Here is a 54,015-nt window from a genome sequence, read left to right as displayed (position 1 = left end):
ATCAGTGAAATTACTCTATCAACAAATGCTCGCGTTTTTTGGAGTGCTGTTGGTGGCCATGGCCATTATTTCGGTCATGTTCATTCGCTCCACTTCGAATAACGTCTGGCAGAACAGTTTTGATCAGCTGGAACAGTACACCGACGTGCTCACTGATCGCGCGGTGGATCGCAGCACGTACTTAATCGATACCCAATTCATCCAGCATTCAGAAGAAATTCTCAAAAAGCAAAATGTCCACTTCATGATTTACGATGCGGACAACACGGCCCGTTATCCGCAATTCGCCGGCACCCCGCGCGGAGCCGCCATTGCCAGCAAATACTGGAAACAGCTGAAAAAAGGCGAATCGGTGGCGCTGCCAGAGCTGACGACCAATCCGCGCAATGGCAAGCAGCAAAGCATGACCATCTACTACAAGCCAGTCTTTCTGTCTGGTAAGTTGTTGTTCGTGATTGCGGCTTTTGCGCCGGTGGACAACATTCAAACTTCCATCAAGAAAACCGAATACAACTTGTTCATCGCCTTTTTGCTATCGATGCTGGTGGCGATTGTCCTGAGTTACTTGCTGGCGCGCTACCAAGTCGGGCGGATCAACCGTTTGCGGCAAGTCACGCACCAAGTGGCAGAAGGCAACTATGACGTGGATGTTGAGATCAAGTCCCGCAGTCACGATGAAATTGCCGGCTTAGCGGACGATTTCCAGGATATGCTGGGTTCCTTGCGGGATAGTCAAGCGGAAATCCACCGTCAGGAAGAACGGCGGCGGCAGTTCATGGCCGATGCGGCCCACGAAATGCGCACGCCGTTGACCACGATCAACGGTCTTTTGGAAGGGTTGGCTTATGATGCCATTCCAGAAGAAAGCAAGGGCCAGTCGATTGAGCTGATGCGCAATGAAACCAAGCGCCTGATTCGCTTAGTGAACGAAAACCTCGATTACGAGAAGATTCGCACCAACCAAATTCTACTCAAGAAGCAAACTTTTAACGCCACTGAAGCGCTAAATGATATCATGGTGCAGCTCAAGCAAAAGGCTGCCGACGCCGATGATACTCTGGTGCTGGACGCAGCGGCGAACGTGCCGGTTTATGCCGACCGCGACCGCTTCGTGCAGATTCTGTTTAATATCGCCCAAAACGCGATTCAGTTCACCAAAGGCGGCACCATCACCATCTCTGCCAAGCCGGGCTACCATCAAACCGAGCTAGCTGTCACCGACACCGGGATTGGCATGACTGAAGATCAGGTGAAGAATATCTGGGAACGGTACTACAAAGCCGATCCTTCGCGGAAAAACACCAAGTACGGTGAGTCCGGTCTGGGCTTAGCGATTGTCCATCAGCTGGTCACCTTGCATGGTGGCACCATCGACGTACAATCGCAAAAAGATGAAGGGACGACCTTCACCTTGACCTTCCCTGATGAGGAAACCGCGCCGCAGCAAGCACCGATTACGCACACGAAATAACCCCCAGCTGTCAGCAGACAGCGAAAGGAGAACGCCATGAGCTTCTTGCTGGAACTCGTTGGGACGTGGCTACTGACGCCAAGCTTTGAGACCACGAAGCATCCTTGGTTAAGCCTAACGGCGGCGCTGGTGGTTGCCGGTTTCGGTCTGCTGATTGGCGGCTTGCTACTTTGGTTGGGCCTTCAGCCTGGGGCTCACCGCCTGCTTTGGCTTCTGTGGGGCCTGGTGGTGGTTGGCGTTTTTCTTTTCCACATCATCCGGGTGGTAGGCCGGTTTCTTCATCGCCATTCATCAGATGTAGCGTAAGTGTCGGGAAACCGGCACTTTTTTGCGTCATAATTCTCGGCCACTTGTTCACGTATCATGGTACAATGAGGCTATCAATTGACGGGGAACGAGGGGAACGGCGTGGACAAGTATTATATCGTGGACAGTACCATTTTGCCGGATGTGGTGGAAAAGGTAATCAAGGCGCGGACTTTGATTGAAAATGGCCAAGTGCGGCAAGTGTCAGAGGCGGTCAAGGAAGTTGGCATTAGCCGTGGCACCTACTACAAGTATAAGGACTACGTGTTCTTGCCCGATACTGGGTTGACGCAGCGCAAAGCCGTGATTTCTTTAATGCTCCATCATGACCGCGGCATCTTGTCAGAAGTGCTTAACACGTTGTCCGGCGCCAATGCCAGCATCATTACCATCAATCAGAATATCCCGATTCACGATTGGGCGAGTGTCGTCATTTCCTTTGATATCAGTAATCTGACTGGCACGGTGGATAGCCTGCTGACCAGTTTGAAAAAGTCCCGGGGCGTCACCGATGTTTCATTAATTTCTGTTGAGTAAAAATTAAGCTTGCAAGTGATAATGATGAGTACTATTCTAATTTTTAAGCAAAAACCACGTTTGCGCGTGGGTTTTTACGTTCGACAAGCGTTGGGGGGCGTTGCCGATGAGTCGGCTGATCAAAGTACTATTTGGGAGTTTAGTGGCTTTAATGGTGGTGATTCCTGCTTTGCTGTTGGTAGTCGTGATTGTGTGGCTGTCACTGCTATTAGCCGGCGGCGCCGCAGTGGTGAGTCTCAGCCGTGGCTTGGGTCTACTGGCGGCAGTGCTGCTGGTTGGGGCCGGGTTAGCCGCCGCGTTGCTGGCCAGTGGGTGGTTCGTTCATTTGCGGCAGGCGACGTTGCATTATCTGGATCACGGTCAAAAATGTTGCCTCACGGTGGCCATCAATCTTACCGGGCGCCAGCTGTATCGTCAGCTGTTAACGGCGACGAAAATTCGGCATCAGCACGGCGGCAGCTGGATGAATGCTTTCGAGCTGGCGCTGGACGATTTGCTGCACGACGAGGTGCGCGACTATATCCTGCACCAAGTTGGTGAGCAGTATGGCGTGGATGTCGCTGCGGCGATGACGCTGGCCGATGATCAAGCCTTTCATTTTTCGTTATAAGGCTAGGGGGCTGTGACATCATTTATCGTCACGATAGCATCACGACTATTCCAGTACAGTACGAGCCAAAATGCGACGCCCTAGCCGGATAAGTTAAACGGCCTGCAAAACCTAAGTTCGGGTTTTACAGGCCGTTTAGCTTATCCTCTGGGCTAAAACCGCATTTTGTCTCAGCCTCACGCCTTCATTCGGCGCGTTCGCGCTTCGGTTCGATTAGCCGGTCTGAACTCGGCCACCGCAGCCCGGCAAAACCGGTGAATTCCAGGCTGAAGTTAACGCTATGACGCAGCGCTTGAACTAAGGCTTCCAGCTCTGTTAGCGAGCCGGTCACGCTGTGCAAGGGGATGGAGCGCTGGCGATGGGCGGTCGGATATTCGTTAAAGAAGAAATTATACGTGTGATCATAGGGATCGTTAGTCACTAGAATGGCGTAGCGCACCTGACTGCGGCGGTGAAAATGGGGCTGTAGCCGTTCGATGATCAGCTTCAAATCACGATTTTTATTCATAACTATTCCCTCCATTATGCCCACCGACTAAACTAGCACGCTGAATGGCAGTGCCGCCGCGGAGCTTGCTTTTGGCGTAGACGACCGTGGTGAAACCGAATTTATTGCGCAAAGCATCCACCGTGCGCGCCAAGTCGCTTTTGTGGACCTGCTCAGCGATCGGGGTCAGGAGGGTCAGTTGTTCACCAGCATCGGCACTGAGGCGACTGGTGTAAACTGCCACGTTGCGAATGACTTCGCCTTGCCAGTAACGGCGAAACAGCAGGAGCAAGGCGGCAATCAGCTCATCGTTGCGGTTGGTCGCTTCAATTCGCAAGCTGTGGCTAAAGCCGCCGCGACCAGCTTCTTCGCTGGCGGCATAGGAAAAACCAATGCCTAAGCTGATACAACTGGTTTGTTTGTGGTGATGGCGCAGCCGGGCGGCGACTTGTTCACCGATTTCTTTGATCACCAGCTCAATTTCACTTTGAATGGCGTAGTCGCGGGGCAACACTTGGGAGTTGCCGATGCTGGAGCTACGGACCTTGACGCGTTTGGCCAGCTTGGTGCGATCGATGCCCCAGGCCAAGGCGAAGAGCTGCGTGCCGATGATGCCCATTTCCGCTTTGAGCAGGTAAGGATTGGCGTGGGCCAGCTCGTACATGGTATGGATGCCCAAGCGGTTCAAATGGGCCGCGGTGCGATCGGCAATGCTCCAAACCGACGTGAGGTTGGTGATGGTCCAGATTTTATCGGGCACCGTTTGGTAACTGATGGTGCCAATCAGATCCGGGCTTTTCTTGGCATATACATCCAAGGCAATCTTGGCCTGCACCGGATTTTCGCCGATGCCAATGGTGGTATACAGCCCCAATTCTTTGCGCACCGTGCGCTGAATGAGCTTGGCTACGGCTAGCGGCGAGTCACCAAATAAGCGCCAGCTATGGGTCAGATCCAAAATCGACTCATCAATGGAGTAAGGCCAGAGGTCCTCATCAGCGACAAAGCGGCGAAAAATATCATTGATCTGCAAATTCCGTTTGATGTATAAGTTCATGCGCGGCGGCACCACCAGCAGATGCTTTTCATCAGGCAAATCGCGCTGGCGGCTGACATTCGCCTGCAAGCCGTACAGTTTTTTTGCTAATGGGGAAGTGGCCAAAATGAGGCCGCCATTGGTGTTGGCTTGCTCAGACATCACCACCAGAATCGTTTTCAGGGGATTGTAGCCGCGGGCGACGGCTTCGACCGAAGCGTAGAAGGACTTATTATCAATCAAAAAAATCACGCGTTTGGGTTCTGATTCATACATGGGGCTCACCTCGTGGTTCATTATACGAACATACGTTTGCTTTTGGCAAGAGTAAAGTCAAATTACTGGGTGGCAAAGCCGAGACAAAGCCGGACCTCGAACGTGCTATACTACTTGATGATAAATATTTTAATTGAGGTGAGCTTATGTCCGTTTTAACTGATACATACACCCTGCCCAATGGAGTGGCCATTCCCCAAGTCGGCTTTGGCACCTGGCAGATTCCCAATGGCGACACCGCTTATCAGGCTGTGGCTGAGGCCCTGCGCCAAGGTTACCGGCATATCGACACCGCCTGGCAGTATGGCAACGAAGCCAGTGTGGGCCAAGCTATTCGCGACTCCGGCATTCCGCGGGATCATATTTTTGTCACCTCGAAGCTGCCGGCGCATGCCAAAAGCTATGATGACGCGCTGAAGGCCTTCGATGAATCCATGGCCCGCCTCGGCCTGGATTATATCGATCTGTTTTTGATTCATGCGCCGTGGCCGTGGGATCACTTTGGCGAAGACTATCGCGAGCAAAATCGTGAGGTGTGGCGGGCGATGGAATCCTTCTACCAGGCCAAGAAGGTGCGGGCAATTGGGATTTCTAACTTCAACGTCCGCGACCAGGAGGATTTGTATGCGCACTGCACCATCAAGCCGATGGCCCTGCAGCTGCAGTACTACATTGGCTTTACCGAGGATGATAATGTCGCGTGCGCTCAGCAGCATGGCCTGCTGGTAGAAGCCTTTTCGCCGCTCGCTACCGGCTTCTTGCTGAACAACGAAGCCGTGCAAGCCGTGGCTGATCACTACCAGGCCACGGTGGTGCAGGTCGCCATTCGCTATGTGCTGCAAAAAGGGCTACTGCCGTTACCTAAGGCCACCAGCCCGGCGCATATCGCTGAAAACACCCAGCTTGATTTTGAAATCAGCGCCGCTGATATGGCACTGCTGGATCAGTTGAAAGACACCGCTCCTGGAGAAGACGATAATCGCTATTAAACCCGTACTGGATACGCAAACACGCCTGAGCAGCCAACGCTCAGGCGTGTTTTTTTAGTGGTGATGCGTGATTTACTGGTAAGCCAAATCCGCGTTTTTGCGTTCTTTGGCAATGCGTTCTTTGGTGTAGTACTGCGCCTGGGCATTGAACAGGTCCCGGTAGAGGCCGGCTTCGCGCATGAGGCTGGTGTGGGTGCCGTCCTGCACGATTTGACCGTGATCTAAGACGACAATTCGGGCGGCAAAGCGAGTGGAGCTCATGCGGTGACTGATGTAGATCGCCGTCTTGGCGGCGATCAGGTCATCGAGGTGCTGGTAGGTTTCATATTCCGAAATCGGGTCAAGGGCCGCGGTGGGCTCATCCAGGATAATGAAAGGGGCATCTTTGTACCACGCCCGGGCGATAGCGATTTTCTGCGCCTCACCACCAGAGACATCTTCACCATGCGTATCCAGTTCCCGCGTAATCGGCGTGTCGATACCTTGATTCATCCGGTGGACCCGGTCATCCACACCCGCAATCTTAAGGGCCGCTGCCACCCGGCTGCGGTCAGGGTGGGCGCTGGCGGCCACATTGTCGACGACAGGCAAGGCGAAGAGCTTGAAGTCTTGAAAAACGGCGGCAAAAATCTGCTGATATTCTTGTAGATTGTATTTCTGAATATCGATTCCGTTCAGGGTGATGGTGCCGCTGGTGGGCTGATCAAGCCGGGTGAGCAGGCGAATCAGCGTGGTCTTGCCTGAGCCGTTGGGGCCAACGAGGGCCAGCCGTTGACCAATGGCGAGTTTCAGATTCACATGTTGGAGCGCGAAGGCCTTGGCCCCAGGATACTGGAAGCTGACATCGTGAAATTCAAGTTGGTACTGGTTGTCGTGGCGCTTCTCGATGGGTAGGGTCCCATGAGCGCCAGGGTCGGGCATTTCGAGCAGGTCAATCGTCGCCGTTAGCGCCTGATTGAGCGATGGCGCCCAGCCGTTAATACTGAGGAGCTTGGCCACCGCACTGATGAGTTGGGTGAAGAAGCCTGCGTACATGACCACATCACCCACCGCAATGGCGCCGGTCATGCTCTTAATGGCTAGCATCACATAGATGCCGCCGGTCGCTAAGGCAATCGCAGTCCCACCCAGCGCGGTGAAGGCCGTACTTTTCGTATAAGAGCGTTGAACGTTTTCAAAACCACGAGCATTAACGGCTTTAAGGCGGTGTGCCATCAGGTCATCAGTATCGTAGACGCGCAGGGTTTTACTCATTTCAGTACCAGCAAAAACGTGGTTGAAGTAATAGTCATATTCACGGTTGATTTGAATATTGCCGGTAAAGAAGGACTGGAGGATGCGCCCGCCTTTGCGTCCCGACCAGATGGAGACAATCACCGGTAAGCCGATGATGGCAATCAAAACTAAGGGATACGCGGGACTGTCCGCAAACCGGGCCAGTGCGCTTGGCTGCTCACTGGATGTGAACAGCAGGCGGCCAATCACGGTCAGTGAGATCATCAAAGCGAGGGCGAGATTAATCACCGGGGTGAGGTTGCCCTCAAGGAAGCGGTCAAAGCTGCCAAAATAGGTCCGGCCTTGATTATAGGCGGCGTAAGCTTTTCGAAAGGTAGGGGCATTGAACAACTGGAGGCTGACTTTACGCTCCTTGTCAGCAACCATGGCGTCGATGCGGTTGTACAAGTGAATGGTGAACCGATTGTAATGGTCTTTAATGGCGGCGACCCCGACCTGAAGCACGAAAATCAACGCCAGAAAGCCGACCAATGGCAGCGCGATGGCCTTAATTGTCGTGCCAGCTATGACGGTGTTCAACAGCCAGCCCAGCAGGATGAAGGTTAAGTAAGGGACCAGCACTTGACCCACGGCGTTTGCGATGGTTAAAGGGATGGCCTGGGCATCCAGCTGCTGAACAAAGCGGAGATAACGGACATAGGTCTGTTTGAATTTATTGAGCATCGGGAGTCGCTCCTTCCTGATAGTATTGACTTTGAATTTTGAACAGTTGGGCATAGCCGCGGTTCGCCGCGATGAGTTCATCATGTTGGCCCCGTTCGGTGATGTGGCCGTGTTCAAGGAAGAGAATCTCATCCGCGAATTGCGTGGAAGCGAGGCGGTGGCTGATGAACAGGCTGGTTTTACCAGCCGTCATTTGGTTATACGCCTGATAGATTCGGCTTTCGGCAAGGGCATCGAGGGCTGCGGTTGGTTCATCGAGAATCAGCACTGGGGCATCGCGATAAAGCGCCCGGGCGAGCATCAACTTTTGCTGCTGGCCGCCGGATAGCTGCACCCCGTCATCGGCGATGTAGTTCGTTAATGGCGTCTCCACGCCGTGAGCCATGCGAGCAACGTCAGTGCTCAAACCGGCCTGCTTGAGCACGGCTTGAACGCGCGGTAAGTCGACGGTGCTGTGGAAGGCCACGTTCTCGGCCACCGAAGCGGCCAGCACTGTGGCTTCTTGAAAGACCGGGGCGAAGTACTGCCAATAATCCCGCAGGACATAGGTGTTAATGGGCACCCCACCAAGCAAAATTTCGCCTGCAGTTGGCGCCAGTAAGCCGAGCATGAGGTTGGTAATGGTGGTTTTCCCAGCCCCGTTAGCCCCCACTAAGGCGAATTTGGCGCCAGCGGGAATTGTGAGGTTGAGGTCACGAATGGTATCATGATCAGCACCTGGGTACCGAAAGGACACGTGTTTGAAGACAATGGGCTGCGGCGCGGCGGGTAAGTGCGTATTGGTACGGTGGGGGGCAGCGATGGCGGCTTCTTCCGTCGAAAACAGGTTGCGGACTAAGTCGAGGTCATCGCTGTTTTGATTCAGCTCATTCCAGGACTGAAGGAGCGTACTTAACTGACTGGTAGTGGTGGCCACCGCGTTGAAGGCGTAAGTAAAGCCGCTGACGCTGAAGATACCGCGGAGAATGTCGATGATGAGGCTCCCATAAGTGAGAAAGTTGCACAGACCATTCAACGCAGCAATGCTGACATCTTGCAGAAACACACGGAACGAAACACGGAAGTCGTTGGTTTCGTGTTCACGAAACAAGGCATCGGTTTTCGTCCTAAACTGGCCGGCGAAGTGATACAGGCGCATGTCCTTCGCGCCAGTCTCGGCCGTCGAAGCTCGCATGAGGTAATTCGTGCGGTCGATAATGGTGGTGTTGCGATCGCGTTGCTCACGGCGAAAGCGCCGGGTGCGCTTTTGAAGGTCGTCGCTAATCAGTGCAAAGGCCAGTAGTAGTAAGGGCAGCCACCACTTGATCACAGCGAGTGACCCCAGCAGCACAAGTAGCGTTAAGCTACTACTTAGCAAGTCGCGGCCGTTCTTGATGATGGCCTGGGCAGCCTGGTTGTCACCATACAGGCCGTAACTAGCCGCTGCGTAACGATCTTGGTCGTATTCGGGAATCGCCTGCCAAACGTAGGGCACCTTGACGAGATGAATGCCGAACTGAATGAGCTGGGCGATCCGGCCGCGGCTGTATGTGTTTTGAAACGTGATTTCATTGACTGGGCGTCCCCATTGCGCGAGCGCAATGATAGTGCTTATCCCAATCAGAATGAGGGCCACCTTTGATAAATCGGTGTGCTGTGCGAGCACTTGGACCACAACTGCAGGCAAAATGGTGGCGCCGAGCGCAAGCACTGCATAGATGATGATGCCCGTTAGCAGCTGCCGGGTGGCATGATGCGTGGTGCGGCGCACTTGTTGCCATTGCCAGCGGATGTTGCTTAAGACCCCGTGTTTCGTTGTTTGTTTCTCGTACATATGAAGACCTACTTTCACCTTAAAAGCACTGAAGCTTGAATGACTAAAGGATAAACCGTTAATGGCGTGCCGCTGACTTTTGAGCGTGAACGGTCGTCATTTGGCCGTGAATGAGACCTGCGTCGTGCCAGCCTGGCAGGATAATAAATAGGGCCGCCGGTCAGCAGCCCTGGTTCATGATTGCTTCGTAATTTGCTTTAGTGGCAATAGCACTTCGGTGACAAACACGCCTTCTTCGTACTGGCGGTTAATGATGCCATGGTACTTGGCCACCAGGGCATTAATGCGGCGAATACCCAGCCCGCGTTTATCGTTTTTCGTGGAGGCGTAATTAATGTCAATCACCTGGTCAGCGCGGCGACTGTTGGTGACCGAGATGTACAACTGTTGCTTTTCAATGGCGATGTACACGCGAATGAAGCGGGCGCTGACATCAGGTTGCTCACTGGCGGCTTCAATCGCATTGTCCAGCACATTGCCCAAAATGACGACCAAGTCGATATCTGAAATCAGCGGCTGCTGGCCAACGAATACGGAAACATCTGTGGCGATTTGGGCTTGCTCGGCCAAGGCGAGTTTCGAATTCACCACCGCATCCATCACGGTGTTCCCAGAGTGGACGATGTCATCGATCTCGTCGAGCTTATCCTCCAGTTGGTTGAGATAATCGCGGGCCTGATCAAGCTGCTCGTCGTGTAGGTAGTACTTAAGGGCTTGCAAGTGGTCATGGTAATCGTGGCGCCAGCCCCGAATGTTCGCGTAGAGGCCGTTAATTTCAGTCGTGTAGTGCGCCATGATTTTGTCCAGCGACCGGGCATAGACCATATCGGTTTCGTGGAAGAGATAATCGAGTAAGAGTTTCGTCAGCGCTAACGTGAGCGCCCAGATGATGAGAGTGAGCACCTGCACCCAGCCAGTCGTCAGCAGGGCTAGCGTGATGAAGAGCAGGTGCAAAGCAAAGAGTAGTAGATGGAGGGGACGGTAATTCTGGCGCAGCCTGATCGCGGTGATGTGCAGGCCAGCGCCGAGCACCAGCAGCAGCGGCAGCGTCCTAGTTTCGTCAAGGAAGCAGGTAGCGATGCCAACGATCAGAAGCAGCACACCAGGGATGAAACCACCACGCGTCCGGGTTTCTGCCCTGAGCCAGCGGACAATGCTGATCACAGCCAAAAGGATCAAACTGATTGCGTCGCCAGCAAACCAAGGCAGCGTCAGTAGTGGCAGACAGGCCACCAGGACCAGCAGCCACCGGTAGGGTAATTTCGCCCCGTCAGGCGGATTCGTGACCAGCAGCACCAGCACGAAAACTGCGATGGCAGTCGCCAGCCAAGTCGGCAGTAAATTCATCATGAATGTGGTCGCTCCTCTTGGTTAAGGGTCCGGTAATGCTGTAGCAGCTGATCCCTCAGGGCACTGCGCTTACTTCGCGCGACAGGGATGTCTGTGCCATCATTCAGCGTGAGGTCCGTCGCCTCCAGTGAGCTAACGAAATTCAGATTGACGACGAAGGCCCGGTGGACGCGCACGAAGTTAGTCCCAATCAATTGGGTTTGCAGATGGTCAAGCGTGTCCTTGAGGGTCAAGTCAGCAGTTTGCGTGTGGATGGTCAGATAATGACCGCTCGCTTCCACGTAGCGAATATCGTAGAGGTAAATCCGCTCAAGAGTGCCATGCAGGTTGAGCATCAGCGCTTCTGGTTGCACGCGCGCCATGGCTTTGGTCAAGAGGCCAGTAAGTTTATCAAGCGTCAGTGGCTTCATGATGTAGGCCAGGGCATCCACGTCGTAGCCATCGAACACGTATTGCTCATAATTACTGAGGAAGGCGATGGCGATGTTGGCATCGCGCTGCCGAATCGTTTTGGCCAGGGTCACGCCATCTTGACCAGCGAGCCGAATGTCGAGCAGTAGCAAATCGAAGGCTTGGTCAGGCAGGGCAAATAGAAACGCCTCGGCTGAAGGGTAGGTCAGCCAACTGATGGTTTGTTCATGGGTTTGGACGTACTGTTTGAGTAGGGCGACCGCTTGCGCACTAGCAGCGGCGTCGTCTTCAACAATAGCGATATGCATGGCGACCACCTCCTTAGGTTTTGATCATTATAGAATAAGGATGCGCTTAGAGGTGGGTGACCGTCAATGGCAGGTGGCAAAAAATGGCGGCGTCAAAAAAGTCCCAGGAATTCAAAGGTTCGAATTCCTGGGACTTTGCCTTTCAGCGGTGAATGCTGTCTTGGCCACGTTTGGCAATGGTTGGGGTGAGACTCGGGGCCTCAGACCAGCTGGTGTCCGGATGCGCGGTGATCAGATTTTCGTCTGCCGTTAAAATCACCAGCCGCGATGAGCTTTGATGGAGCGCCGCTGTGGCAGTATTAAGAAACAATCGAATTTCTTGAATGTCCATGCTGGCGGGGAAATCATTCATCAAAATGACTTGCCGGTCGCCGAGCAGCCCCCGAAAGAACTGCACATAGAGACTTTGTGCTGGGTTGAGTTGCGTGGCCGATTGCGCCAGAAACGCGGCATCGTTGCGTAACGCCGGGGCGAGGCGATTAAGCGAAGCGGCTTTGCCATTAATCAGCAGATTGGCTTCCACGCTGAGGTAAGGCACAATGCCAGTTTCTTCCTGGTCAATTAAGGCGAACGCTTTGGCACAGCCGGCGGCCAAGAAGGCTTGGGTGTAGCTTAAAGAAAGGGTTTTGAGCTGTTCGGTTGGCGTGTAGATGAAGCTGATGACGCCGGGGTGAAACAGTTGTTCAACTTGGGTGCGAAAAGCCGCTGCTTGCGGATGAAAAAGCGTCATAGACAGGCCTCCGATACGATTATTGATGGTGCACCAACTGGCGTTTCTGATACCAAAGCTGACCCCACAGCGCCAGGGCCTGACCGCCTACCAGCGTTAAGCCACCAGCCAGCAAGGTCGTAAAGCCGCCGGCCAACTGGGTGCCTTGGTTGAGGCCACCAGGCGGCGGACCAGGGACAAAGAGCCCTTCACCGCTGAAGCCAGTCAGTTGGTGTTGAAAGAGATGGGTCACCGCCTGTTTCAAATTACCGGCGGTGACTTTACTACTGATGGCGCGGCCTAATGCCGTGCGGATGGGATCAAGTAGGTGGGCGCCAACCAGACTGCCAACCAAAAGGCCCAAAACGCTGGTGGCCATAAACGCGAGCACGAAGATGAGTAGGCTTTCCAGCAGGTACTGCCCGCCAATCGCCCAAGTGCTTTTACCGAGTAATAAGTAAGCTTCAGTTTCTTGGGCCCGGCGGCGGCTGAACCATAAGGCAAAGCCAAAGCTCAGCAGCAGAGTCGCGCCAATCAGGCCCCACCAAGCCAACTGATACTGCTGGTTGAGGGTCAGATAACCATTTTTGACCGCCGTCAACACCGTAGTTGAGGCACTGTTGGTCTGGCCTGCGAGCTGGTTGAGCCGATTCAGAAATTCCTGCCGCAACATATGGCTGATGGACTGACTCGTGAGCAGGATGATGCTGAGGATGCAAAAAAGCATGGCCCCAATGAATTCCCCCACGTAAGCGCGCCGATGATACCCGATCGCGCTGAGCGTTCGTTCCAAGAACCGCATGTTGTTCACCTACCTTATGCCAGTAGTATAGTGGCGAGGTTTGAACAAAGTGTGAATACGGCGAGAAAAACCACTGCATTAAAAGAGGCTGCGGTCATGGTCCGCAGCCTCGGTTCACTTACTTCTTTTTCGTATCGGTTTGCACTTCGCCGTTGACTTGAGCGGCGACTTTTTTGGGATAGTCGCTGAGCACATTGGGATTGGCGGTGACCTCTTCCGCATCAGTGGAGAAGTCACTCACGGTGGAAACATCGTGGTGCTCGGAAAATAGTGACGTGGATTTGGCGCCAGCCTGCTTCTCGACTGCCATCATTTGCGCGAGGCTTTGCGAGAAATTGGCTTGATCGGGATCGACCGGCGTGTAGCCCTTTGGCACATAAAACCGGAGCAGGTTCTTGTTGGCCAGTTCATCGGACAGGTCCAGCGCTTGATCGACGCCTTTTTGCAGGGTGGTGAGCTTGGTTTGCAGCTTCGCATCGGGTTGCACAACCTCACCGGTGGTATTGTCATAGACTTTGCCGTTGAGCAGGCTGTATTTCGGCGTCACGAAGTCGTGATTACGGAAGGCCACGGTGGTGTCGTGACCGGAGGAAAGCAAATCCGTGCCGAACTGCACGAAGCTTTGCGTATCGACCCCCACGAGATGGAGCAGGGTGGGCAGCACATCGATTTCACCGCCGTAAGTGTGATTGACACCGCCTTTAAGGCCTGGCATGTGGAAAATCAACGGCACGCGCTGCAGCTGAGCGTCATCAAAGCTATCCCAGTCCGAAGCGGTCGCATTGTTCGTGAGTTTGGCCACGGTGGGATTGTCCGTGGCGGTGAGCATTGAAGCCAGCGTCCGATTACGATCATCGGACATGCCGTAATGATCGCCGTAAAGCATCACCAGGGAGTTTTGCTCCAGGCCAGAAGACTTCAAGTAGGCGAAGAACTCCGCTAGCGCCGAATCAAGATAATGGGCCGTTTGGAAATACCCGTTAACGTAAGTGTCATCAGTGCCCGCATCAGGAAAGTCCGTGTCTTGATCGGTGATAAAGAACGGGAAGTGATTGGAGGTGGTGATGATTTTACTGTAAAACGGCTGCTGGAGATGTTCCATGTACTTGATGGTTTCGCCGAACATCAATTTATCCTTGATGCCATAAGCCGTTGCCGCACCATCTTCGTGGTTGTAAAAATTCCCATCAAAGAAATAGTTATAGCCGAGGCTCTTATAGACATTATTGCGATTCCAGAAGTTGCCGGAACCACCGTGGAACACCGCACTCGTGTAGCCGGCGTACTGCTGAAGCAGCGAAGGCGCACCTTGGAAGGTGTTATCGGTACCCAGCGAGGAGAAGAGGGAGCCTGAAGACAACCCAAAGGTGCTCGTTTCCAGCATATTCTCAGCATCCGAGGTTTTACCAATCCCGACCTGGTGGAAGAAATTGTCGAAGGACAAGGTATCCTTTTCCTTGATTAGGCTGTTCAAAAACGGGGTCACTTCTTGGCCGTTCACTTTTTGGCCAATCAAGAATTGCTGGAAACTTTCCAGATGGATAATGATGATGTTTTTGCCTTTGGCCGTACCAAAATAGGCTTGGTTGGGCGCGGCGTAGTGACTCTTGGTGTAGTTAAGCACCGTGTCCATATCGGCACTGTCGGCGTTGGCCCGGACTTGATTATTGCGCGCAGTCTGCAAGCCGTCATACACCGTGAACGGGGCGAGGCCGAGGTATTTGACCACGTAATTATGGTCGAAGGTCAAAGAAAGCAGCTTCGGCCGGTTGAGCTCGCTGGTCGCCATGGTGACGCCGAAAAAGGCCACGGCCACGAGGCTGACGGCTTGCGGCAGGTGGTAGGCGGGCTGCTCGTGATCGAGTTTCATCCCAAAATGCGGCCAACGTAGCGCTTGATGGTTAATAAACGCCCAGAGATTGCGAATGCCGTAGCCCAAATAAGCCAAAACGGCCAAAATCAGATCTAGGCCGTAAAGGACATCCCGGCCAATCATCATATTCAGCGAACTGGCTCCGAGGCCTTGTGAGACCTTGGATACCGACAGCATGGTGTTGATGGTCAAAAAGTCGCTGAACTCGCGGTAGTATAAAACATTAGCAAACAGTAGCAGATTTAATAGTAAGTAAATGATCACCCCGACCGCATAAGCTCGCCGTGGTTTGCGTACATATAGCGCGATTGAAAGCGCCGCTGCGCCAACCCCAAGCGGATTGATGATCAGCAGCAATTGTTGAAGAAAGCCGGTTGCACCGAGGGAAAAATCCACATAATAAGCAAATAAGGTCTTCACCCACAGCAGGCCGAGTAGGATGGCCAAAAAGCCCAGCCGCGTGGTCCGGCAACGTTCGATGAAATGTTTCACGGCGATCCTCCTCGTAATGATAGTCGCAATCATTGTACCTGTCTGAGCAGCGGCGGGCAAACCAAAACCCGGCATCTGTCGGTTTCGTAAGAATGATTTAAACCATAATCGGCCGCTGAAAGCGCCGCCTAGCAATTGATACAATCAACGTGAATGACTTTGCAAAGGAGGGGTGGGGATGTTATTTCTGGGTCCGGTGTATCGCTATGTGCAAGCGCAACTGGAAGGGCGCATCAATCATTGGCCGCTGGTGCGCTTGATTATGTATAGCCTGGATAAAACCCTCCTTTACTTAGCCTTATTTTTGCTCCTGCGTTTAGGCCTCAAGCTATTGTTTCATCGGCGGTTTGACGCTTGGCATGAAGTGAAAGTCATCTTATTCAGTGCTTATGTGATTTTACTGTTGATGCTGACGGTGTTCCGCCAGTGGTACTATCCCTGGCAACTTCACTTTTACTGGGAGAGGCCGCTCAGCGCCATCAATTGGACGCCGCTGGTGAACACCTTCAAGTTGCGGCTAGGGAGCCAGATCGATCTGTGGTATCAATCTTTTGGCAATGTGCTGTGGTTCATTCCCTTTGGCTTCGGTCTCCCTTCGCTGCGGCGGACCAAGATTGCCGCTTGGCGGGTGGTCGGCTGGGGCTTGTTGTTATCCCTGGCCATTGAATCGCTCCAGTTCGTTCTCGCTTCTGGGGTGGCAGACATCGATGATGTCATCTTTAATACGATTGGTACCATCCTCGGCTTTGGCTTGTGGCGCTTGCTGTCACCGCGGAGCCGCAAGCGTTGACCTGATTTAGCGTGGCTAAATCAGGTTTTTTGATGGGACCACGCAGCACCAGCTTTCTGAAAGTGGCAACCAATCGGCTCAATATTTGAAAGCACCAATGCAAATTGTCTACACTAATGTAAAATATTTGAAAAATAAACTATTTTTTCATCGCTGGTGGTATGGGTAAAATAACGCGGCTGTGGTTGGCTTTTTCGCTGAATTGGTCCGGTCCAATATTGTGATGGGTAAACGGTTCCATAGGCTCGAGCCGTGAGCGGCAGGCTTGTTTTGAAAACGAAATCACGCTAGAATATATTGTTAACATTTTGCCTTGTGCAAAATTCAATGGAATGAAAAGAGGAAAATACACATGGCAATTATCATTGCGTTGATTCCCGCGCTTGCGTGGGGGTCAATCGGGCTGATCAGCGGTAAATTAGGCGGTAACGCCTATCAGCAAACCTTAGGCATGACCTTTGGCGCCTTGATTTTCGGCATCGGTACCTATCTGTTTACGCAGCCCGTGCTGGATACGAAGGTTTGGGTGCTGGGTATTTTGTCTGGCCTGTTTTGGAGTGTCGGCCAGTCGCAGCAGTTCCAAGCGATGAAATACATCGGCGTTTCCTTGACCGTCCCGATGTCCACTGGGATGCAGTTGGTGGCGAATACCTTGGCTGGCGCGTTGCTGTTTGCCGAATGGAAAACGGGCAAAATGGTCATTTTGGGCCTTTTGGCGTTAGTCTTCTTGATTGCTGGGGCAATTTTGACCTCGCGCAAGGAGAAAACTGGCGAACCAGGCATCGTTAATTTTAGTGGTGGCCTGCGCGCTTTGATCATTTCCACCGTGGGTTATGCCGGCTATACCATTATCGTTAAAGCCGGGGCGCTTGGGGCCTCTGCCGTGGTGCTACCGCAAGCAATCGGCATGGTGATTGGCGCACTGCTGTTTTCCATCGGTCATCAAGCCTTCGCTAAGGCCACCGGCAAGAATGTCATTACCGGTTTGGTCTGGGGGCTAGGGAATGTCTTTATGCTGGTGTCGATGGCGCAGGTCGGGCTGGCGATTTCTTACTCGCTGTCCCAAATGGGCATTGTGATTTCCACCTTTGGCTCCATCTTCCTGTTGGGCGAACGCAAGACCCAAAAGGAAATGGTTTGGATCACCTGCGGCTCGGTTTTGATCATCGCAGGCGGCGTTGTGCTGGGCCTGATGAAGTAGCGCCGTTACTTGCTTAAGACTTGTTTTTTTCAAACGGCCTACCTTGCATTTTGCAACCTAGACCATTAAAGTTGAGTTTGTTGAAATGCAATCAATAGGAGGAAAGAATTCACATGGCTCATATTTCATTTGATTCATCTAAGCTCACCAAGTTCGTTCATGACAACGAACTCGGCGAGATGCAAGCAATGGTCACCGCCGCCGACAAGGAATTGCGCGAAGGTACCGGTGCTGGCAACGACTTCCGCGGCTTCCTTGACCTGCCCGTTGACTACGATAAGGACGAATTCGCCCGCATCAAAGCAGCAGCTAAGAAGATCCAAGACGACTCCGAGGTCTTTGTGGCCATTGGGATTGGTGGCTCTTACTTAGGGGCGCGGATGGCTGTTGATTTCTTATCCCACACCTTCCGTAACTACGAACCAGGTCGTAAGCTGCCAGAAGTATACTTCGCCGGCAACTCCATCTCTGGTTCCTACCTGGCCGACCTGGTTGACATGATTGGCGATCGGAGCTTCTCCTTGAACGTCATTTCCAAGTCTGGTACGACCACCGAACCTTCCATCGCTTTCCGCGTGCTGAAGGCCAAGTTGATTGAAAAGTATGGTAAAGATGGCGCCAAGTCCCGTATCTATGCCACAACCGATCGCGCTAAGGGCGCTTTGAAGAGCGAATCCGATGCTGAAGGCTACGAAGAATTCGTTGTGCCTGATGACTTGGGTGGCCGTTACTCGGTTCTTTCTGCTGTTGGTCTGCTGCCAATCGCTGTTGCTGGTGGCGACATCGATCAGTTGATGAAAGGTGCCGCTGATGCCCGCACGGAATACAGCGATGCTGATTTGACCAAGAACGAAGCCTACCAGTACGCTGCTTTGCGCAACATCCTGTACCGGAAGGGTTACACCACTGAGCTGCTGGAAAACTACGAACCAACGCTGCAATACTTCAGCGAATGGTGGAAGCAGCTCATGGGTGAATCCGAAGGCAAGGACCAAAAGGGGATTTACCCATCAAGTGCTAACTTCACCACTGACTTGCACTCCTTGGGCCAATACATCCAAGAAGGTCGCCGCAATCTGATGGAAACCGTCGTTTGGGTTGAAAAGCCAAACCACGACGTTGAAATTCCAGCAGAACCAGGCTCTTTGGATGGCTTGACTTACCTTGAAGGCCGTAAGATGTCCGAAGTTAACCGCAAAGCTTACGAAGGCGTTGTGCTTGCTCATACCGATGGCGGCGTGCCAGTGATGACCGTCAACATCCCACAGCAAGATGCCTACACCTTGGGCTACACGATCTACTTCTTCGAAGCTGCCGTTGCCATTTCTGGCTACCTGAACGGGATCAACCCATTCAACCAGCCAGGGGTAGAAGCATACAAAAACAATATGTTTGCCCTGCTTGGCCGTCCCGGTTTTGAAGATATGACCAAGGAATTGAACGCACGCCTGTAATGACGCGGGTTACAGCAATTTTTAAACCGATGTGAATGCAAAAAAATGACGCCCATAAATGAGCGTCAACGGCCAACAGTTGGCAAAATCGTTGATACGAGCGTCAATGTTAGTTGATTTTTGGAACCCGTTTCGGGTTCTTTTTTTTGCCATCGGCCAAAAAATCATTCAGCTTGACGGCGGCCCGCTGTTTGATGGTCGGGGTTACCTCCGCATATATGAGCGTGGTGCTGACGTCCTTGTGTCCGAGAACATCTCTGATGTCCTCAAGCGGTACCCCGGACTCGCGTAGGAAGACGCCGAGGGTGTGGCGGAGGTCGTGGATGACGATGCGCGGCAGGGAAACACGCTTGCGAATGCGCTCAAATGCGCCGTTGGTTGACCGGTCGCGAAGCACCTTGCCCCGGAAGCGGCCGTTGACGAAACGAAATATGAAGTCATGACTAGGCTGCACCCTTGCCTCATTATCAAGCGACACGATGGTCGGTTGCGGGTACCACTCATGGTTGAGGTCGATGAGGGCGGCGCGTAGTCGGTCGGTCATGTATATGGTGCGGTTTGATGTCGGAAACTTGGGGTCATCTAGTATGATCTCGCCGGTATGCTCGCCAGTCTCCGCTCTGTACAAGCGGGTTTTGTTGATCTCAACCGTGTTGGCGGTGAAGTCGACATCGTCCCAGCGGAGCGCCATTGCTTCACCCTTGCGGAGTCCGAGGTCGAGAATGGTCAGGAAGAAGTAGTACCAGACCGGTTCTTTTTCGTCCTTGGCGGCGTCCAAAAAGGTACTGGCCTGCTCGCGAGTCCAGTAGTGCAGCTTACGTTTGGCGGTACCGGCGGAACGCGGAAACTCGACCCCGGCGGCATTGTTCTTCGAGATATAGCCGAGCTTCACAGCCTTCTGGAGCGCGTTACTCAGTGTGCCGTTGATGATGTTCACCGTGTTTCGGGAAAGGGGAGCGCCCTTTTCGCCGCCGTGGTCGAGCATCTCAATGATGAACCGCTGGTGAACGGCAGGGGTGTATTCGCCAAAAGTGTAATGCCCAATTTTTGGGACGAGGTAGTGCTCGACATTGTAGCGGTAGACAATCATGCTGCCTTCTTTGACGTTCACCTTGAAGTTTGTGACCCAATCGCGGAGCCAGTCTCCAATGCGCATGTTGAGCCTATATCCGGAGTGAGCCGGGTTGTTGATGGCCGCGCCTGCCTGAACCTTCGCCCAAGCGTTGGCTTCATCGTATGAGCGAAAGCCATCGCGCTTCATGTTTTTTGCCTTGCCCGTGGCCGGGTTCGTTCCGGCGTATAACTGGACGCGGTAACGTTGCTGTCCATTTTTTAGCTTGTAGCCGCTGATTGATGCCATTTGTTCACCTTATTTCTGGAATTGTAGGAATATCGTTACAAACTGGTGTTCGGTCGATGCTTGAAATAAAAGCCCCGCTACGGGGCTGATTTTCCGTTACTTCATGCTTGACTGAGTTTTACCGGACAAAGCATCGTTCGTGAATGTGACGTTGAAATTTGCACCAAAGTCGCCTTTAACGCCTGATGTATACCCCGCTGTAACCGTCTTGCTACCACCGATTAAGGATTCATCATAGTAATCAGGTTGACCGTATTTGGCTGTGAAATCTGCATATTTCATGCCGTTCTGCCAGCTATTAAAAGTGGCCAAGTCGATTTTCTGCTTGCGCGAAAGCTTGAAACCAGTCAAGTTCTTCCCGAAAGCTTTTCCGTTTGTAAATGAAACAATTATGTTGGCACCGAAACCGCCCTGAACGTTGTCCCAAGTTAGAAGATCGGTTTTGACACCGTTTGTCGTGTCGGAAGATGATGAGCTTGGCTCGCCGAATTCTTGCTTGAGTTGATCTAGTGTTGCGCCTCCTTCGGCACCTTGCATTAAATCTCCAAGCTTGATTGCATCAAACTGAGATCGGGTGATTTTTCCATCGTCTTTCTTTGAAGAGGATGAGCTCTTGGAGGCTTGAGATGACTTAGCGGTGGAGTCGTCGTTTTTCTTGTCGTCCTTACCACCACCCATTGCGCCGCCAATTGCAGCGACAATAATAATTGCTAGAACCCAAAACCAGATGCGCTTATAGAATGGCTTTTTGACCTTATACTGCTTCCCATCGGCGCCAGTAACTTTCTTTGCCATTTTTATTCCCCCTAAGGTGTCAGCTTTTACCGTCATCAGTATTTGGACGTAAGTTATTGTGTTTCATTCATTCTAATTTTAAGTGAAGAATGGTATTCTATGACTGAAACCAGAAAGGGGCATAGCCATGGAAAACTCATTCATCATCCAAAACGGCCATGTAATTCTGAACGGTGTTGAGGTTACCCATATCAAGAATTTAGATGTACATGTGCACGGCAATGAAAAGCCAGAGATTACGCTAAGTTTCCGTGCAGCTACTTTGGATACATCGTTTTCTCAATCAAGTCCGAGATGACATTGGAAGCAACCGATATAAGAGTTTGGAGAGAAGTGGAGCCAATTTTGGCAGCCACTTTTTTTGTTTTATTCCAGTTTGTGTCCGATCGAATGTCGGCGAGAAATTGGTGACCGGCTGGTGTTAAATCTTGAATACTGAAACCGGCCATATAAAATTTCACACGGCTTAGTAGCCCGGATTCGCCTGCTTGGCGAATGTGGTAGAGCAGCTTTTGCTTACCGTATTTTTGAACAAGGCCGTCAGTTGAAAAGTCTTTTGGCTCCACGTCGTTATCAAACGTCGTGTGGCGTTCGACGGTCAGCAAGATGTCACGTATACAATCAGGATCTAGTTTCATATTGCCTCCGCATGGTTTTGTTAGCGGTAGTAGTTTTTGATTTCATCTTCTGCCATACCGACAAGTGGTTCAGGTACGTGGAAGGCGTCCATGAAGTTTTGGCTGTTGGCGTCCTCCGGATCGGTGTCAGCGAAGTACATCGGCACCAGTATGTGGAAGGCCGTGCGGTTAGCTTCGGCTTCCTGTCCCTGCTTGAGCAGGGTGAACATATACATGAAGCCGCTGTGCTGGTTAAGTATGTGACCAACCTCGTGCGCCGCTTGGAGCGGGAGCTGGGCTTGGTCGTGGAAGTTCATATTGATGACGATGCGGCGCGCGTCAGGGTTCGATGCGCACGGGGTGTCTGAACAGAAATCGTTTGAGCATTCTACCCCTATGCCATGCTCAAAGGCGTAGTTCAGAACCTGCGTCAGGTAATCATTCATCGTCTTTTTTGGAACCCCGCAACAGCCGCCTCATCAGTTCGATGTCTTCGGGCGGGATAGGGCGACCCTCAAAGGACATGATGACGTTCTTGTCGGCGAGATCAACGGCTGATTTATTGCCAGCCGGTATACGTGTGTCTGTGAGGCCGAGAATATAGTCGGTTGTGACGTGGAAGAAATCCGCAAGCTGTTTCAAATCATCATTACTTATTGTACGGCGGTCATTTTCCCAGCTCGTGATGGTGCTCTGGCTTACATTTAGTTGGTTTGCGAGCATAGGTTGAGTTAATGACCTCTCTTTGCGGAGCTTGGAGATTCGTTCGCCGGTGGTCATACAATCACCTCCTACAAATCAGTATATTATTACTTAAAGTAATCACAATATTTTTTTGAGTAAATGTACAAAAAGAGCTTGCAAAGTACGCAGAGTAGTAATACTATGGGTACATAGCAAAGGCAAGAAGGGAGGAAAAGAAATGGGATTAAAAGAATTTCGCGAAAGCAAGGGCATTACTCAAGAAGACCTTGCAGTGCGTGCAAACATTTCGCAAAGCATGGTTCAGGCGATTGAGAGCGGACGGCGCAAAGGTTCCTTCAGCACGCTGAAGGAAATTGCCAATTCTCTTGGGATTAGCATGGATGAGCTTTTTCGTGCCATTGATACTACTCAGGGTACAAAGGAGGCAGCACGATGAACCAGAACGCGAAGTTATCACCAATCATGTACGACTTGGGAAACGGTATTCACACCCGCGACCGTCAAGAGTATCTGCGGCACATGCGCCAGAGCGATGAGTACCGCGAAATGATGATTGCTCTTGGCCGTGAAGATGAGCTAAAGGAGGTGAGCATCTATGAACCGTAAGGAGAAAATCACTGTAATCTACGAGTACTTCCAGCGCGCCGGTCGTGACTATACCATCAAGCAACTGGAGCGGAAATCAGATCACTTCATCGACAGTGCACTTATGTTGATCGAGAGCGATGAAGAGAAAGAGATGGACGAACAGGTCGCCAGCATCTAGTCAAGGCATACATGTTTTGACAACTGTAAGTGTAAGCGAGTGGCTATTGGAAGCAGCGGGGGACTTTTCCAAAGCAAGGAGAAATCGCAATGAAACTCAAAATCGGAAGTAACTTAACGGCGGCGCTTAGCCGCACCGATGGCACACAGCGTTGGCTGGCGGCCATGATGGGGAAGGGCAAGAGTAGCGTGAACAACTACGTCAACAACTCGCCAGTGAGTGCAGACGATGCGGTGAGCATGGCACATGTACTCGATGATGACCAATTCTCGCAAGAGCTTGGAAGCCTCATGCTTGGCCTCATCAAGTCGTTCACCGGCTCCAAGATACCAACCAACATGTCATCACTACTGGATTATGACGACTTCGAGGAAGACGAGGAAAAGCAGTATCTGAAAGCGAGACACATTCGCATGGTTATAAGCAATCCAGAGACACTAGACGACCAAGAACGCGAAGTCCTAAAGACCTACCTGTTCGAGAAACTGGACAGCACCATGATGGACTTGACGGTGCTCACGGCAGGAGCTGACCGGTTAGGTACTACACTGGCGGCGCTACTACACGAGCGCATGCCAACCTATGTCAAGATGCACTACATCAGAAGGGAGGACATTACATGGTCACAGAAAAGGTGACAGACCTGCGGAAACTCAAGCAGATGCCGGAACCGACCATCGTACAGCGGCAACAGGCCGTAGCACGCAAAAGGCCAACGCATCGAAAGGTAACTATGCTGATGCGAGCTAAAGAGCTTGCAGAGTTCGCTCATGTGTCAGCATCAACGGTCACGCGTTGGAAGCAAGGCTGGACTGGTGAACCACTCAAGTTTGAGGGGCCGGGAGAAGCCCAGACGGTTGATCTTGACTACTTCATTCAGTGGCGAGAACGCAATTCCGGCAGAAAGATGATTAACCCAAAACGGAGGCAGGAAGCATGAAACACCCATGGATAATCATTACAAACGCATTTGAAGACTTCATGGCTAAGCACCCAGCGGCCGCAGACTTCTTCAACTGGTATGAGCAAGACATCGACCCAAGCGACCCAGCCAGCTACCCCGAAGAAACGGCGAACTTCTGGCAGGACACAAAAAAAGCCCCAGCGGAGGCAACCGCAGAGGCGAAAGAAACTAAACAAAACATTATTTACCTCAGTTTAACACGACAGCAACCAAAGCGAAAGGTGGTGCGCTGATATGGACGATGAACTGAACGCAGACCTCGAAGACTATTACGAGGACGAGATGCAGGACAAACTCACAGCACTGCTAGAAGCAACGGAGGAAAAGGCATGACAAACGAATTAACCGCACCACAAGACCTAAAGTATCAGGTCGATTACAAGCCAAGCACGATCACCATTAACAACTACGACGACTTGAAAGCGCAGGTTGCCGCGTACGCATCAAAGTACAGTAACTTGGTTGTGACGGACGGAACGCTAAAAGACGCTCAAGACTCACTGGCAAAGCTACGCAAGTTCAAAGCTGCCATCGACAGCCAGCGCAAGGAAGTCAAAAAGCAATATAACCAACCGCTTCACGATTTTGAAAATCAGGTCAAGGTGCTCACCGGAGAAATTGACGCTACCATCGTACCAATCGACAGTGCCGTCAAGACGCTTCAAAAAGCGGCAGAAGATGAACGACACGACAAGCTGCTGGCTTACATCGGAGAGCTTGCGCCATCCTACAAGATTGACGTTACGGACGTTGAGTTAGAGGACGGATGGGACAAAGTCAATATGTGGACGCCAACAGGCAAGCCAACGATTGGTCTCACCCGTGCGATCGGGGCCAAGCTGAAAAGCATGGTCGACCAACGCGAACGAATTGCATCGGATAAGGCGGCCACTAAGGCATACGCAGATGCCAACAACCTAGATGCCTATTCTTGGCTGCAAGAAATCGAAGCCGGTGCCACCTTTGCTGAACTCCGAGTTCGTATGGACGCGGCGCTGATGCAGCGTAAGAAGGATGAAGAACGCGCACAGCGCGCCAAAGAGGCCGCAGACGCGATTGCCAAGGCCAAGCAGGAACAGGTAGGCAATACCACGATTGACCGTGAGACGGGCGAAATTGTGCCACATCCGGAGCAAACAAGCCTAATTGATGAAGAACCACAGCAACAAGCGCCGGTCTACACCCGTGCATTCCGCGTCACAACAACCGAGGAAAAGATGTGGGCACTGGCCGACTTCATGAAGGCCAACAAAATCAGCTACGAATCAATCAAGGAGGCATAACCATGAAACGCTCTGAAAAGACTATTGAACTCATCAAAGACATGCGCAAGTTTCGTACTCAAGTTAAGCAACCAGACAAGAACGCCACGAACCCATTTACCAAGTCGAAGTATTCTGACCTTTCAGCCGTCATCAAGTCCGTTGACGCTGGCATTCAAAACACCGGCCTCTCATGGACGCAGGACGTTTCAAACGATCAGGGCGGCGTCACAGTGCAGACCATCATCTTTCATGACAGTGGCGAATACATCGAGTTCTCACCACTGACTATGCCAGCAGGAAAGGGCACCGCGCAGGAGCTTGGGAGCGCTGAAACCTACGCACGGCGCTACACCCTCCAGACAGCCTTCGGGCTTGTCGGTGATGCTGACGATGATGGAAATGCCGCATCAAATCGCCAAGCCCAGCCTAAGCAAGAACAGCCACGGCGCGCACCAGCACGGCGTTATGAACAGCAGATCGTCCCGGCAAAGCCTACACAGCCTGCCGAACCTGTTGCTACTGCCGAGCAAAAGCAACGTTTGCTCGAGTCGCTCAAGGAGTTTGCCAAGGTGCGCGGCCTTGATGGCAATGATGTATTCACCACCGTAGTGGGCGAATCGAAGCTTGGACCGGTCAAGTGGGGACAGATGACAGAGGCACAATATCAAGCCGTATCTGACGCCTTCCACCATATGTCAGCAGTTGCCCCGGATCCACAACCGGAGCCAGTTGCTGACGAACCAGTAGCCGAACCAGAGCTTCCATTCTAGGAGGCACAGCAATGACAAACGATAAAACAGGGTAGGGGGTGATCTGTTGGACTACTTCAAGCAAAGACGAGCTTACCGCAAATTGCTCACAGAAGAATTGAGCCTCTCATTAGGCCAGAACGTTTTGTATCGCGAACTATTGGACTACGCGAATGACGAAGGCAAGATAGACGAACAATTCAAGTTGCGCAATTCGGTATTGGCAAGTCGCACGTCACTAACGGAACAAGGCTTGAGCCAAGCACGTAACCGCCTAGTGCAGGAACACTTGATTGAATACACCCCAGGCAAAAAAGATAAAACAGCCCCAGCTTACAAACTAGTAAAACTCTACAAAGAGTTTACCAAGCCGTTGGGCAACAGCTTACCAGCTAGTTACAAACCTGTTGACCAGGTTGTTGGGTCATCTGTTGGTCAGGTCGTTGAACATAGTACTTTACTATTACCTGACAAAGACAAGACAAAAGATAAAAACCATAGTCCGGCTAGCGCCGAACCGCATGTCGACTTCGACAAGCTATTTGAATATCTCAACGAAAAGAGCGGCAAACACTTCAAGAATACGGCTACCAACCGGAAGCTAGTTCATGAGCGGCTACGGGAAGGCTTCACGCCAAAGGATATTCAAACTGCCATCGACAACGTGACTGCGGGGTGGCTTGGCACTGACATGGAGCAGTACATCAGGCCGAGCACCATTTTCCGCGCATCGAAGTTTGAGGGCTACGTGAACAGCGTGCCGCGTGTGGCTAAACCACAGCAAAGCGGCGGCAAGCCCCAGCGGCAGGAAGCCACTCCAGACTGGATGAAGCCCGGCTACAAAGCGCCAAAGCAAGAGGCCACAGATGACCAAAAGAAAGAGCTGGCTGAAAACTTGGCTGCGCTGGAGGAACTGCGAAAGCAAAAGGAGAAAGCTGAATGAATAACCTAGTCATCATGCACGACCGGCAGGCGGTCACCACTAGCCTGCAAGTAGCCGAAACGTTCGGCAAAAATCACAACCATGTGATGCGAGACATTAAGAACCTAATCGAACAATCTGGCAGTCCAATTTTGGCCCGCCAAATGTTCGCCGAAAGTGCCTACGCAAATCGTGGCAAGCAATACCCGATGTACTACATGAACCGCGACGGCTTCACGCTACTGGCTATGGGTTTTACGGGCAAGCAGGCCATGGGATTTAAGCTCCAGTACATCGAGGCCTTCAACTCAATGGAAAGGCAGGTTCGCTCGGGCGTCCCGCAGACGCTTCCAGAGGCATTGCGCCTTGCGGCAGACCAAGCAGAACAGATTGAGAAACAGCAGGAGCTAATCGCTATTCAAGCACCAAAGGCCATCTTTGCCGATGCGGTGGCAGTCAGTCACACCACCATCTTGATTGGTGAGCTGGCAAAGTTGCTTCGCTAAAACGGCGTTGACATTGGCCAGAACCGTTTATTCCAAACACTTCGTGAGCAGGGCTATCTCATCAACCGCAAGGGGACTGATTGGAACCAGCCAACCCAACGGAGCGCAGACATGCAACTGTTCAAAGTCAAAGAAACAGCCATCAATCACAGCGATGGCACCGTGTCCATCAGTAAGACCGTGAAGGTTACGGGCAAGGGTCAGCAGTACTTCATCAACAAATTTCTCCGCAATGGGGTGGCTTAGATGATGCAGGCCAAGCCGCACAGTTAGCGGAGCTAGACAAACTAAGACAGGAGCATGACGCATGACATTAAAAACAGCAAGAATTGGCGAAACGGTACTGGTGCACGAGTATACGGCGGGCTTCGATGCACTGCCACCATACGAGAAGAGTTGGAATAACTTCCACGGCGTCTACGTGCGGAACCGTGAGCACGTCATCATCGTTGATGTTCGCAACTCTGACGAATTGACACGGCGGCAGAAGACGGCGTGTGCGGGGCGCATTGCGGTGAACAAGAAGTTCGTTGATGAAAAAGTCTTAAAGAGTGAGCCAGTTCAGGCAGAGCCATTTGTTCGGCGTGATCCGGAGAAGGTAGCAAAGGCCAAGCAGGAGGCGCGCGATGAGAAGTATCGGCGGCTTGGCGACCAGCTTCGAGCGCTGGCAAATCGTGGCTATACGATGGCCCAGGCATCACACGAGCTGGGCATCGGCGCGAGCCTGCTTGCCGCCGCTCGCCGAGGAAGGGACATTGATACACGACCACACTTCCACCTCCAGTGGCTCAAGCCAGACGGCAGCATTGAGTACATCGCCAAAATCGACACGGCGCGAAAGCGGCACATCGTCAAGTACGCCTTCCAGGGCGAAGAGAAAAACGAATGGGGCATCTTTCACTCCGGCAACTGGTTTGAGGCCGAAGACGGAACCATTAAGCCATCAGAGTCCACCGAGGCATCCAACGCATGGCGGCGTTGATCTACATCGCACTGATTATCGAAACGGCCTTGCTGGTCGTAGCTTGGGGGAATAAACGCAAATGAAAATCGAAAAAGTAAAAAACGGACTTGAGTACATCACATTCGTACTGGCAATCGTGATGATTGCGGCTGGCGGCTGGTTCTTCTTCTACGGAAGCCCATTCAAGGCTTTCTTCCTGATGATGTGTTCAAACATCATGCTCACGCTCGTTATCCTGACGAGGCATGAAGCATGACTTGGCGGGGTAATAACAAGTACAACGCGAAGAAGACGGAGACCGCAGACGGCAAGATTGCTGACAGCATGGCTGAGGCGGCGTACTACAACCAACTTCTTCGGCAGGGAGTGCGATTTACCTACCACCAGAGCTTTGAGATTCTACACAGCTTCACGCTCAACCGGAAGCAATACTCGAAGCGGGTGTATACACCGGACTTCTGCATCTACGAAGGCGATAATTTGGCCAAGGTTGTAGACGTGAAGGGCGGCACCGCCACGATGACAGATAGCGCCAGCCTACGCATCGCAATCTTCATGCGGCGCTACGGATTGCCGGTGACGGTGGCCAGGTATGACTATAAGACAGGCCTGTTCAGCGAAGAACAGGCGTAGGAGGACAAATGGACTATACAAAATCAGTTGAGGCATGGGCAGAAGCTCATGGCCTTGACGTATGCGACCCAAAGGCCCAGATGAGCAAGCTCATGGAAGAGGTCGGAGAGTTGGCAAGGGGCATCAACAAAGGCAATCGTGACCAGACAAGCGACAGCTTGGGCGATATTCAAGTTGTGTTGACCGTATTGGCCCTACAAGTGGGTTTGCATCAAGACACGTGTTTCCATCTCGCCTACAACGTTATCAAAGACCGCCAAGGCAAGATGGTGAATGGTGTGTTCGTGAAGGAGGCTGATCTCCATGATTAATAGCATCGCACTAACAGGCCGCCTGACCCGTGACTTGGACTTGCGCTACACGCAAAGCGGCACCGCAGTCGGCACGTTCACGCTGGCAGTTGACCGGCAGTACAAGCGGGACGGTGAGCCAACAGCGGACTTCATCAACTGTGTGATCTGGCGCAAGAGCGCGGAGAACTTCGTCAAATTCACCCGCAAAGGTTCACTGGTGGGCGTAGAAGGACACATCCAAACGCGCAACTACGACAACAACCAAGGCCAGCGCGTCTATGTGACCGAAGTAGTGGTCGATAACTTCGCACTGCTGGAACCGAAAGGCACGCAGGCCACCCCAGAGGCCACAAATCAGCCGCAGACGGCGCCACAACATACTGGCGGGAATAGTTATGTGCCACAGCCTAAACCAGCGCAAACGGCACCGAAGGCGGCAAATGACCCGTTCGCAAGCAATGGCAGGCAGGTAGACATCAGCGATGATGATCTGCCGTTCTGATGGAGGCATGACATGGCAAATGAGCTAACGGAGCAAGAGAAGGCGGCCAACGAATGGTACTTCAAACACTTTGACCCAGACCACTACAAAGAAATCAGGCTACTGAACCGTGGCAAAATCATTAAGCTGTACACCACTTTGAACGCTTGGTACTAGGATGACGAAGATGCAGAGGTTGCTTTCGAAACCGCCACACGGTTTGGCGAGCACGTGACAAGCGTAGCTGTTGACCACAAGAGGTACAAGATGATAGGCGGAAAGGTTCGGCGTATAGCAAATATGGAGGCATCGAAATGAGCTTATATGCAGTGAAGAACGATGAAGGCAAGTGGCTTTGCATCGAGGCCAACGGTAGCCATTATTGGAGCCGCGATGACGGTGACTTCTTCGACCAACATGACGCTGACACGCTTGCCCACGTGTATGGCGGCCAAGTAGTTCCCTTGATCGAGGCCCCGGCGAAGGTCGTGGTGAGCGAAGAGGAAGCGGAAATGCTGAAACGGGCGAAAACAAGCGGATATCCGGTGTCTGCAATCTCTGGGTGGTGTGACGAAGGCGAGGAAGACCATACTGCCGAAGACCGCTTCATGCGCGCCTACGTCAACGGCTGGACGGTTGAGAAACCTAAACGGTACGTGCTGCCAATGCCATACGGAGCTGACGACGATGATCCAGATCAAAGCCATTACGCGGTGGTAAATAGAGAATATCATGCTGGGCCCGCGTGGCATCAGGGACCTTGCGTTTCATTTAAGAAAGCACGGGAGCATTACACCGTCACCCAGGCCGACATCGACGCGGCGCCTGACTGGGTTAAGGCAATCACACCTGTGGAGGTGACTGACGATGAGCAATGAGACGAAGCGGGAAGTGTTCACTAGAGTTAATAAGTTTGCCCGTGAGCTTCGCGTTTATGATTCTGAACTCATGGAATCTAAAAAGGAAATCGATAGAGATTATCAGGAAGATATGTCTGCATATGACGCCGCGTTGCCAGATTATCTGCCGGTGCTTCCGAAAGTCGTAAGTGATGCAGTCAAGTTTTATTGGACAACTTATGGTAGTGAAAAAGGTTTAACGGACTTATTGTTTGATCTAGTTGAACCATGGCGTATCAGCGTGGACAAGGTTGTTTCAGCAATTCATGAAGATCTTAGAAAACATTATCTACTGCATAGTGATGTAATAGCCCGTGCATGGGTACTAGGTGTCTGGCGCGTTGAGGAAACAGGAGAAATCGTGAAACTGGAGGCGGAGGACTGATGGCGTTGAGAATAGCACTAGGCGGTTACGAGCTCTGGATGACGGGCTATCGTCAAATCGCTGTCGGTAAAGCATCAACCAGCAAGAAAGGTAACACTACCTACAGTAATACTCACTATTTCAACGACATGAAGCAGGCACTTAAATATCTTGAAGCCACTCTGGTGCTGGAAGAAGACATCAAAACAGTGGACGAATGGGAAGCCGCACACAGACGCGTCATGGCCGCCGTTGATGAATGGGCAGAACAGGTTGACATGCCAAGCCTGCCCATACTCCATGCTGGAGGTGCGAGATGAGTAGTCCGATGGAGGAAGACCGGTTCTGGTGGCTCGCAATGGCGCTCGGCCTGCTACGCGAGCTAGAAGACCGTGAGGAGCGCGACGGGGGATACATCATACGGGAGGTGCGAGATGAGACAAATTAAGTTTCGAGCGTGGGACGGTGAAAAGATGGTTGAAGTCGCCGAACTTCACCTCAACACCAAAGAGTTACTGGTAGACGATGAAGAGTGGCTGAGCATGCGCCATTCACCACTCATGCAATTTACTGGCCTGCACGACAAGAACGACAAGGAAATCTACGAAGGTGACATTGTCAGGTATCACATGACCAGATCGTTTGGAGAGCACTATGACCCACTCACGCTTGGCTTCATTGGCACGGATTGGGATATTGATGCAGATATCATTGGCAAGGTGTCAATTTGGCCGTCGAATGGCGTGATGATGACAAAGATTGTCACAAACGATCCAGATATGTTCAGCAAACAATATCCAGTCCCAAAACGTTGGCATGTTACACAAGATTGCGAGGTCATCGGCAACATTTTTGAGAATCCGGAGCTGATGGAGGTGCAGGATGAAAAAGCGTGACCGAATTTACAAAAAACGTAATCTACGCGCGCGACAGGAGCTGTTGCGCAGAACCACTAGCGCCATGATTTGCTGGCAGATGCCGCGGCATCGACTCATTAATCGGATGAAGGTCAAACAACGACAATACGAAAGCCTGAAACAACTGTTCAGAGCTATTGAGTATCAGTCGAAAGTGGCTTCGGGAGCTGATGGAGGTGGCCGAGCATGACGACTAAAGCTGACATAGACGCGGCGCAAAAGGCTATCAATGCCGCTAACAATGCAATCGGCAAGCTTGATCTGTGTGGCCTGTATGATTGCGCATGGCAAGCCAACAACAATTATCAACGCATCATTGATTACAACAGGGAACAGTTGGAGGTGGCCGAGCATGAGTAAGGAAACCAAGAAAGACGTGTTTAACGCAGCTGTAGAGAAGGCCGTGGGTATGACGCTGGTGGCCGGATATACATCCTATGGAGAAAAGTACCGTAAGGACATGCAGAAGCGATATGCCGCCGCCACTGACGGTGACCCGGCGTGCCCGTGGTGCCATGAGTTCGGTGACAAGTATGGTGATACAACGTACAGCGATAACCTTGGCCGGAAGGTTCACATCAAGGGCGGCATGATGTTAGCGGGCGGACAATACGAAAGCGCGCAAATGGCAATCGAAGATGGAGGAATCATTGGCATCTTTGCGGAAGGAGATGATGAAGGTTGGGAGCCGATTCACTTCTGCCCGATGTGCGGCCGCAGTCTGGGGGCAAGTCGTGATGCGTAGAATCGGTTGGAACCGCATATTGGCAATGGTAAGCAACGTGATAGCAGTTGCCTTCACGTTCTCAAGCTATCGCGACATGAATGGTGCCACGTTCCTGCTGACGTTTCTCTGCTACACAATCATCTTCTTGCTCTATGAAGTTCTGGACAAGCTGGAGGAACGCCAATGAATGACCGACATCGCCGTGTGCAGAAGCTGAGGAAACAGCAGGCGGCAGCCGAGCGCAGACGCTTGAACCGTGAGCTCCGGGCATATCTGACGGCATTCGGGAAGGTATGCAAAGGCGCAACGGTCGTATTCACACGATTTGCCGATGAGCTCAAGCACGCTATGCAGCCACAAAAATAGTGCAAAAAAATAGCGCACCACCGGCACGCTGATTGGATCTCGACAATTCAATTCTACCACAAAGGGAGTGCAGGGCATGGGGCGTTTGGTCCAATCATATTTCAGGCGGCTTGATCGCGAGGCCACAGCCAAGAATGCGGAGCGGCTGCTGGGCGATTTTAGGCACCGCGAACAGAAGGCAAAGCGGGCGGACGTGCTGGGGCTGGCATCTCCGTCACTAGATGGCATGCCGCGCAATGACACGGTCGAAAACACCGCAGAAGGGCGCATTGTCGAGCACCTAAGCGACAAAGAGTTCACCGAGCGGGTGCGGCGCGCGATTGAGTGCATCGAGAGCGATGAGGCCAAGGTGATCCTGTGCGGGCTGTACATAGGGCGGCCACTAACCGCAGAGGCTCTGATGGAGCGCCTAGCCATGAGCAACACGGCGTACTACCACGCCAAAGAGGAAGCGCTGGTGGCGTTCGCGGAAGTGTGGCCACCAGTACCGAGCGAGCTACTGGTATACAGGACGGTGAGCGACCGTGACTGAAGGCGAGTACCTTACCGTCTACGCTATGCTCTGGCAGCCGGAAGAAGAAAACGTGGACACTTACAACATGGTGAATGTAGTCATAAAGCGGAGCGACTTCAAACGCTGGATCGCTGGCGATAAGGGCGGCGCGGTGCTCACGGTCGATGATGGCAAGTGGCTGGCGGTCAAGCTGGAGAATATCGTCCAGATGAGTGCGGCTGAACCGAAATAACGACACGAGAACGATGCAAGAGCGAAACAACGGCGATGAAGAAGCGACACCACAACGATGAACAACGCGCTATATTGATAACATGCAAGTGGTGGTTCGGTAGCAACCATAAGCAAAAATAAACCAAAGAAGAGAGGTGAAGCTCCTCTCTTGTGCGGCTTAAAAACTTGATGTTGGTCGTGACGCTTGGCGCCTTGTGGGTTCGCTACCTGTGCGACCAGTTTAGAAGACGCCGTGGCGTCTTTTTTTAGTTGGAGGTTTATGCATGGACATTAATGCAATGCTTGGGGTTCGCGAGTCATACCAGGCACCGACAGCGCTCATGAAGGTGCTACTTGATAACGAACAGCGGCCCGCCTTCGTGCAAGATTACCGCGACAGTCTCCCGGACCTTGAGCATGAGCATCTACGTGAGTACTTCATGGATAACCAGTCCGACCGCAAAGGCGACAAACAGGACTACACACCAGACGCGATTGGCGAAATCATCACCGGCATTCTTGGCCAACGTGATCAAGTGCTAGATATTGCTGGCGGTATCGGTGGACTAACTATCCACCAGTGGGGAGCGAACCACAAGGGTACCTACGTTGTGGAGGAAATCAGCAGTGCTTCACTGCCGTTTCTGCTACTGAACATGTTGGCGCGTGAGATTAATGCGACCGTGGTCAACGGTGACAGCCTAGAGCGTACCGCCAAGGCCGTTTATCAGGTAGAAGGTAATTCTCTCCGCATGCTTCCGAAAACGCCTGATACGCTCAAAGAATACGAACTTAGGGGGTGGGTTGATGAGCTATGATGCTGTGATTTCAAACCCACCGTACTCACTCGATTGGAGCATGGACAAGTCGCTTACCATTGATGGCTACCCGCTAGCTCCAAAGTCGAAAGCAGACTGGCAGTTCGTGCTGGAAGGCATCGACCAGCTCAATGACAACGGCACCGCAGTCTACGTGCTACCACATGGAGTTCTGTTCCGTGGAGCATCAGAAGGAAAAATTCGGCAACGAGTTATCGAAGAAGGACACTTGGACGCCGTGATAGGTCTACCAGACAAGCTGTTCGATGTGACTGGCATTCCGGTTTGTCTGCTGGTGCTCAAGAAGCATCGGACGGATACGGACACTCTATTCATTGATGCTAGCAATGAATTTGAGAAGGGGAAGAACAAGAACGTTCTCAAGCCTGAACACGTTAGGCGAGTTGTTGAAGCCTACCATGCACGCAAAGAAATAGACAAGTACGCTCACGTAGCCACACTTGATGAAATGCGGGAGAACGACTTCAACCTCAATATTACGCGCTACGTTGACACGTTCGAGCCTGAACCCGTGCCGTCATTAACGGAAATCATGAATAACATGACTGAGATTGACGCGCAGATTACACACAACGAGCAAGACCTAGCCGACCAGTTTGCCCAGCTAGTGGCTAGCACGCCAGAGGCACAGGCCGAACTCGACAGGTTCGTTCAATTCTTCGGTAAGCGCGCTAAGCAACACAGAGAGGAGCAACTGACGCTATTATGATTGATTTCAACTCATGGGAACGCGTCAGGCTTGGCGATGTTGCAGAGTTTGGGCGTGCCAAGGCGGGACACATCTATCCGCACGGCGCCAGCACATTCCAAATCTCCGCGACCAGAGGGAAAGTCGGGTATCTCGAAAAGCCCGGAACCGTGCCAGCTAAAGACGCAGTGATTATCCCGCAGGCAGGCATCAACCCGCGTTACTTCAACATTGTGATGCAGATGAACGCCGCAGAGTTTATGCGGATATATGCGACGGGCCTCAACGTTCAGGAGCATGAGCTGGCCAACTTCCCCATTGACCTGCATAACGGGGACACGCAGGACGCCATTGTGAAGATGGTGCGGGCGGTTGACGATAAGGCCGATGAAGCACAAGCCGAGCTTCAGGCCATGCAGGGCCTCAAGGCCAAGATGCAAGACTCGCTGTTCGTGGGGTGATCGTATGTCAATGATGATGACAAAGTGCGGCTACATGTCAAAGGTTGAGGCCTCAATCATCGGGAAACTCGCCAAAGAGGAAGCTCAGAAGAAGACTAAGGATGACAAGAAGAAGCGCGGGAGGTGTGGTGATATGTGATGAAACTAAGCAAGCGGCAGAAAGCATTCGCTGATGCCTATCTTACCAACGGAGGCAACGCTACAGAGGCTGCGAGAGCCGCTGGATATTCGCCACACAACATTGGGGCTAACGCAGCGAAAACCCTAAAAAACCCTAAAATTCAAGCTTACATGAAACGGCGCCTGCAACCGATTGAACGCAAGGCTGATCTCGATGTTGATAAGGCAATTATCCACTTGCTTGACATTGGCATGGGCCGTGAGATCACTGCCAGAAGCTCGACATATGACAACATTAAAAAGACGATGCTAGAAGACACGACAATGAAATATTCGCCAGGGCCTAAGCAGCAGGTTGAAGCTCTTGAATTGTATTTGAAGTATAAGGGTATGCTCAGGAACTCAAGCAAGGAACTAGAAGATCAACAGATTGCCAAACTGAAAGCTGATGCAAGAAAGTCGAAGGCCGAGGCCGATATTTCAGAGGCCAGGGCGAGCCAGGTCACCGCCGAGCGCGGGCAAAGCAGAGTCGTATTTATCGACTCAGAAGAGGCCATGCGTCAGTACATGGAGGAACATCCTGATGAGTATGAGCACACAGGTGAATGATCCGTTCAAGCAGATAAACCCGGTGTTCTACCCGTTCTGGTTGGCACCTCAGTCTCACAAGTTGGCCAAGGGCGGCCGTTCGTCCACTAAATCTTCGGTAATAAGCCTCAAGTTGGTTCAGGATAAGATGCGCTACCCTGATGGGAACGTGGTGGCTCTGAGAAAGGTGGCCAACACGCTTCGTAAGTCGGTGTACTCACAAATCAAATGGGCGCTAATTCAGTCTGGCGTGGCCGAGCAGTTTAACTTCACTACCAACCCACTGGAAATCATTCATAAGGAATGGGGTACGGGCTTCTACTTCAGCGGTGCAGACGACCCAGAAAAGCTCAAGTCATTCAAGATACCGGTCGGGTACGTCAAAGACCTATGGTTTGAAGAAATGGATGCCTTCGATGGGCCGGCCGAGATCGACACAATTGAGGACTCCTTCATCCGTGAGGATTTGCCAGAAGGCCTGGAGGTTGGGGTGTATGGTTCCTGGAATCCACCAAAGAATCCTTGGGCTTGGATTAATGAGTATGTTGACTCGCACCGAAGCGATCCCGATTACTACATCCATCACTCGACATACCTGGACGACAAGCGTCACTACAACTCGAAGCAATTGCTGCGGAAGATTCAGCGCTACCATGACAACGATTTGGACTACTACCGCTGGATGTACCTCGGCGAGATTATTGGCCTTGGCACGAACATATACAACATGGCGCTGTTCCACAAGTTGCAGCAGGTGCCTGCTGACGATGAGATTATGGCCCTGGCCTTTTCGATCGATACCGGGCACATGCAGTCAGCCACGGCGCTCACAGTCTATGGGTTCAGCGCCAAGGGTAATGTGTATGTACTCGACACCTATTACTACTCGCCGGCACACCAGGTCAACAAGAAGCCGCCGAGTGAGCTGGTCAAGGACATGCACGCCTTCATCATGACGATGAGCAAGCAATACCCGGCCGCTCAGATAGTCAGCAAGACCATCGACTCGGCGGAAGGTGCTATCCGCAACCAGTATGCATACGAGTACCACGACAACTGGCACCCAGTGGCCAAGCTTAAAGAAGCCGACATGATAGACGTTGTTCAAGACCTGCTCGCACAAGGGCGGGTTTTTGTTTTGGAGACAGAGGGCAACGACATCTTCTTAGAACAACATCAGCAGTACCAATGGGACGAAAAGACCATTCAAAGCGATGACCCCAAAGTCATCAAGGAAAACGACCACACCTGCGACAACTTCAAGTACATGTGCTTGGACAACCGCCGCCGGTTAGGTCTCAAACGCTAGGAGGTGACGCCTGTGAGCTTCATCGACACAATCAAAAACTGGTTCAGGAAAGGAGGCGCAGCCATGGGCCTAGTCGAGAATTTGAGCAAGATAACCGACCACCCGAAAATCAACGGCGATGAACGCGAGTATGATCGCATCGACCGAGACAAGCTGTACTTCAAAGGCATGTTCCCCACTGTCAAATACTCCAACACGTATGGTGACCAAATGGAGCGGCCCTATGTCAGCCTCAACATGATGCAGGTCGTCTGCAGGCGTCTAGCAAGCCTCCTGTACAACGAACAGAGTAAGGTGTCCGTTGATACCCGGGAGCCGTCAGAAGCCGACACGGGCGACGCTACGCCCCATGACGATGAGGCTAATAAGTTCGTGCAGCAGGTGCTCAACGCCAACGACTTCGGCAAGAACTTTGAGCGCTACTTGGAGTCGTGCCTAGCCATGGGTGGCTTGGCAATTCGGCCATATGTTGACACCCAAACGGGTCAAATCAAGCTGGCGTGGATTCAGGCGCCCAACTTCTTCCCGCTGCGGGCCAACACCAACGACATAACCGAGGCTGCTATCGCTACGCCTACCATTCGCACCGAGAGCGGGAAGACAGCGTACTACACGCTGCTTGAGTTTCATGAGTGGTCACCGCTGGGCTACACAGTCACCAATGAGCTGTACCGCAGTGAGATGAAGGACCAAGTGGGCAATCGTGTGCCATTAAGCATGCTGTACCCAGACCTAGCCGACACGGTCAACATGCCAGGCTTCTCGCGTCCGTTGTTCGTATACCTCAAACCTGCTGGCTTCAACAACAAGAGTCTCAACAGCCCGCTTGGCATCGGCATATGTGACAACGCTCTTAGCACGCTCAAGCAGCTCAATGACACCTATGATCAGTTCAACTGGGAAGTCAGAAATGGACAGCGGCGCATCGCTGTGTCGGAAAGCATGACCGATGTGAAGTTCGTCAAGGGTGGCACTGAGAAGGCTAAGCAGGCCTTTGACCCAGACCAGAACGTCTTTGTCACCGTGCCAGGTGATCCAGACAAGATGAGCGTCACAGATCTCACCACGCCTATTCGTGCCAGCGACTATGTGACGAGCATGAACCAGTTCTTGAAGACGCTGGAGATGCAGGTGGGCTTATCTGCTGGCACCTTTAGCTTCGATGGCCAGTCAGTCAAGACGGCGACTGAAGTGGTCAGCGAGAACAGCATGACTTACCAGACGCGCAATAGCCACTTAACGATGGTCGAGCGTGCCATTCAAGAGCTGGTGGTGTCCATTTGTGAGCTTGGCCGTGCGACGGTAATCAATGGCGGTAGCATCTACAACGGTCCAATCCCGACCATTGACCAGGTGGCTGTGGACTTCGACGATGGTATTTTCACCGATAAGGCTGCAACAGCTGATTATTGGATCAAGTTGCAGGCTGCTGGCCTGTGCGCCGACTGGCAGGCCATCATGCACGTCCAAGGCGTTACCGAAGACCAGGCACGTAGCATTGCGGCCGAGATTGCCGGAGATACTGCCGACAACGCCACAGACCCGATAGCAGGACTATTTGGCGGTAATGGGGATGACAACGCTGGAGAAGGCGGTGATGATTAATGCCAAAGGTCACGCAGCACCAGATGGACGTCACCGAGTCATCAATCATCGACGTCTATCAGCATCTGGAGCAACAGCTCTTTGAGGACTTCGTGAACCGACTGCAGCAACATGGCATTGAAGACGTCGACCAGACCAACGTGTTGCAGTGGCAGATGGAGGTCATGAACGACCTGCACCTAGTCAACTCCGACGTAATCAACGAGGCATCAAAAGCGACTGGTATTGCCCGTGCCAAGCTAGTCGAGCTATTCCAGCACCAGGGCTACAAGGTAGTCGACCAAGAGTACAATCGGGCCACCAAAGCCACAGGAAGGCAAGTGAGCTCCATGCAGGTCAACACGACCAAGCAAGTGCTAGATGGCTATCTCAAGCAAACCTTCCAAGCGCTTGAAAACAATGTCAACCAGACACTGCTAAGCACAAATTACGGCACTAACGCGGCCACCAAGACTTATCAGCAGATAGTCAAAGAAACGACCGCTGATGTGCTTGCTGGCCTTAGAACACCTGATCAGGCGCTTAAGGCCACCATCTACCGCTGGCGCGACAAAGGCATCGACCTCGGACTAGTCGACAAAGGCGGCCATAGATGGAGCCTAGAGAGTTATGCCCGACTAGTCGTGGACAATACCAGCCGCCGTGCCTTTCAAGCGGTACGCGACCAGGCAGCCGATGACGTAGGCGTTGATACCTTCGTTATGAGCAGCCACGAGGCCAGCCGTGCTGCCTGCGCGCCCATTCAGGGCAAGCTGGTGACCACCCGGCCAGAGAGCTTCACTGATGCCAACACAGGTGAGCACTTTATCAGTCTGTACGATCACGGCTACGGCACGCCGTCAGGTACATTCGGCATCAACTGCCACCATCTCAAGTGGCTATACGTGCCAGGTGCAAGCTCAAACAACCAGCCGCAGTATGATCCAGCTGAGGCAATCGCCAAGGGGGATATGGTAGCCAAACAACGCGAACTAGAGCGTCGCATTCGAGCATACAAGCAAAAGCAAGCTTTGGCGGAGAAAATGAGCGATACTGATGGCGTGATGCGCAACCAGTTACTAGTTCGTCGCAACCAAGCGGCATTACGCAAGCTGATGAGTGATTTTGACTATCTACATCGCGACTATGCACGAGAAAAAGTATTCACACATTCATACTGAGGAGGCTTATCATGCTACATCACTACATGACCACATACCGAGAAGGCGGTCGTTGGAAGGCAGAAGCCTGGCTGCAGCTGAACATTTTCGGCCGCTGCTATTGCTTTAGCAAGCGCACTAAGGACCTCGGAGAGGCATATCTCACAGAAGCATAGACACACGACCTGAGTAAGTCGCTAAACTGCTCTTTTATTGTGTCCAAATCCATGCGGGAGCAGACCCGCTCAACAACTGCTTAGGAGAAGACATGAACCCAGAAGCATTGAAAGCATTAGGACTGAACGATGACCAAGTCAAAGGCGCGATGGTTTTGTATGGTCAAGACTTGAACCCGCTCAAGGAGCAGGTGAACACTTTGACATCTGAACGCGATGCGGCCAAGGAACAGGTGACCACAGTCACAGGCCAGCTTGACCAGTTGCAGAAGGACCACAAGAGCGACAGCGACCTCAAAGCCGAGATTGACAAGCTCAAAGAAGCCAACTCACAGGCCGAGAAGGACGCAGCGGCGCAGTTGTCCCAAGTAAAGCTAGACAGTGCCACCAATCTGGCACTGATCCAGTCTGGGGCACTTAACACCAAAGCGGTCAACGCCCTGATTAACAAAGATGTGCTCAAATTGGACGAAAAGGGTAACCTGACTGGTCTCGACGACCAGCTCAAGGCACTCAAGGAAGCCGATGACAGCAAGTTCCTGTTCAAGGCCGCCGATCAAGAACCAGCAAAGCCAAACAGCCCACAGATTATCCCATCGGGCAACCCTAACGCGGACCCAGCCGGCGGCACGAGCATGGTCGACAAGATTGCTGCTCGCCTATCCGGCAAACAATCATAAAGGAGTGTATCAATTATGCCATTAGTATTAGACAGTAAAGACCTTGCCACCATTGACAAGGAGTTCAAGGCGGACTCTCAAGTGTGGGACGTACTGACGCAGGGCGCCAAGTCCGTGACTGCAGCCGATTTCGTTGGTGCTAATGAAGTGCGCATCAACAAAATGAGCGGCTTCGTGGATGCCACGCAGTACAAGCGCAACGGCGAAAATGCTCGCAACCAGATTAGCATCGAGAAGGAAACGGTTAAGCTGACCCACGAAGACTGGTTCGGCTATGACGTTGACCAGCTTGATGAATCCGAATCTGCTGCGCTCACTATTAACAACATCGTCACTGAACACCGCCGTCTGATCACCGTGCCGCACCGTGATCAAGTCGCAATCCAGGCACTGTACGACAACGCCGGCAACAAGGACGCGACCGTGGTGACCGAAGACAACGTGCTCAAGCTGTATGACGCTGCGGAAGAATACATGACCGACAACGAAGTGCCTGGCGGTTACGTGATGTTCGTCTCCGCGGCATTCTACCGGATGCTCAAGAACGCCACCGGTGTGAACAAGTCCTTCACGACCAACCAGATGCAGATTGCCGGCATCAACCGCAACGTTGCGCAACTCGATGGTGGGGTGCCAATCATCAAGGTAGCAAAAGACCGCATTCAGGGCCTGACTATTGATGACACCATCCAGTTCATCCTGACCCCATTAACCGCCATTGCGCCAATCGTCAAGTTTGGCACGGTGGACACTGTTCCTGCTGCGCAAGATCGTTCCGGCTACCGCGACACCATTAAGGGCCTCGACTACTACGATGCCATCGTCTTTGACAACGCCAAGAAGGCCATCTACGTGAGTGCGGTCCCAAAAGCGTAGCGCCGACTCCGGCCACGGGGCTCAAGATGAGCCAGCAGACGGCCAGCATGAAGGTCGGCGATACTAAGCAGGTAACGGCTGCTGCTGAACCAGCTAACGCAAGTGATGCGGCTGCAATCAACGGCGCTATCACGTATGCTTCCGATAACGAAGCCATCGCGACGGTGGCTGCTGATGGCACCATTACGGCTGTAGCTGCGGGCACGGCGAACATTACCGCTACGAGCGGCAGCTTCACGGCGTCCGTCAAGGTGACCGTGGCTGCTGCTTCCTAGGCGGTGATTAGATGACCAATACACTATACGTTGGAGCGGAAGACTACATTCAGGCGATGCACGTCACGGAGTTACCCGATGACTTTGACGGATTGTCGGCGCTCGCCGGAATGTACTTGGACGAAATCACCAACAACTACTATCAGACACACACCATTGATGATGATCCGTTTGATTTGCGTGTAACGCGGTTCAAGCGAGCTGTCATGCTGCAGATCAAGTACATGGCCGACACTGGTATAAAGTCGAGCACTCAGTACAAGGCGGCTCAGGCTCAAACGGTCAGCCAATCTATTGGTTCTACTACCGTCTCCAAGACGCTTGGTGATGCGGCTGCTAATGTGTCTGGCACGATTGTTTGCGATGATGCGCTACGTTCGCTGTCAGGCACCGGCTTGCTATACAGGGGAGTGATGCACCTATGAGCGTAATCCAAACGGACCGTGCGTGGCTCAATGACACAGTGACGGTCGAGCGGTTCCTCGGTGAAGGCGACTACAACAAGCCGACCTACGACAAGGCAATAACGCTGGCACCTGTGCGCGTTGACCTGACCAAGGACTTCTCTGGCGTGGGCGCAAATCGAACGATCGTGGCGAATGCTACGGTCTTTTTATTTGCTGCATACACTGCCGGATATCCGGACGCCATCGACGACAGTTGGCTGCAAGCACGGCTCACGTTCAATGGTCACCCGTACAAAGTGGTCGACTGGTCGAGTCATAAGGAGCCTGACAGCAGCGCCCCGTTCAGCATCGAATTGAAGGTGATCTGATGGGCTTCTCAGTACAGATCAATGACCGCGGCCTAAAGCGTAAGCTCAGCCGCCAAGGCTTTCAGCGTGGCATGGTCGTGATGGCCAACCAAGCTGCTGCTGACATGAACCAGTTTGTACCGAAGAAGAACAACCACCTCCGCAGTAGCTCGGTCGTGGCTTCTGATGGTTCGCGCATCCATTTCATCGAGCCTTACGCTCACTATCAGTGGGTTGGCGGTGTTGGCTGGCACTACACCACACCAGGCACCGGTCCGAAGTGGGATGAACGGGCTAAGGGCTTGTACATGAGCAAATGGCAGCACGCATTCGTGAAGGGGGCACAGCTCTAATGGATTTCAACGACCGTCTCAAGGAGGCCATCAACAGCCAGAAGATGCCGCTCCCGACAAGTATCGGGTTGCCAGGCACAGCCGAGTCGGCGTCATTCTATGCAATGCCAGGAGGACAGGTAACAAGAGAGTACATGGATGGGGAGAAGGATGTCGCACTCGCCTATGAGTACGTCATTCACTCTCAAGACCAAGAGGCGGCTAATGACCAACTCTGGCAGGTCCAGAACTACCTTGAGACCTTGTCTGACCTAGACAGCCAGGATGGCAGCTACCAATTCGGCGGCATCAGCATCACAAGTAAGCCTGCGTTCTCTCAAGCTGAGGAGCCGGGCTTTTTCTATTGGGTCGTGGACTTTACCGCGAACCTGACAACATTTAAGTGAGGAGGAACATTATGCGTAAAAAGAACGCAAAACGTCTGCACTACATCGCCCCATACACGAGCGATGATGCACAACCAGCTGAGGATGGCTGGCTGCCTTTGGCGCACTTCATCCAGACCATTGAGGATGACACCAAAGAGGACACGGACGATCAGGGCTTCTATGACGGTGACGGTAATACCGAAACCGTGCTGAATGGCCGTTCAGAAGTCTGGAACTTCTCGGGCTTCTACGATCCAGAAGACCCCGCTCAAGAATTGCTGGCCGGGCTTCGTCGCAAGACTAACGACGACGAGCGAAAGATTTGGCACAAGATTGTGGAGACCAATGGTGACACCGTTATTGGTGTTGCGAAGGCCATGGAAATCAAGGCAGGTGGCGGTGACGCTACGGACTACGAAGACTTCGAGGGCCATCTTGACTTCGTTCAAGCTCCGAAAGTGACACCTGCTGTCCCAAAATCGTAGCGGTGTCAGGGGTGGCTTTGGCACCGACCTCGGTAAGCGTTGAAGTCGGTAAGACCGTTCAGCTGACCGCTACAGTTGCACCTGATGATGCGACTGAAACCGGGACGACCTTCGCGTCCAGCGATGATGGTATTGCAAAAGTAGACGATCATGGCCTGGTAACGGGCGTGGCCGCCGGCAGTGCTGACATCACCGTTACCACAAAGGATGGCAGCAAGACTGCAAAGTCCACGGTTGAAGTAACGGCTGCAGCAGAAGGCTAATTGAGCAAATCGTCGCCTAAGAAAGACACAGTACGGGCAACCGGGCGGCGAATCACTAGTAGCTGAATGGCGGAGGGGGTGGCAGTAGCTTGCTCCCTCCGCCTTTTTTAGGAGGAAAAACATGGAAAAACTAGTTCTTGAGTCGTCGGTGATTAAGCTCCCCATTGAGATTGAGCACAAGAATGATGGCAAAACCACGGAGGTCTTGCTCGAAGTCGACTTTTCAGACGAAGCTTTGATTGCCGAAAAGGCCAAGGCTGAACTACGTAAGCAGAAAATCTCCCAGCTCGAAGAGGAGTATGCGGATGTCGCAGGCGATGAGATTACCGACGACAACGTCAAGCGGGCTCTTGAGGCTATGAGTAAGACGTTGCAGGTGGCCTTCGATACCGACTTTGGGGAAGGCACCTATGATCAGCTGGCTAATGCTGGCGGTGGCAACAGCTTCATCAACTTGCTGGTGTTGTATCAGCGTATCGACCAAATCGTGTCCGACAAGCTGGAGAACAAGCTCGCCAACATTCAGCGCAAGTCGGAGAACCGCAAAGCACGCTACCTCAAGAACCGCAAGCGGCGCTAAGGCGGTGATGAGGCATGAATCTATATGATCCATGGCCAAACGAGGTGACTGTCAATCAGCACACTTACCGGCTAGACCTTAGCTTCGACAATGTGCTCTATGCGCTCAAAGCCCGTGGTGATGAAGGCATGACCATGATGGACCGCTGCGAGACTTTCCTGCAGTTGGTCATCAAGCAGGACATTCCGCCGGTGGCCGATTGGGTAGACGTGCACAACGCCATCATCGACCTGATTACCACCGCCAAGCAGAAGCCGACACGGTACGACATCAATGGCGACCCTATTGAGCCGAAGGGTGAAGGCGAACACATCAAGGCCGACTATGACTTTGACTTCGACGCATCTTACATCTATGCGGCATTCCGCCAGACGTATGGCATCGACCTGGTCAAAGAGCAGGGCCGGATGCACTGGCTGAGCTTTGTGGCGCTATTCGATGCGCTGCCGGACGACACGGCGTTCGTGCGGATCAGGCATATCCGGTCAACCAGACTTGGCGACATCAAAGATAAGAAACAGAGAGACGCCGTCAGAAGGCAGCAGCGCGAACTAGCGTTGCCTGATGACGAAAACAAAGAAGAAGGAGGTGACAGCTATGGCAGCTGACGGCACGGTTGTAATTGACATTAAAGCCGATGGCGGCAACGAAGCGGTCGGCACGATGGACAAGCTCAAGAGCGCGATGAAGGGCCTGATTGCGCCTGGCGAAAGCGCAGGGAAGGTCTTCGGCGGGCTCAAAGACAAGCTTTCGCTCGGCGCCGTCATGGGCCTGGCACAGAAAGGCATTGAATCACTAATCGGGGGCCTAGGAAATCTAGGCAGCCAGATTATTGATGCGAGCGATGCCATCGACAAATTCAAATCAACGATGGACTTCGCTGGATTCACGAAGAAGCAGACCTCCGAGGCAACCAAATCAGCCAAGGTATACGCCGACAAGACCGTATACGACCTCAACACGGTGCTCAATACCACCGCCCAGTTGGCGGCCAACGGGGTCAAAAACTACACTGGCTTAACCCAGGCTGCTGGTAACCTGAACGCGGTCGCCGGCGGTAACGCCGACACCTTCAAGTCTGTAGCCATGGTCCTGACGCAAACCGCCGGGGCTGGCAAGCTGACCACCGAAAACTGGAACCAACTCACTGATGCCATTCCCGGCGCTTCTGGCAAGTTGCAGGAGGCCATGAAGAAGAACGGTGCCTACACCGGGAATTTCCGTGACGCGATGGAGAAGGGTCAAATATCTGCGGATGAGTTTAACAAGGCAATCGAGCAGCTCGGCATGACCAAGGCCGCTAAGGATGCCGCTACTAGCACCCAGACCTTTGAAGGTGCTATTGGCAACCTGCAAGCCGCCTTTGTCACTGCTGGCACCGACTTTCTGAACAAGTTCAAGGCGCCCATCACACAAGGCATCACTGACATCGCAAACGCGGTGCCGAAGATTGCCACCGGGCTTTCTGGTGCATTGAGCGGTATCGGAAGTCTCGCCAGCAAGGCCAACCTTGGTCCTAAGATTGTCTCTCAGTTCCAAAACATTCAGTGGGATTCAATTCTGCTGCCATTCCAGTCAACTTGGAAGACCATTCAAGATACGGCATCTCATCTTGATCTAAGCGGCGTCAATACGGCGCTGTCCTCACTTGGCTCGCAATTTTCGTCATATGCTACTAACTGGTCTAAGGTATGGGCGCCAGTCGGTAGTGGTTTGGTAACTGCACTGGGGAATGCCAGCAATGCAATTCAGCCGTTCTTTAACTCGTTTGCTAACCTAGATTTTTCTGCTCTGTTTGCTCCAGTACAAGGAATTGCGACAACTATTAAGACCACTCTATCTGGTCTGGATTTTAGCGGGATTCAGGCTTTAGCTGGTCAAATAATCCCGGCTATAACTGCAGGGTTTCAGTCCTTTATGGCTGTTGCTGGCCCGGCCATTAACAGCGTTGTTACTGCCTTTGGTAATTTGTGGAACGCAGCGCAACCAGTGGTATCTACAATTGCATCCGTTCTTGTTCCGGTATTTCAGGTTCTTGGAGCTTACTTGGGCGGCGTATTCTCGAGCGTGCTGTCTGGTGTGTCAACGGCCTTTAATGTTGTGGCTGCTGTGCTGAGGTTTATTCAACCGCTTCTTGACTTTTTAGCTGCTGGTTTCCGAGCTCTATCGCCTGCAATCACGGTTGTGGCAGGTTGGATTGGGAAGCTCTCCGGCGTCTTCAGCAACTTCGGTGGCACCGCCCAATCACTTAAGGCGGCCATTTCAAACGCATGGAATGGCATCAAATCAGCAATCCAAACCGCTGGTGAGGGTGTTCGTGCAGTCGTGTCCATTGTCTCCAGTGTCTTCAAGTCGCTGGGGTCGGCCGGCTCTGGTCTGAAATCAGCTTTGTCTGCTGCTTGGTCTGGAATTGTTGGCGCGGTACGAACCGCAAAAGCGACTATCTCTGGTGTCATCGGCGCCATTAAGAGTATCTTTACTGGACTTGGTCACATTGACCTAGGCAAGGCCGGCCGGGCTATCATGGATGGCTTCGTTGGCGGTTTGAAAGCCGTCTGGGAAAAAGGCAAGAAGTTCGTTGGCGGCATTGCCGATTGGATTAAGAAGCACAAAGGGCCTATCCAATATGATGCCCGTCTGCTTGTACCAGCTGGGCACGCAATCATGGAAGGCTTGAACAACGGACTGCAGAAGTCCTTCGTGGCAGTCAAGAATACGGTTGGCTCGATGGCGGGCCAGTTGTCGGATGCTGCGATGGTTACTGCCACCGTGGGCCTATCAAGTGCTGTCCAGCCTGAGGTGCTCGCCGGCAGTCGCTATACTGCCATTCCTAGCAGCCAAATCATTAACAATTACAGCACAACAACGAACGTGGGCGAGACGCAGCCTCAAGTCATCGAGGTTCACGTCAGTGCCAACATCGACAAGCGGGAATTGTCTCGCGAGATAGCTGAGCCGGTCAAGATTGAGATTGACCGCATGCAACGTACAAGCAATCGCAGAAAGGGTGTGATATAGGTGGCCTTCCAATGGTGGTTTAATGGTCAGGATATGAGCAAGTACCTCGAGACGAACAGTGTTGAACGCAATATTGGTCAGAACCGTAAGGCAAACCTCAAGAAGCTCGGAGTTTCATCGGGTAAGAGATTCAAATACACCTCTGCGGATGAAGGCAAGGTGACTGTGTCTTTCCTGATTAGGAGAGATATGGTGGCCAAGCGCCGAGAGATTGCGGGGCTGTTGTCCTCGAATGAGCCACAACAGCTGATTTTCGGTGATGAACCTGACAAGTATTATCTAGCAATCGCAGACGACCAAATCAGCCTCTCGGAGAAGTTTCGACATGGTAATGGTGAGGTAACGTTCATCGTCCCCGATGGTGTGGCGCATTCAAACGACATAACGACCGTCACCGGTCAGTCCGGCACCGACATCGCGCTCACCAACGCCGGCACGGCACCGTCTGCGCCTGTGCTGACCGCAACCATGACGGCTGACAACGGGCTGGTGGCGTGGACGAACGACCAAGGCGCCGTGCTCCAATTTGGCGACCCTGGCGAGGTTGACGGCGTGACTACCAAGGCACCAGAACAGGCATTAGTAGAAGGCTTCGACAGCGACCCCGGCGGCACGAACAACGATGCGCCAACCAATTACCCAAACTACGGCAACGTGGAAGGTCAGCCGAACGTCCAATCAGGCACAATGAATTACGGTGCGGGCCTGTATGGCTCTACGGCGATGATGCCGAGCTTTGGAGCCAAATCTGATTATTGGAATGGACCAAGCAAGAAGCTACCAATTCCAAAGAACTCGGATGATGACAACGCAGGAAACATCGTGACTTATACGCGACTCTATTTCGACACCAAAGTGCGTCAGATGGGACGGATGGAGATTGCACTGAACAATGGCGACAAGACAGTCTTCGAGTCGGTTCTGCGCGATAGCGCAGACTCGCAAGACCAGATTGTCTGGGAGTGCTTCTACAACGGGCAGTGGCTGGTCAGCACCACGCTTGACCGCAGGAAGTTCAAGAATGGTCAGATGTATGAGCTGCGGATGTGGCGCTTTGGCTCTAAGATTAACTTCCAGCTTGCTCCAGTCGCGAAAGTGGTAGATAACAAGGCCGAGGTTGCTGCGCCAATCTTGAAGAGCTTTGACTTAGCAAAAGCTGAGCCAATTGACAGCGTTAGCTTCTGGTTCTGCCGATGGCAAGACAATGAGGCTTCCAGCATGAGCGTAACCGACTTCCAGGCGAAGTGGACCGATGTTGACCAATGGAACGACCTTGCCAACCGTTTCTCGGCGGGCGATGAGGTCGTGGCTGATATAGCCACGAAGACCATCTACGTCAATGGTGTGCAGGACAATACTCTGCACGCAATCGGCAACATGTGGGATTCGTTCTGGATCCAGCCTGGCAGAAACACAATCATGCCTGTGGCATCGAGCTGGGCGACCCCGTTCGATGCCACGATCGAGTATAGGGAGGCATGGCTCTGATGGATTTCTATTTCACAGACAGAAAATTCAATACGCTGGGCGTGGCTTCTACGGGGGCTGCGCCTATTCAAATTGACGCCGACACTGACGACCAGATGCGGCCGCAGGCAGTCGGGCGGACCTATGCGGCCACGCTGGTCACTGACCCGAAGGACGCTGGGAAGCTGGCGACTATGGCCGCGCTGGGAAACTTCCTGCTGTACAAGGACCCGCGCGGGCAGTACGTCTTCGCGACAATTATGGAGTGGACGGAGTATGACCCGCAAGCTGGCGAGCTGAGTTTCTCGGCGGAGAATGGTGGGGTTGACCTCATCAACGAAACCGTAGGCGCGTATACGGCCGACAAGGCGTACTCGATTGCGGACTACATCAAGCGGTTCACGGCAGACAGCGGTTTTGAGATTGGCATCAACGAGCTGGCGGGCCAGACCCGGACGCTGAAGTGGGAAGGTAACGAAGACACGGCGCTCAAGCGCATTGAGTCAGTTGCCACCCAGTTTGACAACGCCGAGTTGGACTTCCGGTTTGAGGTCGATGGCATGCAGGTGGTTCACCGGTACATCGACATATACAAGCACATGGGCTTGGACAACGGTCAGCGGCTGGAAGTGAACACACAGCTCAACAAAATCACGACCACTGGCAACATCTACGACCTGTGCACGTCAATCAATGGTACTGGTGCGGCGGCTGAGGGAAGCGATACGCCAATCAGCTTGGTGGGCTACCACTGGACTGACCCGGACGGTCGATATGTGCTGGGCGGTGATGGTGTTCTGCGAGACACTGTGGCGGTGCAGCTCTGGAGCCGCACGCTATCCAATGACAACCCCAACCCGAACGCTCACCACATTCAGAGGGTGAAGTCATACGAGGCGACCACGCAAGCTACGCTCCTGCAGTCTGTGCTGGCCGATTTGAAGCAGTACAACCACGCGGCGATAAACTACACCGTAGACATTTCAGACCTGCCAGACGGCGTTTCTGTGGGCGACACTGTGCACCTGGTGGACGAAGCTCAAGGGCTGAACCTGTCGGCGCGGCTATTGGAGCTGAAAGATAGCTATGCAAACGACACGCACGAAGCCACGCTGGGCGACTACCTGATTGAGGCGAGCCAGATTGACCCGGCCCTGAAGGAGCTGGCCGACCAGATGAAGACGCTGGCGGCATCGCGTCAGTGGTACCCCTGGATGCGCTACGCAGACGATGACGAAGGCTCCGGCATCTCGGCTAATCCTGACGGCAAGAGCTACATGGCGATCGTCTGGAGTGAGAACGCCGTACCCAGTGATGATCCGGCCGACTACGCTGGAAAGTGGCAGAAGGTCAAGGGTGACGATGGTGTCGGCAAACCCGGGCCGAAAGGTGATGACGGGAAAACAAGCTACTTCCATACAGCCTATGCGGACGATGTGAGTGGCAACGGATTGTCGCAGTCACCCGAAGGCAAGGCGTACATCGGCACGTACAGCGACTTCTCCGAGACCGACAGCACCGTGGCATCAGACTATACATGGGCTTTGATTAAGGGAGCAGACGGCGCTAAAGGAGATAAAGGCGATAAGGGCGACACGGGGGAAGCTGGCAGTAAGGACGTGCCGATGACATATGTCCAGACTGCACAGCCAACCGGAACACCGGTCAAAGGCTCAATCTGGTGGGTTGGCGATACGCTCGCAACCGTAACGGCTATGAAGCGCTGGGACGGCACACAGTGGGTGGCCGACAGCATCGCTCAATCGGTGCTGAACATCAAAGAGTTGAATGCAGTAACAATCAACTCTGGTTCGCTAAACTCGCCACTGATCAAGGTGCCATTCGAGCACATGGTGATTGATAGCGAGAATACGCTTGGCTCTGGCACAATGACGCTGGATGGGCCAAAGCTGACGTTGGATGGCACGATTGACGGCGGAACGCAAAAGTTTGAGGTTCAGATGTCTGCTTCTGGTTTTTCAAGCATCATCACTGGAGCAGACGGTGACTTGGCACACCCAAACCAGATGGCAACGTTGATTAAAGGTGAGTTGGATTTACAACTAGCATACGCAGGTAGTGGAGCAAATAAGAGCTATGTCAGTTCCGTGTTTGATGCGGGAGCGGCAGCTCACTACTTCAAGCGAGAAACCGTTCCGGCGACCGCGAACTTCACAAATGCGTTCATCGAATACGCGCGCCGTGGCAATCAAGTTACTGCAACATTCCACTTTGACCTTCTATCAGAAACGGGTTGGGTTGGGCTAGAAATGCCGCCGGCCGGTTATAAGCCCGAAAGTTGGTACGTATCCACTGACCTTATATCAACTTCATATCTGGGCTGGCGTTGTGGCATTTACTTCAACTCACAAGGCTGGCGACTGTTGCCAACGGCAGGTCAAGGCAAGGGCACCTATCAAGGAGCGGTATCATACACGACGCTTGATGACTACCCATACGGAGATGTTAAGTATTGAAAATCAAAATTCAGTTAGACACAAACAACCGTTTAATTGCGTGGGGCAATGCCAACGATAATCGCGAAGTTGGCGAAAAGATAGGCGACCTATTGGTGATTGAACAGCAGGACATGAGTCAATTAGTCGAGAACCACGCGGCGCTGATTGATGGCCAAATCGTGCTCGATGAAGGCTACACCGAACCGGCAGGCCCGGTCGGCATTGTTCAGCCCAGCGCTGAACAGCAGATGATGGCGGCCGTGATGCTGCGGGTTGCAAAACTGGAGGCGAGCTCATGACGGACTACGATATGTGTGCGCAGTTATACGCGTGGGGCATCGACATCAAGCCGTACGTGGCGCTGATGATAACGCCTGACGAGTACAAACAGATTACCGGTCAGGACTACGCCGCTGGGGCAAAAGCCTAGCGGTATTTTTGTGAAAGGAAGTATGAAGATGTGGATTTTAAGAGTTGGTTAGACATTTTTGTAGAGTTGGGCGGTGGGGCTTTGTTTGGTTGGTTTTTAAGCCAGTGGCAGACGCATCGAAAGCACGGAAAGGCGATAGATGCGGGGCTAGTCGGATTGCTTCATCATGAGGTTTACATGCTGTGCAACCACCATATCGAAACTGGTTATATCAGCACGGATGACTTAGACGATTTGAACTACCTTTTCCGCAGCTACAAAGCATTAGGCGGAAATGGAACGGGTGAAGCACTGTACAACAAGGTTTTACAACTTCAAATCAAAAACTGAGAGGAGATGATTCTTTATGAGAAAGCTATATCTTGGCAACGGCGATAAGCAGTTTAAATTTGCCGACACCACAACTGAAATACATTTGAATGCGTTCGATGATGGCAGCGCAGCAACCCTAACAGCAGATGCAAAGGTAAGAATCAAAAATGATTCCGGATATTTGATGGGTATAAGTGCCAGTATCACGAATAATCACGCCGTTATTACTAGCGGACAGTTGGCTCAATTGCCAGTCGGAAGCTATCTGCTTGAGCTGTGGGACACCGTAGACGGCGGCACTGCAATCTATCCTAGTGATGGATTTTTGGCACTTCAAATCAATGAGAACGTCACCGGACTTTCTGGGGGACTCGTCAGCAGCATCACGGTTGATGACTTCATTCAGCAGTTCAGCGACCTTAGTCAGCAACTAAAAAAAGAAGTTGCAGATGCTGTTGCCAATGGTTTGAAAGGTGATAAGGGTGACGATGGTCTATCCGCTTACCAAATCGCGGTAATTAACGGCTATCAAGGCTCACAAACGGAATGGCTTGTCTCTCTTGTTGGAGCTAAAGGTGATAAAGGCGATAAAGGCGATGCAGGGAAAGACTTCAAAATCGTGAAAACGTTCCCGTCCATCGCTGAAATGAATGGTGATGGCTTCTCTGATGGCGATTTCACAATGATTGCTAGTGATGTCAATGATCCAGATGATGGCAAGCTTTACGTTTGGAACGGCACCAGTTTCACTTATATTGCCGACTTAAGCGGTTCACAAGGTATCAAAGGTGACACTGGTAAGACCGGTGAAAAAGGGGACCCAGGAAAACAAGGCGAACAAGGACTATCTGCATATCAAGTTGCCGTCAATGCTGG

At 52.5% G+C, this 54,015-nt stretch carries 73 protein-coding genes and 1 pseudogene (1 of these 74 only partly in view); 60 read left to right on the top strand and 14 right to left on the bottom strand.

All coding sequences use genetic code 11. From position 1 onward, the window contains the following. The 5 genes from JUF11_RS09840 to JUF11_RS09820 form a co-directional block, all read left to right on the top strand. Window positions 1-8, top strand: the end of a protein-coding gene (locus JUF11_RS09840; protein WP_204119454.1) for a response regulator transcription factor. It extends 712 nt beyond the left edge of the window; 8 of the gene's 720 nt are visible here — the last part of the coding sequence; its start codon lies off the left edge, out of view; it ends in the stop codon at window positions 6-8. After that, window positions 5-1,471 carry a sensor histidine kinase gene (locus JUF11_RS09835; protein WP_204119453.1) on the top strand — a complete coding sequence of 489 codons (1,467 nt, stop codon included), beginning with the start codon at window positions 5-7 and terminating at the stop codon, window positions 1,469-1,471. Before JUF11_RS09840 ends, JUF11_RS09835 begins: the two co-directional genes overlap by 4 nt. 36 nt (window positions 1,472-1,507) lie before the next feature. Next, on the top strand, window positions 1,508-1,777 hold the full coding sequence (locus tag JUF11_RS09830; RefSeq protein WP_204119452.1) for a hypothetical protein: 270 nt from the start codon (window positions 1,508-1,510) through the stop codon (window positions 1,775-1,777). A 102-nt stretch (window positions 1,778-1,879) separates the two neighbouring features. Beyond that, window positions 1,880-2,314 (top strand): ACT domain-containing protein, encoded by a 435-nt coding sequence (locus JUF11_RS09825; protein ID WP_204119451.1) that lies wholly within the window; start codon window positions 1,880-1,882, stop codon window positions 2,312-2,314. 106 nt (window positions 2,315-2,420) lie between these two features. Then, window positions 2,421-2,924: a hypothetical protein gene (locus JUF11_RS09820; protein WP_204119450.1), complete on the top strand. Its 504-nt coding sequence runs from the start codon at window positions 2,421-2,423 to the stop codon at window positions 2,922-2,924. 184 nt (window positions 2,925-3,108) lie between these two features. Here JUF11_RS09820 and JUF11_RS09815 read toward each other — a convergent pair whose 3' ends face one another. Both JUF11_RS09815 and JUF11_RS09810 read right to left on the bottom strand, forming a co-directional pair. Then, a complete protein-coding gene (locus JUF11_RS09815; RefSeq protein WP_204119449.1) occupies window positions 3,109-3,432 on the bottom strand; it encodes an acetyl-CoA carboxylase in 324 nt (107 codons plus the stop codon). Then, the gene (locus JUF11_RS09810) at window positions 3,425-4,723 is read right to left on the bottom strand and encodes a Y-family DNA polymerase (RefSeq protein ID WP_236000534.1); all 1,299 of its coding nucleotides are present in this window, start codon (window positions 4,721-4,723) and stop codon (window positions 3,425-3,427) included. Before JUF11_RS09810 ends, JUF11_RS09815 begins: the two co-directional genes overlap by 8 nt. Window positions 4,724-4,869: 146 nt before the next feature. On the opposite strand from JUF11_RS09810, the gene JUF11_RS09805 reads away from it, so the two are divergent. Continuing rightward, window positions 4,870-5,712, top strand: coding sequence for an aldo/keto reductase (locus tag JUF11_RS09805; RefSeq protein WP_204119447.1), 843 nt, complete (start codon window positions 4,870-4,872; stop codon window positions 5,710-5,712). A 72-nt stretch (window positions 5,713-5,784) separates the two neighbouring features. Here the strand turns inward: JUF11_RS09805 and JUF11_RS09800 are convergent, their stop codons facing one another. The 7 genes from JUF11_RS09800 to JUF11_RS09770 form a co-directional block, all read right to left on the bottom strand. Beyond that, entirely contained in the window at window positions 5,785-7,671 is a 1,887-nt protein-coding gene (locus JUF11_RS09800; RefSeq protein ID WP_236000532.1) for an ABC transporter ATP-binding protein, read from the bottom strand. Next, window positions 7,661-9,484 (bottom strand): ABC transporter ATP-binding protein, encoded by a 1,824-nt coding sequence (locus JUF11_RS09795; protein ID WP_204119446.1) that lies wholly within the window; start codon window positions 9,482-9,484, stop codon window positions 7,661-7,663. Before JUF11_RS09795 ends, JUF11_RS09800 begins: the two co-directional genes overlap by 11 nt. 174 nt (window positions 9,485-9,658) lie before the next feature. After that, entirely contained in the window at window positions 9,659-10,531 is an 873-nt protein-coding gene (locus JUF11_RS13365; protein ID WP_373305868.1) for a sensor histidine kinase, read from the bottom strand. A 299-nt stretch (window positions 10,532-10,830) separates the two neighbouring features. Next, window positions 10,831-11,553 carry a LytR/AlgR family response regulator transcription factor gene (locus tag JUF11_RS09785; RefSeq protein ID WP_204119445.1) on the bottom strand — a complete coding sequence of 241 codons (723 nt, stop codon included), beginning with the start codon at window positions 11,551-11,553 and terminating at the stop codon, window positions 10,831-10,833. Window positions 11,554-11,695: 142 nt separating this feature from the next. Further along, a complete protein-coding gene (locus tag JUF11_RS09780; protein ID WP_204119444.1) occupies window positions 11,696-12,283 on the bottom strand; it encodes a hypothetical protein in 588 nt (195 codons plus the stop codon). Window positions 12,284-12,302: 19 nt separating this feature from the next. After that, window positions 12,303-13,064 carry a hypothetical protein gene (locus JUF11_RS09775; protein ID WP_204119443.1) on the bottom strand — a complete coding sequence of 254 codons (762 nt, stop codon included), beginning with the start codon at window positions 13,062-13,064 and terminating at the stop codon, window positions 12,303-12,305. 118 nt (window positions 13,065-13,182) lie between these two features. Continuing rightward, window positions 13,183-15,462, bottom strand: a complete 2,280-nt coding sequence (locus JUF11_RS09770; protein WP_204119442.1) for an LTA synthase family protein — start codon at window positions 15,460-15,462, stop codon at window positions 13,183-13,185. Between the two features lie 145 nt (window positions 15,463-15,607). Here JUF11_RS09770 and JUF11_RS09765 point away from each other — a divergent pair, with 145 nt between their 5' ends. From JUF11_RS09765 to JUF11_RS09755, 3 genes are all read left to right on the top strand, one after another. After that, entirely contained in the window at window positions 15,608-16,219 is a 612-nt protein-coding gene (locus tag JUF11_RS09765) for a VanZ family protein (protein ID WP_204119441.1), read from the top strand. A gap of 352 nt (window positions 16,220-16,571) precedes the next feature. Next, window positions 16,572-17,420: a GRP family sugar transporter gene (locus JUF11_RS09760; protein ID WP_204119440.1), complete on the top strand. Its 849-nt coding sequence runs from the start codon at window positions 16,572-16,574 to the stop codon at window positions 17,418-17,420. Between the two features lie 113 nt (window positions 17,421-17,533). Beyond that, entirely contained in the window at window positions 17,534-18,874 is a 1,341-nt protein-coding gene (locus JUF11_RS09755; protein WP_204119439.1) for a glucose-6-phosphate isomerase, read from the top strand. A gap of 109 nt (window positions 18,875-18,983) precedes the next feature. Here JUF11_RS09755 and JUF11_RS09750 read toward each other — a convergent pair whose 3' ends face one another. From JUF11_RS09750 to JUF11_RS09730, 5 genes are all read right to left on the bottom strand, one after another. After that, the gene (locus JUF11_RS09750; protein ID WP_204119438.1) at window positions 18,984-20,234 is read right to left on the bottom strand and encodes a tyrosine-type recombinase/integrase; all 1,251 of its coding nucleotides are present in this window, start codon (window positions 20,232-20,234) and stop codon (window positions 18,984-18,986) included. A 96-nt stretch (window positions 20,235-20,330) separates the two neighbouring features. After that, window positions 20,331-21,029, bottom strand: coding sequence for a DUF3862 domain-containing protein (locus tag JUF11_RS09745; RefSeq protein ID WP_204119437.1), 699 nt, complete (start codon window positions 21,027-21,029; stop codon window positions 20,331-20,333). 257 nt (window positions 21,030-21,286) lie between these two features. Next, window positions 21,287-21,667: a DUF2513 domain-containing protein gene (locus JUF11_RS09740; protein WP_204119436.1), complete on the bottom strand. Its 381-nt coding sequence runs from the start codon at window positions 21,665-21,667 to the stop codon at window positions 21,287-21,289. 20 nt (window positions 21,668-21,687) lie between these two features. Beyond that, window positions 21,688-22,092 carry an ImmA/IrrE family metallo-endopeptidase gene (locus JUF11_RS09735; protein ID WP_204119435.1) on the bottom strand — a complete coding sequence of 135 codons (405 nt, stop codon included), beginning with the start codon at window positions 22,090-22,092 and terminating at the stop codon, window positions 21,688-21,690. Further along, the gene (locus JUF11_RS09730) at window positions 22,085-22,426 is read right to left on the bottom strand and encodes a helix-turn-helix domain-containing protein (protein WP_204119434.1); all 342 of its coding nucleotides are present in this window, start codon (window positions 22,424-22,426) and stop codon (window positions 22,085-22,087) included. The genes JUF11_RS09735 and JUF11_RS09730 overlap by 8 nt, the downstream gene beginning before the upstream one ends. Before the next feature lie 142 nt (window positions 22,427-22,568). Between JUF11_RS09730 and JUF11_RS09725 the strand changes: the two genes are divergently transcribed. The 51 genes and pseudogenes from JUF11_RS09725 to JUF11_RS09475 all read left to right on the top strand — a co-directional run. Continuing rightward, on the top strand, window positions 22,569-22,787 hold the full coding sequence (locus JUF11_RS09725) for a helix-turn-helix domain-containing protein (RefSeq protein ID WP_204119433.1): 219 nt from the start codon (window positions 22,569-22,571) through the stop codon (window positions 22,785-22,787). Then, a complete protein-coding gene (locus JUF11_RS09720) occupies window positions 22,784-22,957 on the top strand; it encodes a hypothetical protein (protein ID WP_204119432.1) in 174 nt (57 codons plus the stop codon). The genes JUF11_RS09725 and JUF11_RS09720 overlap by 4 nt, the downstream gene beginning before the upstream one ends. Continuing rightward, window positions 22,947-23,117 carry a hypothetical protein gene (locus JUF11_RS09715; RefSeq protein ID WP_204119431.1) on the top strand — a complete coding sequence of 57 codons (171 nt, stop codon included), beginning with the start codon at window positions 22,947-22,949 and terminating at the stop codon, window positions 23,115-23,117. Before JUF11_RS09720 ends, JUF11_RS09715 begins: the two co-directional genes overlap by 11 nt. 89 nt (window positions 23,118-23,206) lie before the next feature. Next, on the top strand, window positions 23,207-23,755 hold the full coding sequence (locus JUF11_RS09710; protein WP_204119430.1) for a hypothetical protein: 549 nt from the start codon (window positions 23,207-23,209) through the stop codon (window positions 23,753-23,755). Further along, window positions 23,737-24,057, top strand: coding sequence for a hypothetical protein (locus JUF11_RS09705; protein WP_204119429.1), 321 nt, complete (start codon window positions 23,737-23,739; stop codon window positions 24,055-24,057). The genes JUF11_RS09710 and JUF11_RS09705 overlap by 19 nt, the downstream gene beginning before the upstream one ends. Then, entirely contained in the window at window positions 24,054-24,314 is a 261-nt protein-coding gene (locus JUF11_RS09700; RefSeq protein WP_204119428.1) for a hypothetical protein, read from the top strand. The genes JUF11_RS09705 and JUF11_RS09700 overlap by 4 nt, the downstream gene beginning before the upstream one ends. 96 nt (window positions 24,315-24,410) lie before the next feature. After that, complete coding sequence (locus tag JUF11_RS09695) at window positions 24,411-25,364, top strand: DUF1351 domain-containing protein (protein WP_204119427.1); 954 nt, start codon at window positions 24,411-24,413, stop codon at window positions 25,362-25,364. Window positions 25,365-25,366: 2 nt separating this feature from the next. After that, the gene (locus JUF11_RS09690; RefSeq protein ID WP_204119426.1) at window positions 25,367-26,116 is read left to right on the top strand and encodes an ERF family protein; all 750 of its coding nucleotides are present in this window, start codon (window positions 25,367-25,369) and stop codon (window positions 26,114-26,116) included. A gap of 46 nt (window positions 26,117-26,162) precedes the next feature. Then, window positions 26,163-27,038 carry a conserved phage C-terminal domain-containing protein gene (locus JUF11_RS09685; protein WP_204119425.1) on the top strand — a complete coding sequence of 292 codons (876 nt, stop codon included), beginning with the start codon at window positions 26,163-26,165 and terminating at the stop codon, window positions 27,036-27,038. Further along, window positions 27,035-27,769, top strand: a pseudogene (locus JUF11_RS09680) (phage antirepressor KilAC domain-containing protein). The gene JUF11_RS09685 and the pseudogene JUF11_RS09680 overlap by 4 nt, the downstream one beginning before the upstream one ends. Window positions 27,770-27,830: 61 nt before the next feature. After that, window positions 27,831-28,505 carry a hypothetical protein gene (locus JUF11_RS09675; RefSeq protein ID WP_204119424.1) on the top strand — a complete coding sequence of 225 codons (675 nt, stop codon included), beginning with the start codon at window positions 27,831-27,833 and terminating at the stop codon, window positions 28,503-28,505. A gap of 61 nt (window positions 28,506-28,566) precedes the next feature. Continuing rightward, window positions 28,567-28,743 (top strand): hypothetical protein, encoded by a 177-nt coding sequence (locus tag JUF11_RS09670; RefSeq protein WP_204119423.1) that lies wholly within the window; start codon window positions 28,567-28,569, stop codon window positions 28,741-28,743. Further along, entirely contained in the window at window positions 28,740-29,120 is a 381-nt protein-coding gene (locus tag JUF11_RS09665; protein ID WP_204119422.1) for a DUF1064 domain-containing protein, read from the top strand. The genes JUF11_RS09670 and JUF11_RS09665 overlap by 4 nt, the downstream gene beginning before the upstream one ends. An 8-nt stretch (window positions 29,121-29,128) precedes the next feature. After that, window positions 29,129-29,431, top strand: a complete 303-nt coding sequence (locus JUF11_RS09660; RefSeq protein WP_204119421.1) for a MazG-like family protein — start codon at window positions 29,129-29,131, stop codon at window positions 29,429-29,431. Further along, window positions 29,424-29,915 carry a single-stranded DNA-binding protein gene (gene ssb, locus JUF11_RS09655; protein ID WP_204119420.1) on the top strand — a complete coding sequence of 164 codons (492 nt, stop codon included), beginning with the start codon at window positions 29,424-29,426 and terminating at the stop codon, window positions 29,913-29,915. Before JUF11_RS09660 ends, ssb begins: the two co-directional genes overlap by 8 nt. Before the next feature lie 12 nt (window positions 29,916-29,927). Then, entirely contained in the window at window positions 29,928-30,071 is a 144-nt protein-coding gene (locus JUF11_RS09650; protein ID WP_204119419.1) for a hypothetical protein, read from the top strand. A gap of 137 nt (window positions 30,072-30,208) precedes the next feature. Beyond that, window positions 30,209-30,772, top strand: coding sequence for a DUF1642 domain-containing protein (locus tag JUF11_RS09645; protein WP_204119418.1), 564 nt, complete (start codon window positions 30,209-30,211; stop codon window positions 30,770-30,772). Beyond that, window positions 30,762-31,178: a hypothetical protein gene (locus tag JUF11_RS09640; RefSeq protein ID WP_204119417.1), complete on the top strand. Its 417-nt coding sequence runs from the start codon at window positions 30,762-30,764 to the stop codon at window positions 31,176-31,178. Before JUF11_RS09645 ends, JUF11_RS09640 begins: the two co-directional genes overlap by 11 nt. After that, on the top strand, window positions 31,178-31,477 hold the full coding sequence (locus JUF11_RS09635) for a hypothetical protein (RefSeq protein WP_204119416.1): 300 nt from the start codon (window positions 31,178-31,180) through the stop codon (window positions 31,475-31,477). The genes JUF11_RS09640 and JUF11_RS09635 overlap by 1 nt, the downstream gene beginning before the upstream one ends. A gap of 114 nt (window positions 31,478-31,591) precedes the next feature. Then, window positions 31,592-32,053: a YopX family phage-derived protein gene (locus JUF11_RS09630; RefSeq protein ID WP_204119415.1), complete on the top strand. Its 462-nt coding sequence runs from the start codon at window positions 31,592-31,594 to the stop codon at window positions 32,051-32,053. Continuing rightward, complete coding sequence (locus JUF11_RS09625; RefSeq protein WP_204119414.1) at window positions 32,040-32,264, top strand: hypothetical protein; 225 nt, start codon at window positions 32,040-32,042, stop codon at window positions 32,262-32,264. The genes JUF11_RS09630 and JUF11_RS09625 overlap by 14 nt, the downstream gene beginning before the upstream one ends. Then, on the top strand, window positions 32,261-32,434 hold the full coding sequence (locus tag JUF11_RS09620; RefSeq protein WP_204119413.1) for a hypothetical protein: 174 nt from the start codon (window positions 32,261-32,263) through the stop codon (window positions 32,432-32,434). The genes JUF11_RS09625 and JUF11_RS09620 overlap by 4 nt, the downstream gene beginning before the upstream one ends. Then, window positions 32,427-32,819 (top strand): hypothetical protein, encoded by a 393-nt coding sequence (locus tag JUF11_RS09615; protein ID WP_204119412.1) that lies wholly within the window; start codon window positions 32,427-32,429, stop codon window positions 32,817-32,819. Before JUF11_RS09620 ends, JUF11_RS09615 begins: the two co-directional genes overlap by 8 nt. Then, window positions 32,809-32,988, top strand: a complete 180-nt coding sequence (locus JUF11_RS09610; RefSeq protein ID WP_204119411.1) for a hypothetical protein — start codon at window positions 32,809-32,811, stop codon at window positions 32,986-32,988. Before JUF11_RS09615 ends, JUF11_RS09610 begins: the two co-directional genes overlap by 11 nt. 255 nt (window positions 32,989-33,243) lie before the next feature. After that, the gene (locus JUF11_RS09605; RefSeq protein WP_204119410.1) at window positions 33,244-33,699 is read left to right on the top strand and encodes an ArpU family phage packaging/lysis transcriptional regulator; all 456 of its coding nucleotides are present in this window, start codon (window positions 33,244-33,246) and stop codon (window positions 33,697-33,699) included. After that, window positions 33,692-33,913: a hypothetical protein gene (locus tag JUF11_RS09600; RefSeq protein WP_204119409.1), complete on the top strand. Its 222-nt coding sequence runs from the start codon at window positions 33,692-33,694 to the stop codon at window positions 33,911-33,913. The genes JUF11_RS09605 and JUF11_RS09600 overlap by 8 nt, the downstream gene beginning before the upstream one ends. 265 nt (window positions 33,914-34,178) lie before the next feature. Then, window positions 34,179-34,712, top strand: a complete 534-nt coding sequence (locus JUF11_RS09595) for a hypothetical protein (RefSeq protein WP_204119408.1) — start codon at window positions 34,179-34,181, stop codon at window positions 34,710-34,712. Then, on the top strand, window positions 34,702-35,442 hold the full coding sequence (locus JUF11_RS09590; protein WP_204119407.1) for an N-6 DNA methylase: 741 nt from the start codon (window positions 34,702-34,704) through the stop codon (window positions 35,440-35,442). The genes JUF11_RS09595 and JUF11_RS09590 overlap by 11 nt, the downstream gene beginning before the upstream one ends. Next, a complete protein-coding gene (locus tag JUF11_RS09585) occupies window positions 35,439-35,882 on the top strand; it encodes a restriction endonuclease subunit S domain-containing protein (protein ID WP_204119406.1) in 444 nt (147 codons plus the stop codon). The genes JUF11_RS09590 and JUF11_RS09585 overlap by 4 nt, the downstream gene beginning before the upstream one ends. A gap of 138 nt (window positions 35,883-36,020) precedes the next feature. Then, on the top strand, window positions 36,021-36,611 hold the full coding sequence (locus tag JUF11_RS09580; protein WP_236000529.1) for a terminase small subunit: 591 nt from the start codon (window positions 36,021-36,023) through the stop codon (window positions 36,609-36,611). Continuing rightward, window positions 36,586-37,899: a PBSX family phage terminase large subunit gene (locus JUF11_RS09575; RefSeq protein ID WP_236000523.1), complete on the top strand. Its 1,314-nt coding sequence runs from the start codon at window positions 36,586-36,588 to the stop codon at window positions 37,897-37,899. The genes JUF11_RS09580 and JUF11_RS09575 overlap by 26 nt, the downstream gene beginning before the upstream one ends. Before the next feature lie 63 nt (window positions 37,900-37,962). Continuing rightward, entirely contained in the window at window positions 37,963-39,504 is a 1,542-nt protein-coding gene (locus JUF11_RS09570) for a phage portal protein (RefSeq protein WP_204119405.1), read from the top strand. Further along, entirely contained in the window at window positions 39,504-40,664 is a 1,161-nt protein-coding gene (locus tag JUF11_RS09565; RefSeq protein ID WP_204119404.1) for a phage minor capsid protein, read from the top strand. Before JUF11_RS09570 ends, JUF11_RS09565 begins: the two co-directional genes overlap by 1 nt. 247 nt (window positions 40,665-40,911) lie before the next feature. Continuing rightward, window positions 40,912-41,499 carry a phage scaffolding protein gene (locus tag JUF11_RS09560; protein ID WP_204119403.1) on the top strand — a complete coding sequence of 196 codons (588 nt, stop codon included), beginning with the start codon at window positions 40,912-40,914 and terminating at the stop codon, window positions 41,497-41,499. Between the two features lie 15 nt (window positions 41,500-41,514). After that, a complete protein-coding gene (locus JUF11_RS09555) occupies window positions 41,515-42,375 on the top strand; it encodes a capsid protein (RefSeq protein ID WP_204119402.1) in 861 nt (286 codons plus the stop codon). Between the two features lie 26 nt (window positions 42,376-42,401). Further along, window positions 42,402-42,650 (top strand): Ig-like domain-containing protein, encoded by a 249-nt coding sequence (locus JUF11_RS09550; RefSeq protein WP_204119401.1) that lies wholly within the window; start codon window positions 42,402-42,404, stop codon window positions 42,648-42,650. Window positions 42,651-42,661: 11 nt separating this feature from the next. After that, the gene (locus tag JUF11_RS09545; RefSeq protein ID WP_204119400.1) at window positions 42,662-43,075 is read left to right on the top strand and encodes a head-tail connector protein; all 414 of its coding nucleotides are present in this window, start codon (window positions 42,662-42,664) and stop codon (window positions 43,073-43,075) included. Beyond that, window positions 43,072-43,425 carry a putative minor capsid protein gene (locus JUF11_RS09540; protein ID WP_204119399.1) on the top strand — a complete coding sequence of 118 codons (354 nt, stop codon included), beginning with the start codon at window positions 43,072-43,074 and terminating at the stop codon, window positions 43,423-43,425. Before JUF11_RS09545 ends, JUF11_RS09540 begins: the two co-directional genes overlap by 4 nt. Continuing rightward, the gene (locus tag JUF11_RS09535) at window positions 43,425-43,757 is read left to right on the top strand and encodes a minor capsid protein (RefSeq protein WP_204119398.1); all 333 of its coding nucleotides are present in this window, start codon (window positions 43,425-43,427) and stop codon (window positions 43,755-43,757) included. The genes JUF11_RS09540 and JUF11_RS09535 overlap by 1 nt, the downstream gene beginning before the upstream one ends. Next, window positions 43,757-44,143, top strand: a complete 387-nt coding sequence (locus JUF11_RS09530) for a phage tail terminator protein (RefSeq protein WP_164506115.1) — start codon at window positions 43,757-43,759, stop codon at window positions 44,141-44,143. Before JUF11_RS09535 ends, JUF11_RS09530 begins: the two co-directional genes overlap by 1 nt. Window positions 44,144-44,154: 11 nt before the next feature. Further along, a complete protein-coding gene (locus JUF11_RS09525) occupies window positions 44,155-44,610 on the top strand; it encodes a phage tail tube protein (protein ID WP_125754712.1) in 456 nt (151 codons plus the stop codon). Window positions 44,611-44,621: 11 nt separating this feature from the next. After that, a complete protein-coding gene (locus tag JUF11_RS09520) occupies window positions 44,622-44,873 on the top strand; it encodes an Ig-like domain-containing protein (RefSeq protein WP_204119397.1) in 252 nt (83 codons plus the stop codon). 121 nt (window positions 44,874-44,994) lie between these two features. Next, window positions 44,995-45,453, top strand: coding sequence for a hypothetical protein (locus tag JUF11_RS09515; RefSeq protein ID WP_204119396.1), 459 nt, complete (start codon window positions 44,995-44,997; stop codon window positions 45,451-45,453). Between the two features lie 14 nt (window positions 45,454-45,467). After that, window positions 45,468-46,061, top strand: coding sequence for a Gp15 family bacteriophage protein (locus JUF11_RS09510; RefSeq protein ID WP_204119395.1), 594 nt, complete (start codon window positions 45,468-45,470; stop codon window positions 46,059-46,061). Further along, a complete protein-coding gene (locus JUF11_RS09505) occupies window positions 46,051-48,471 on the top strand; it encodes a tape measure protein (protein ID WP_236000521.1) in 2,421 nt (806 codons plus the stop codon). Before JUF11_RS09510 ends, JUF11_RS09505 begins: the two co-directional genes overlap by 11 nt. Further along, window positions 48,472-49,959: a distal tail protein Dit gene (locus JUF11_RS09500; protein WP_204119393.1), complete on the top strand. Its 1,488-nt coding sequence runs from the start codon at window positions 48,472-48,474 to the stop codon at window positions 49,957-49,959. It begins immediately after the preceding gene. Beyond that, the gene (locus JUF11_RS09495) at window positions 49,959-52,415 is read left to right on the top strand and encodes a phage tail spike protein (RefSeq protein WP_236000519.1); all 2,457 of its coding nucleotides are present in this window, start codon (window positions 49,959-49,961) and stop codon (window positions 52,413-52,415) included. Before JUF11_RS09500 ends, JUF11_RS09495 begins: the two co-directional genes overlap by 1 nt. Then, entirely contained in the window at window positions 52,412-52,696 is a 285-nt protein-coding gene (locus tag JUF11_RS09490) for a hypothetical protein (RefSeq protein WP_204119392.1), read from the top strand. The genes JUF11_RS09495 and JUF11_RS09490 overlap by 4 nt, the downstream gene beginning before the upstream one ends. Then, a complete protein-coding gene (locus JUF11_RS09485) occupies window positions 52,693-52,827 on the top strand; it encodes an XkdX family protein (RefSeq protein WP_204119391.1) in 135 nt (44 codons plus the stop codon). Before JUF11_RS09490 ends, JUF11_RS09485 begins: the two co-directional genes overlap by 4 nt. A gap of 30 nt (window positions 52,828-52,857) precedes the next feature. Next, complete coding sequence (locus JUF11_RS09480) at window positions 52,858-53,157, top strand: hypothetical protein (protein ID WP_236000518.1); 300 nt, start codon at window positions 52,858-52,860, stop codon at window positions 53,155-53,157. 16 nt (window positions 53,158-53,173) lie between these two features. Then, window positions 53,174-54,015 (top strand): hypothetical protein (locus JUF11_RS09475; RefSeq protein ID WP_204119390.1); only part of this gene is annotated, 842 nt, incomplete at its 3' end.

Source organism: Lacticaseibacillus suilingensis (assembly GCF_016861845.1).
In the GTDB taxonomy this organism is placed as follows: Bacteria; Bacillota; Bacilli; order Lactobacillales; family Lactobacillaceae; genus Lacticaseibacillus; species Lacticaseibacillus suilingensis.
This window is presented reverse-complemented; position numbering and strand designations above follow the sequence as displayed.

What these genes read in the sequence shown, in the direction of transcription:
- JUF11_RS09615 (WP_204119412.1), top strand. Translation starts at nt 32,427, where the DNA reads ATGAGTAAGGAAACCAAGAAAGACGTGTTTAACGCAGCTGTAGAGAAG.
- JUF11_RS09780 (WP_204119444.1), bottom strand. Translation starts at nt 12,283, where the DNA reads ATGACGCTTTTTCATCCGCAAGCAGCGGCTTTTCGCACCCAAGTTGAA.
- JUF11_RS09695 (WP_204119427.1), top strand. Translation starts at nt 24,411, where the DNA reads ATGACAAACGAATTAACCGCACCACAAGACCTAAAGTATCAGGTCGAT.
- JUF11_RS09585 (WP_204119406.1), top strand. Translation starts at nt 35,439, where the DNA reads ATGATTGATTTCAACTCATGGGAACGCGTCAGGCTTGGCGATGTTGCA.
- JUF11_RS09720 (WP_204119432.1), top strand. Translation starts at nt 22,784, where the DNA reads ATGAACCAGAACGCGAAGTTATCACCAATCATGTACGACTTGGGAAAC.
- JUF11_RS09530 (WP_164506115.1), top strand. Translation starts at nt 43,757, where the DNA reads ATGGATTTCAACGACCGTCTCAAGGAGGCCATCAACAGCCAGAAGATG.
- JUF11_RS09505 (WP_236000521.1), top strand. Translation starts at nt 46,051, where the DNA reads ATGGCAGCTGACGGCACGGTTGTAATTGACATTAAAGCCGATGGCGGC.
- JUF11_RS09515 (WP_204119396.1), top strand. Translation starts at nt 44,995, where the DNA reads ATGGAAAAACTAGTTCTTGAGTCGTCGGTGATTAAGCTCCCCATTGAG.
- JUF11_RS09700 (WP_204119428.1), top strand. Translation starts at nt 24,054, where the DNA reads ATGAAACACCCATGGATAATCATTACAAACGCATTTGAAGACTTCATG.
- JUF11_RS09535 (WP_204119398.1), top strand. Translation starts at nt 43,425, where the DNA reads ATGGGCTTCTCAGTACAGATCAATGACCGCGGCCTAAAGCGTAAGCTC.
- JUF11_RS09570 (WP_204119405.1), top strand. Translation starts at nt 37,963, where the DNA reads ATGGGCCTAGTCGAGAATTTGAGCAAGATAACCGACCACCCGAAAATC.
- JUF11_RS09760 (WP_204119440.1), top strand. Translation starts at nt 16,572, where the DNA reads ATGGCAATTATCATTGCGTTGATTCCCGCGCTTGCGTGGGGGTCAATC.
- JUF11_RS09590 (WP_204119407.1), top strand. Translation starts at nt 34,702, where the DNA reads ATGAGCTATGATGCTGTGATTTCAAACCCACCGTACTCACTCGATTGG.
- JUF11_RS09735 (WP_204119435.1), bottom strand. Translation starts at nt 22,092, where the DNA reads ATGAATGATTACCTGACGCAGGTTCTGAACTACGCCTTTGAGCATGGC.
- JUF11_RS09565 (WP_204119404.1), top strand. Translation starts at nt 39,504, where the DNA reads ATGCCAAAGGTCACGCAGCACCAGATGGACGTCACCGAGTCATCAATC.
- JUF11_RS09575 (WP_236000523.1), top strand. Translation starts at nt 36,586, where the DNA reads ATGAGTATGAGCACACAGGTGAATGATCCGTTCAAGCAGATAAACCCG.
- JUF11_RS09555 (WP_204119402.1), top strand. Translation starts at nt 41,515, where the DNA reads ATGCCATTAGTATTAGACAGTAAAGACCTTGCCACCATTGACAAGGAG.
- JUF11_RS09485 (WP_204119391.1), top strand. Translation starts at nt 52,693, where the DNA reads ATGACGGACTACGATATGTGTGCGCAGTTATACGCGTGGGGCATCGAC.
- JUF11_RS09595 (WP_204119408.1), top strand. Translation starts at nt 34,179, where the DNA reads ATGGACATTAATGCAATGCTTGGGGTTCGCGAGTCATACCAGGCACCG.
- JUF11_RS09645 (WP_204119418.1), top strand. Translation starts at nt 30,209, where the DNA reads ATGAGCTTATATGCAGTGAAGAACGATGAAGGCAAGTGGCTTTGCATC.
- JUF11_RS09630 (WP_204119415.1), top strand. Translation starts at nt 31,592, where the DNA reads ATGAGACAAATTAAGTTTCGAGCGTGGGACGGTGAAAAGATGGTTGAA.
- JUF11_RS09820 (WP_204119450.1), top strand. Translation starts at nt 2,421, where the DNA reads ATGAGTCGGCTGATCAAAGTACTATTTGGGAGTTTAGTGGCTTTAATG.
- JUF11_RS09725 (WP_204119433.1), top strand. Translation starts at nt 22,569, where the DNA reads ATGGGATTAAAAGAATTTCGCGAAAGCAAGGGCATTACTCAAGAAGAC.
- JUF11_RS09770 (WP_204119442.1), bottom strand. Translation starts at nt 15,462, where the DNA reads ATGATTGCGACTATCATTACGAGGAGGATCGCCGTGAAACATTTCATC.
- JUF11_RS09540 (WP_204119399.1), top strand. Translation starts at nt 43,072, where the DNA reads ATGAGCGTAATCCAAACGGACCGTGCGTGGCTCAATGACACAGTGACG.
- JUF11_RS09675 (WP_204119424.1), top strand. Translation starts at nt 27,831, where the DNA reads ATGACATTAAAAACAGCAAGAATTGGCGAAACGGTACTGGTGCACGAG.
- JUF11_RS09800 (WP_236000532.1), bottom strand. Translation starts at nt 7,671, where the DNA reads ATGCTCAATAAATTCAAACAGACCTATGTCCGTTATCTCCGCTTTGTT.
- JUF11_RS09525 (WP_125754712.1), top strand. Translation starts at nt 44,155, where the DNA reads ATGCGTAAAAAGAACGCAAAACGTCTGCACTACATCGCCCCATACACG.
- JUF11_RS09815 (WP_204119449.1), bottom strand. Translation starts at nt 3,432, where the DNA reads ATGAATAAAAATCGTGATTTGAAGCTGATCATCGAACGGCTACAGCCC.
- JUF11_RS09620 (WP_204119413.1), top strand. Translation starts at nt 32,261, where the DNA reads ATGACGACTAAAGCTGACATAGACGCGGCGCAAAAGGCTATCAATGCC.
- JUF11_RS09670 (WP_204119423.1), top strand. Translation starts at nt 28,567, where the DNA reads ATGAAAATCGAAAAAGTAAAAAACGGACTTGAGTACATCACATTCGTA.
- JUF11_RS09755 (WP_204119439.1), top strand. Translation starts at nt 17,534, where the DNA reads ATGGCTCATATTTCATTTGATTCATCTAAGCTCACCAAGTTCGTTCAT.
- JUF11_RS09775 (WP_204119443.1), bottom strand. Translation starts at nt 13,064, where the DNA reads ATGCGGTTCTTGGAACGAACGCTCAGCGCGATCGGGTATCATCGGCGC.
- JUF11_RS09640 (WP_204119417.1), top strand. Translation starts at nt 30,762, where the DNA reads ATGAGCAATGAGACGAAGCGGGAAGTGTTCACTAGAGTTAATAAGTTT.
- ssb (WP_204119420.1), top strand. Translation starts at nt 29,424, where the DNA reads ATGATTAATAGCATCGCACTAACAGGCCGCCTGACCCGTGACTTGGAC.
- JUF11_RS09635 (WP_204119416.1), top strand. Translation starts at nt 31,178, where the DNA reads ATGGCGTTGAGAATAGCACTAGGCGGTTACGAGCTCTGGATGACGGGC.
- JUF11_RS09510 (WP_204119395.1), top strand. Translation starts at nt 45,468, where the DNA reads ATGAATCTATATGATCCATGGCCAAACGAGGTGACTGTCAATCAGCAC.
- JUF11_RS09545 (WP_204119400.1), top strand. Translation starts at nt 42,662, where the DNA reads ATGACCAATACACTATACGTTGGAGCGGAAGACTACATTCAGGCGATG.
- JUF11_RS09810 (WP_236000534.1), bottom strand. Translation starts at nt 4,723, where the DNA reads ATGTATGAATCAGAACCCAAACGCGTGATTTTTTTGATTGATAATAAG.
- JUF11_RS09605 (WP_204119410.1), top strand. Translation starts at nt 33,244, where the DNA reads ATGGGGCGTTTGGTCCAATCATATTTCAGGCGGCTTGATCGCGAGGCC.
- JUF11_RS09550 (WP_204119401.1), top strand. Translation starts at nt 42,402, where the DNA reads ATGAGCCAGCAGACGGCCAGCATGAAGGTCGGCGATACTAAGCAGGTA.
- JUF11_RS09580 (WP_236000529.1), top strand. Translation starts at nt 36,021, where the DNA reads ATGAAACTAAGCAAGCGGCAGAAAGCATTCGCTGATGCCTATCTTACC.
- JUF11_RS09765 (WP_204119441.1), top strand. Translation starts at nt 15,608, where the DNA reads ATGTTATTTCTGGGTCCGGTGTATCGCTATGTGCAAGCGCAACTGGAA.
- JUF11_RS09710 (WP_204119430.1), top strand. Translation starts at nt 23,207, where the DNA reads ATGAAACTCAAAATCGGAAGTAACTTAACGGCGGCGCTTAGCCGCACC.
- JUF11_RS09660 (WP_204119421.1), top strand. Translation starts at nt 29,129, where the DNA reads ATGGACTATACAAAATCAGTTGAGGCATGGGCAGAAGCTCATGGCCTT.
- JUF11_RS09665 (WP_204119422.1), top strand. Translation starts at nt 28,740, where the DNA reads ATGACTTGGCGGGGTAATAACAAGTACAACGCGAAGAAGACGGAGACC.
- JUF11_RS09730 (WP_204119434.1), bottom strand. Translation starts at nt 22,426, where the DNA reads ATGACCACCGGCGAACGAATCTCCAAGCTCCGCAAAGAGAGGTCATTA.
- JUF11_RS09495 (WP_236000519.1), top strand. Translation starts at nt 49,959, where the DNA reads ATGGATTTCTATTTCACAGACAGAAAATTCAATACGCTGGGCGTGGCT.
- JUF11_RS09830 (WP_204119452.1), top strand. Translation starts at nt 1,508, where the DNA reads ATGAGCTTCTTGCTGGAACTCGTTGGGACGTGGCTACTGACGCCAAGC.
- JUF11_RS09745 (WP_204119437.1), bottom strand. Translation starts at nt 21,029, where the DNA reads ATGGCAAAGAAAGTTACTGGCGCCGATGGGAAGCAGTATAAGGTCAAA.
- JUF11_RS09805 (WP_204119447.1), top strand. Translation starts at nt 4,870, where the DNA reads ATGTCCGTTTTAACTGATACATACACCCTGCCCAATGGAGTGGCCATT.
- JUF11_RS09740 (WP_204119436.1), bottom strand. Translation starts at nt 21,667, where the DNA reads ATGAAACTAGATCCTGATTGTATACGTGACATCTTGCTGACCGTCGAA.
- JUF11_RS09690 (WP_204119426.1), top strand. Translation starts at nt 25,367, where the DNA reads ATGAAACGCTCTGAAAAGACTATTGAACTCATCAAAGACATGCGCAAG.
- JUF11_RS09705 (WP_204119429.1), top strand. Translation starts at nt 23,737, where the DNA reads ATGGTCACAGAAAAGGTGACAGACCTGCGGAAACTCAAGCAGATGCCG.
- JUF11_RS09560 (WP_204119403.1), top strand. Translation starts at nt 40,912, where the DNA reads ATGAACCCAGAAGCATTGAAAGCATTAGGACTGAACGATGACCAAGTC.
- JUF11_RS09785 (WP_204119445.1), bottom strand. Translation starts at nt 11,553, where the DNA reads ATGCATATCGCTATTGTTGAAGACGACGCCGCTGCTAGTGCGCAAGCG.
- JUF11_RS09625 (WP_204119414.1), top strand. Translation starts at nt 32,040, where the DNA reads ATGAAAAAGCGTGACCGAATTTACAAAAAACGTAATCTACGCGCGCGA.
- JUF11_RS09750 (WP_204119438.1), bottom strand. Translation starts at nt 20,234, where the DNA reads ATGGCATCAATCAGCGGCTACAAGCTAAAAAATGGACAGCAACGTTAC.
- JUF11_RS09795 (WP_204119446.1), bottom strand. Translation starts at nt 9,484, where the DNA reads ATGTACGAGAAACAAACAACGAAACACGGGGTCTTAAGCAACATCCGC.
- JUF11_RS09650 (WP_204119419.1), top strand. Translation starts at nt 29,928, where the DNA reads ATGGCAAATGAGCTAACGGAGCAAGAGAAGGCGGCCAACGAATGGTAC.
- JUF11_RS09715 (WP_204119431.1), top strand. Translation starts at nt 22,947, where the DNA reads ATGAACCGTAAGGAGAAAATCACTGTAATCTACGAGTACTTCCAGCGC.